This is a genomic window from Paraburkholderia sp. NMBU_R16 (genome assembly GCF_013282575.1).
Taxonomy (GTDB): Bacteria; Pseudomonadota; Gammaproteobacteria; order Burkholderiales; family Burkholderiaceae; genus Trinickia.
In genome coordinates, this window is the sequence record NZ_JAAAYE010000035.1 from 1 (window position 1) to 57,671 (window position 57,671).

49 protein-coding genes and 2 pseudogenes (1 of these 51 running past the window's edge) are annotated in these 57,671 nt (G+C 64.1%); 28 read left to right on the forward strand and 23 right to left on the reverse strand.

Annotated elements, in window-relative coordinates:
* Positions 1-122: 122 nt before the first annotated feature.
* The 8 genes and pseudogenes from GWC77_RS18080 to GWC77_RS18115 all read right to left on the reverse strand — a co-directional run.
* Positions 123-1,388: pseudogene (locus tag GWC77_RS18080) on the reverse strand (oligopeptide/dipeptide ABC transporter ATP-binding protein); the annotation flags it as partial.
* A complete protein-coding gene (locus GWC77_RS18085; protein ID WP_173259227.1) occupies positions 1,385-2,266 on the reverse strand; it encodes an ABC transporter permease in 882 nt (293 codons plus the stop codon). The gene GWC77_RS18085 and the pseudogene GWC77_RS18080, both read right to left, overlap by 4 nt.
* Complete coding sequence (locus GWC77_RS18090; RefSeq protein ID WP_173259229.1) at positions 2,263-3,273, reverse strand: ABC transporter permease; 1,011 nt, start codon at positions 3,271-3,273, stop codon at positions 2,263-2,265. The genes GWC77_RS18085 and GWC77_RS18090 overlap by 4 nt, the downstream gene beginning before the upstream one ends.
* 27 nt (positions 3,274-3,300) lie before the next feature.
* A complete protein-coding gene (locus GWC77_RS18095; RefSeq protein ID WP_173259231.1) occupies positions 3,301-5,001 on the reverse strand; it encodes an ABC transporter substrate-binding protein in 1,701 nt (566 codons plus the stop codon).
* 230 nt (positions 5,002-5,231) lie between these two features.
* Positions 5,232-7,340, reverse strand: a complete 2,109-nt coding sequence (fusA, locus tag GWC77_RS18100; protein WP_173259233.1) for an elongation factor G — start codon at positions 7,338-7,340, stop codon at positions 5,232-5,234.
* A gap of 192 nt (positions 7,341-7,532) precedes the next feature.
* Complete coding sequence (locus GWC77_RS18105; protein ID WP_367949062.1) at positions 7,533-7,988, reverse strand: DUF192 domain-containing protein; 456 nt, start codon at positions 7,986-7,988, stop codon at positions 7,533-7,535.
* Between the two features lie 238 nt (positions 7,989-8,226).
* Positions 8,227-8,421, reverse strand: a complete 195-nt coding sequence (locus GWC77_RS18110) for a hypothetical protein (protein WP_173259237.1) — start codon at positions 8,419-8,421, stop codon at positions 8,227-8,229.
* A gap of 372 nt (positions 8,422-8,793) precedes the next feature.
* Entirely contained in the window at positions 8,794-9,363 is a 570-nt protein-coding gene (locus tag GWC77_RS18115; protein WP_173259239.1) for a pseudouridine synthase, read from the reverse strand.
* A gap of 366 nt (positions 9,364-9,729) precedes the next feature.
* Between GWC77_RS18115 and icd the strand changes: the two genes are divergently transcribed.
* Positions 9,730-10,986: an NADP-dependent isocitrate dehydrogenase gene (icd, locus tag GWC77_RS18120; RefSeq protein WP_173259240.1), complete on the forward strand. Its 1,257-nt coding sequence runs from the start codon at positions 9,730-9,732 to the stop codon at positions 10,984-10,986.
* A gap of 129 nt (positions 10,987-11,115) precedes the next feature.
* On the opposite strand, the gene GWC77_RS18125 is transcribed toward icd, so the two are convergent.
* Entirely contained in the window at positions 11,116-12,021 is a 906-nt protein-coding gene (locus GWC77_RS18125; protein ID WP_173259242.1) for a LysR family transcriptional regulator, read from the reverse strand.
* 118 nt (positions 12,022-12,139) lie between these two features.
* Here GWC77_RS18125 and GWC77_RS18130 point away from each other — a divergent pair, with 118 nt between their 5' ends.
* Positions 12,140-12,895: an SDR family oxidoreductase gene (locus tag GWC77_RS18130; protein WP_173259244.1), complete on the forward strand. Its 756-nt coding sequence runs from the start codon at positions 12,140-12,142 to the stop codon at positions 12,893-12,895.
* A gap of 348 nt (positions 12,896-13,243) precedes the next feature.
* Here the strand turns inward: GWC77_RS18130 and cspD are convergent, their stop codons facing one another.
* The gene (gene cspD / locus GWC77_RS18135) at positions 13,244-13,450 is read right to left on the reverse strand and encodes a cold shock domain-containing protein CspD (protein WP_017776809.1); all 207 of its coding nucleotides are present in this window, start codon (positions 13,448-13,450) and stop codon (positions 13,244-13,246) included.
* A gap of 543 nt (positions 13,451-13,993) precedes the next feature.
* Here cspD and clpS point away from each other — a divergent pair.
* Entirely contained in the window at positions 13,994-14,308 is a 315-nt protein-coding gene (gene clpS / locus GWC77_RS18140) for an ATP-dependent Clp protease adapter ClpS (protein WP_173259246.1), read from the forward strand.
* Positions 14,305-16,602 carry an ATP-dependent Clp protease ATP-binding subunit ClpA gene (gene clpA, locus GWC77_RS18145; protein WP_173259248.1) on the forward strand — a complete coding sequence of 766 codons (2,298 nt, stop codon included), beginning with the start codon at positions 14,305-14,307 and terminating at the stop codon, positions 16,600-16,602. Before clpS ends, clpA begins: the two co-directional genes overlap by 4 nt.
* A gap of 124 nt (positions 16,603-16,726) precedes the next feature.
* Here clpA and dut read toward each other — a convergent pair whose 3' ends face one another.
* The 5 genes and pseudogenes from dut to GWC77_RS18170 form a co-directional block, all read right to left on the reverse strand.
* On the reverse strand, positions 16,727-17,173 hold the full coding sequence (gene dut, locus GWC77_RS18150; protein ID WP_173259250.1) for a dUTP diphosphatase: 447 nt from the start codon (positions 17,171-17,173) through the stop codon (positions 16,727-16,729).
* A gap of 66 nt (positions 17,174-17,239) precedes the next feature.
* The gene (coaBC, locus tag GWC77_RS18155) at positions 17,240-18,454 is read right to left on the reverse strand and encodes a bifunctional phosphopantothenoylcysteine decarboxylase/phosphopantothenate--cysteine ligase CoaBC (protein WP_173259252.1); all 1,215 of its coding nucleotides are present in this window, start codon (positions 18,452-18,454) and stop codon (positions 17,240-17,242) included.
* Between the two features lie 91 nt (positions 18,455-18,545).
* Positions 18,546-19,046, reverse strand: coding sequence for a signal peptidase II (gene lspA / locus GWC77_RS18160; RefSeq protein WP_173259253.1), 501 nt, complete (start codon positions 19,044-19,046; stop codon positions 18,546-18,548).
* On the reverse strand, positions 19,046-21,883 hold the full coding sequence (gene ileS, locus GWC77_RS18165; protein WP_173259255.1) for an isoleucine--tRNA ligase: 2,838 nt from the start codon (positions 21,881-21,883) through the stop codon (positions 19,046-19,048). The genes lspA and ileS overlap by 1 nt, the downstream gene beginning before the upstream one ends.
* 69 nt (positions 21,884-21,952) lie before the next feature.
* Positions 21,953-22,873, reverse strand: a pseudogene (locus GWC77_RS18170) (bifunctional riboflavin kinase/FAD synthetase); the annotation flags it as partial.
* A 149-nt stretch (positions 22,874-23,022) separates the two neighbouring features.
* On the opposite strand from GWC77_RS18170, the gene purN reads away from it, so the two are divergent.
* From purN to nadC, 6 genes are all read left to right on the forward strand, one after another.
* Positions 23,023-23,670 carry a phosphoribosylglycinamide formyltransferase gene (gene purN / locus GWC77_RS18175; RefSeq protein ID WP_173259256.1) on the forward strand — a complete coding sequence of 216 codons (648 nt, stop codon included), beginning with the start codon at positions 23,023-23,025 and terminating at the stop codon, positions 23,668-23,670.
* A gap of 169 nt (positions 23,671-23,839) precedes the next feature.
* Positions 23,840-25,165, forward strand: coding sequence for an RsmB/NOP family class I SAM-dependent RNA methyltransferase (locus tag GWC77_RS18180; RefSeq protein ID WP_173259309.1), 1,326 nt, complete (start codon positions 23,840-23,842; stop codon positions 25,163-25,165).
* A 69-nt stretch (positions 25,166-25,234) separates the two neighbouring features.
* Complete coding sequence (locus GWC77_RS18185; RefSeq protein WP_173259258.1) at positions 25,235-26,560, forward strand: mechanosensitive ion channel family protein; 1,326 nt, start codon at positions 25,235-25,237, stop codon at positions 26,558-26,560.
* A gap of 181 nt (positions 26,561-26,741) precedes the next feature.
* Positions 26,742-27,938, forward strand: coding sequence for an acyl-CoA desaturase (locus tag GWC77_RS18190; RefSeq protein ID WP_173259260.1), 1,197 nt, complete (start codon positions 26,742-26,744; stop codon positions 27,936-27,938).
* A gap of 135 nt (positions 27,939-28,073) precedes the next feature.
* Complete coding sequence (gene nadA / locus GWC77_RS18195; RefSeq protein WP_173259262.1) at positions 28,074-29,219, forward strand: quinolinate synthase NadA; 1,146 nt, start codon at positions 28,074-28,076, stop codon at positions 29,217-29,219.
* Entirely contained in the window at positions 29,216-30,142 is a 927-nt protein-coding gene (gene nadC / locus GWC77_RS18200) for a carboxylating nicotinate-nucleotide diphosphorylase (protein ID WP_254367024.1), read from the forward strand. The genes nadA and nadC overlap by 4 nt, the downstream gene beginning before the upstream one ends.
* Before the next feature lie 18 nt (positions 30,143-30,160).
* Here the strand turns inward: nadC and nadB are convergent, their stop codons facing one another.
* The 4 genes from nadB to radC all read right to left on the reverse strand — a co-directional run bounded on the left by nadB (position 30,161) and on the right by radC (position 33,242).
* On the reverse strand, positions 30,161-31,759 hold the full coding sequence (gene nadB, locus GWC77_RS18205) for an L-aspartate oxidase (RefSeq protein ID WP_173259263.1): 1,599 nt from the start codon (positions 31,757-31,759) through the stop codon (positions 30,161-30,163).
* A 122-nt stretch (positions 31,760-31,881) separates the two neighbouring features.
* Positions 31,882-32,049: a 50S ribosomal protein L33 gene (gene rpmG / locus GWC77_RS18210; RefSeq protein ID WP_121281636.1), complete on the reverse strand. Its 168-nt coding sequence runs from the start codon at positions 32,047-32,049 to the stop codon at positions 31,882-31,884.
* A 10-nt stretch (positions 32,050-32,059) separates the two neighbouring features.
* Positions 32,060-32,293: a 50S ribosomal protein L28 gene (gene rpmB, locus GWC77_RS18215; RefSeq protein ID WP_173259265.1), complete on the reverse strand. Its 234-nt coding sequence runs from the start codon at positions 32,291-32,293 to the stop codon at positions 32,060-32,062.
* Positions 32,294-32,528: 235 nt separating this feature from the next.
* Positions 32,529-33,242, reverse strand: a complete 714-nt coding sequence (gene radC, locus GWC77_RS18220) for a DNA repair protein RadC (RefSeq protein WP_367949060.1) — start codon at positions 33,240-33,242, stop codon at positions 32,529-32,531.
* A gap of 192 nt (positions 33,243-33,434) precedes the next feature.
* Between radC and GWC77_RS18225 the strand changes: the two genes are divergently transcribed.
* From GWC77_RS18225 to GWC77_RS18250, 6 genes are all read left to right on the forward strand, one after another.
* Positions 33,435-33,890, forward strand: a complete 456-nt coding sequence (locus GWC77_RS18225; RefSeq protein WP_173259269.1) for a peptidylprolyl isomerase — start codon at positions 33,435-33,437, stop codon at positions 33,888-33,890.
* 3 nt (positions 33,891-33,893) lie between these two features.
* The gene (gene ispH, locus GWC77_RS18230) at positions 33,894-34,853 is read left to right on the forward strand and encodes a 4-hydroxy-3-methylbut-2-enyl diphosphate reductase (RefSeq protein ID WP_173259271.1); all 960 of its coding nucleotides are present in this window, start codon (positions 33,894-33,896) and stop codon (positions 34,851-34,853) included.
* 742 nt (positions 34,854-35,595) lie between these two features.
* On the forward strand, positions 35,596-36,546 hold the full coding sequence (locus GWC77_RS18235; protein WP_173259273.1) for a branched-chain amino acid ABC transporter permease: 951 nt from the start codon (positions 35,596-35,598) through the stop codon (positions 36,544-36,546).
* Positions 36,547-36,564: 18 nt separating this feature from the next.
* Entirely contained in the window at positions 36,565-37,734 is a 1,170-nt protein-coding gene (locus tag GWC77_RS18240) for an ABC transporter ATP-binding protein (protein ID WP_173259275.1), read from the forward strand.
* Positions 37,735-37,763: 29 nt separating this feature from the next.
* On the forward strand, positions 37,764-38,540 hold the full coding sequence (locus GWC77_RS18245; protein ID WP_173259277.1) for an ABC transporter ATP-binding protein: 777 nt from the start codon (positions 37,764-37,766) through the stop codon (positions 38,538-38,540).
* Entirely contained in the window at positions 38,540-39,256 is a 717-nt protein-coding gene (locus tag GWC77_RS18250; protein WP_173259279.1) for an ABC transporter ATP-binding protein, read from the forward strand. The genes GWC77_RS18245 and GWC77_RS18250 overlap by 1 nt, the downstream gene beginning before the upstream one ends.
* A 128-nt stretch (positions 39,257-39,384) precedes the next feature.
* On the opposite strand, the gene GWC77_RS18255 is transcribed toward GWC77_RS18250, so the two are convergent.
* Both GWC77_RS18255 and GWC77_RS18260 read right to left on the reverse strand, forming a co-directional pair.
* Complete coding sequence (locus GWC77_RS18255) at positions 39,385-40,569, reverse strand: acetylornithine transaminase (protein ID WP_173259280.1); 1,185 nt, start codon at positions 40,567-40,569, stop codon at positions 39,385-39,387.
* Between the two features lie 306 nt (positions 40,570-40,875).
* Positions 40,876-41,907: a CDP-6-deoxy-delta-3,4-glucoseen reductase gene (locus GWC77_RS18260; RefSeq protein WP_173259282.1), complete on the reverse strand. Its 1,032-nt coding sequence runs from the start codon at positions 41,905-41,907 to the stop codon at positions 40,876-40,878.
* 48 nt (positions 41,908-41,955) lie between these two features.
* Here GWC77_RS18260 and GWC77_RS18265 point away from each other — a divergent pair, with 48 nt between their 5' ends.
* Complete coding sequence (locus tag GWC77_RS18265; RefSeq protein ID WP_173259284.1) at positions 41,956-42,990, forward strand: NAD-dependent epimerase/dehydratase family protein; 1,035 nt, start codon at positions 41,956-41,958, stop codon at positions 42,988-42,990.
* Here the strand turns inward: GWC77_RS18265 and GWC77_RS18270 are convergent.
* Both GWC77_RS18270 and GWC77_RS18275 read right to left on the reverse strand, forming a co-directional pair.
* On the reverse strand, positions 42,984-43,688 hold the full coding sequence (locus tag GWC77_RS18270) for a 16S rRNA pseudouridine(516) synthase (protein WP_173259286.1): 705 nt from the start codon (positions 43,686-43,688) through the stop codon (positions 42,984-42,986). The genes GWC77_RS18265 and GWC77_RS18270 overlap by 7 nt on opposite strands.
* A gap of 74 nt (positions 43,689-43,762) precedes the next feature.
* Positions 43,763-44,653, reverse strand: a complete 891-nt coding sequence (locus tag GWC77_RS18275) for a LysR family transcriptional regulator (protein WP_217283324.1) — start codon at positions 44,651-44,653, stop codon at positions 43,763-43,765.
* A gap of 109 nt (positions 44,654-44,762) precedes the next feature.
* Between GWC77_RS18275 and kdgD the strand changes: the two genes are divergently transcribed.
* The 11 genes from kdgD to GWC77_RS18330 all read left to right on the forward strand — a co-directional run.
* Positions 44,763-45,689, forward strand: a complete 927-nt coding sequence (gene kdgD, locus GWC77_RS18280) for a 5-dehydro-4-deoxyglucarate dehydratase (protein ID WP_173259290.1) — start codon at positions 44,763-44,765, stop codon at positions 45,687-45,689.
* The gene (locus GWC77_RS18285) at positions 45,686-47,278 is read left to right on the forward strand and encodes an aldehyde dehydrogenase (NADP(+)) (protein ID WP_173259291.1); all 1,593 of its coding nucleotides are present in this window, start codon (positions 45,686-45,688) and stop codon (positions 47,276-47,278) included. Before kdgD ends, GWC77_RS18285 begins: the two co-directional genes overlap by 4 nt.
* A gap of 92 nt (positions 47,279-47,370) precedes the next feature.
* Complete coding sequence (locus GWC77_RS18290) at positions 47,371-48,729, forward strand: MFS transporter (protein WP_173259293.1); 1,359 nt, start codon at positions 47,371-47,373, stop codon at positions 48,727-48,729.
* A gap of 46 nt (positions 48,730-48,775) precedes the next feature.
* The gene (locus GWC77_RS18295; RefSeq protein ID WP_367949061.1) at positions 48,776-50,209 is read left to right on the forward strand and encodes an enolase C-terminal domain-like protein; all 1,434 of its coding nucleotides are present in this window, start codon (positions 48,776-48,778) and stop codon (positions 50,207-50,209) included.
* Between the two features lie 57 nt (positions 50,210-50,266).
* The gene (gene gudD / locus GWC77_RS18300; RefSeq protein WP_173259295.1) at positions 50,267-51,610 is read left to right on the forward strand and encodes a glucarate dehydratase; all 1,344 of its coding nucleotides are present in this window, start codon (positions 50,267-50,269) and stop codon (positions 51,608-51,610) included.
* Positions 51,611-51,699: 89 nt separating this feature from the next.
* A complete protein-coding gene (gene garD, locus GWC77_RS18305) occupies positions 51,700-53,295 on the forward strand; it encodes a galactarate dehydratase (protein ID WP_173259297.1) in 1,596 nt (531 codons plus the stop codon).
* A gap of 37 nt (positions 53,296-53,332) precedes the next feature.
* On the forward strand, positions 53,333-54,184 hold the full coding sequence (locus tag GWC77_RS18310) for an NAD(P)-dependent oxidoreductase (RefSeq protein ID WP_173259299.1): 852 nt from the start codon (positions 53,333-53,335) through the stop codon (positions 54,182-54,184).
* A 4-nt stretch (positions 54,185-54,188) separates the two neighbouring features.
* Complete coding sequence (locus tag GWC77_RS18315; protein ID WP_173259301.1) at positions 54,189-55,118, forward strand: SMP-30/gluconolactonase/LRE family protein; 930 nt, start codon at positions 54,189-54,191, stop codon at positions 55,116-55,118.
* A 50-nt stretch (positions 55,119-55,168) separates the two neighbouring features.
* Positions 55,169-56,329 carry an extracellular solute-binding protein gene (locus GWC77_RS18320; RefSeq protein ID WP_173259303.1) on the forward strand — a complete coding sequence of 387 codons (1,161 nt, stop codon included), beginning with the start codon at positions 55,169-55,171 and terminating at the stop codon, positions 56,327-56,329.
* A 67-nt stretch (positions 56,330-56,396) separates the two neighbouring features.
* Complete coding sequence (locus GWC77_RS18325) at positions 56,397-57,473, forward strand: ABC transporter ATP-binding protein (protein WP_173259305.1); 1,077 nt, start codon at positions 56,397-56,399, stop codon at positions 57,471-57,473.
* A gap of 83 nt (positions 57,474-57,556) precedes the next feature.
* Positions 57,557-57,671: the start of an ABC transporter permease gene (locus GWC77_RS18330; RefSeq protein WP_173259307.1), read on the forward strand. The gene runs 755 nt beyond the window's last position; only the first 115 of its 870 coding nucleotides appear in the window; it begins with the start codon at positions 57,557-57,559; its stop codon lies beyond the right edge, outside the window.

Below are 57,671 nucleotides of genomic sequence, written 5' to 3' on the forward strand. Positions count from 1 at the left end.
GATGACGGGGGACTGCTCGGCGCGGCGTGGCGGCAGCGGTTCCGGGCTACGCCCTTCACCGCTGCCGCCACGCCAGTACTCTCATCCTGATTGACGCGCTGCTCTCATCTTGTTTGACGCGCGGCAAGCGTGGTCTTCCCGCTGCCCGACTCGCCGACCAGCCCGAGCGTTTCTCCCGCTGCGAGCGTGATCGAGACATCGTCGACGGCGCGCACGGGCTGGCCGTTGCGCACGAACGTCTTCGAGACGGACGTGGCGCGCAGCACCGGCGAGCGATCCCGAACGCCGGCCGGCACATCGGCGCGATGAGCGCCATCATCGTTGGAAGCCCCAGGTTCGCGCGGCAATGCGTGGGCCTCCTCATGCCGATGGCAGCGCGTCATTCGGACACCGTTGGGTGCGTTGAACCGATGCGGAGGCGGTGCGACCTGCCGGCAGCGTTCTTCCACCAGCCGGCAACGCTCCGCGTAAGCACAGCCGCGCATCGCGGCGCCAAGTGGAGGCGGGCTGCCCGCGATCGTATCGAGACGCTCGGTATCCTTGCTGCGCGCGCGTTGTGGCAGGCAGCGCAAGAGCCCGACCGTATAGGGATGATGCGGTGCGCCGAACACATCCGCGCTCGGGCCCTCTTCGACGAGACGCCCCGCATAGACCACGCCGACGCGACTGCACATGCGGCCAACGACAGCGAGGTTGTGACTGATGAACAGCACAGCGGTGCCGAGTTCGTCGCGCAACTGCGCTACGAGGTCGAGAACTTCGGCTTCGACCGTTGCATCGAGCCCCGTCGTCGGTTCGTCGAGCACGAGTAGCGCCGGATTCGCGGCAAGCGCCATCGCGATCACGACGCGCTGCTGCATGCCGCCCGACAACTGATGCGGATAGGCTTGCATCACCTGCCGCGGCGCCGCGATATGCACGCGCTCGAGCATATCGAGCGCCCGCGCTTCGCCCTCGGTGCGCGAAACGCCGTACGCCATTTCGAATGCTTCGGACACCTGAAGACCCACGCTGAGCGACGGATTGAGCGCACGCGAAGGATCCTGGTAGACCATCGAGACCGTGTGAGCCCGCATCTTGCGCAAGGCCTCCGCATCGAGCGTCGCGAGATCGCGGCCGGTGACCTCGATGCGCCCTGCCTTGATGCGACCGTTGCGCGGCAAGTACGCCATGGCAGCGAGCGCCAGTGTGGACTTGCCGCAGCCCGATTCGCCGACTAGGCCGTAAGCCTCGCCGCGGCGCACGCGGAACGTGACGTCGCTGAGCACCTCGCGGTCGCGCGACCGTACGCGGTACGCAACGGTCAGCCCGGTGACGGCGAGCACGTCGTCATCGGCGCGTGCCGTCACATCGAGGATCGGAAAATCGTTGGGCGTGGGCCGGCTCATCGCTCGAGCGCTCCTTGCACGCCATCGGCGGCGAGGTTCACCCCGACGATGAGCGTCGCGATGGCCAGCGCGTCGAAGACGACGGTCCACCATGCGCCGCCGGTCATCAGCGAATACGATTCCGAGAGCGCGAGCCCCCAGTCCGGGGAGGGCGGCGCGACGCCGAAGCCAAGAAACGAGAGTGTGGCGACAGCGAAGATCGCGTAGCCGAGGCGCACCGTCCCCTCCACGACGATCGGCGGCAGGATGTTCGGCAAGATCTCGACGAACATGATGTAGAGCGCGTGCTCGCCGCGCAGTTGAGCCGCGGCGACATACTCGAGATGACGCTCCGCGAGGACCGCGGTGCGGACGGTGCGCGCCGTGATCGGCATGAACGTGAAGCCGATCACGAAAACGACCGTGGCGCTCGATGCACCGAGTGCGGCAAGCGCGGCCAATGCGACGACGACGAGCGGCAATGCGAGCACGGCATCGATGATGCGGCCCGCGAGCTTGTCGAACCAGCCGCCGACATAGCCGAGAACGAGCCCGAGCGCGGTACCCGCGAGCGTACCCACGAGCGTGGCGAGCGGCGCGATTCCGAAGATATCGCGCGCACCGACGATGACTCGCGAGAATACGTCGCGCCCGAGCTGATCGGTACCGAACCAGTGCGTCCGATCGGGCGGGGCCAGCGAATTGAGCGGGTCCGACGCATAGGGATCGTGCGGCACGAGCCACGGCCCGACGAGCGCGCAACCGAGCCAGAATCCGACGAGCAGCGCGCCGCAGATGAAGCTTGGCGAGCGCAGCAGTGCTCGCAGCGTCTCGAAGCGCGGCTCGATGGGCGGATCGGCACGCTTTTCGACGCTGGGCGGATGCGTGTGCGTGCTCATTGCGTGCCTGCCTTGTTTCTACGCGGATCGAGCGAGGCGAGCAGCGCATCGGCGAGCAGAGTGGCGAAGGTATAAACGATGCCCACGCACAGCACGCCCGCTTCGAGCATCGGAAAATCCTTCGCCGTTGCCGCGTTGTAGATCAACAAGCCGATGCCCTGGTAGTGGAACAGCGTTTCGACGACGACGAGCCCGCCGACCATGTAGCCGAGCTGGGTCGCGGCCACCGTGATGGTGGGCGGCAACGCGTTGCGCAGCACATGGCGCAGGACGACGACGTGCGGCGGCAATCCCTTGAGGACCGCGGTGCGCGTGTAGTCCGCATCGAGCGCTTCGACTGTCCCTGAACGGGCCATCCTGGCGATATAGCCGAACAGTACGAGAACGAGCGGCAGCGCCGGCAGAATCAGATGCCGCAAGGCCGTGACGGCACTGGCGTTGGCCGGATAGACGGCTTCGGTGGGCAGCCAGCGCAGCCAGACGCCGAATACGAGAATGAGCACGATGGAGGAAACGAATTCAGGCACGACGGTGGCCGACATGCCGACGATCATCAGCGTGCGATCAGGCCAGCGTCCCTCGTGCAAGGCCGCCCAGACGCCGCTCGCGATACCGAGCGGTACGACGATGACGAACGCAAGCGCGGCGAGTTTCGCCGAGTTGGCGAGCGCATGCGCGATGAACGGCGCAACGGGCTCGCGAAACGCGTAGGAGACGCCCATGTCGCCGCGTACGAATCGCGAGATCCAGTGGGCATATTGCAGCAGGACCGGCTTGTCGGCGCCAAGCTGGTGATCGAGCGCCGCCACGGCGCGAGGATCGGCAAGCGGGCCGAGGATGGCGCGCCCGATGTCGCCCGGCAACAATTGACCGAGCGCGAAGACGAGCGCCGAGAGCAACGCGAGCGTGATGAACGCGAGCGTGCCACGTTCGAGCAGAAACAAGGCGATGCGCGCCGAGTTGCCGCGCGCCCGGGGGTGGCGAAAGAGGGAAGCGATGGCAGCCATGCGGTCCGATGCGAATGTGGCTGGAGTTCAGGCGGACGTCGTCGCGCGATCGAAATACAGTTGCGAGATGGCGGTATAGCGAACGCCTTTGACCGATTTGCGCACTGCCGCGAGCTGATCGAAGAAGTACGGAATGACGACGGGCGTTTCGTCCAGCAGTAGCGTTTCGATCTGCTTGGCCATCCGTTTTTGCCCGGCGATATCGAGTGCACCGACGAACTTTGCGACGAGCGCATCGTACTGCGGGTTCTTGAAATGCGCTGCGTTCCAGGCGCCGTTGCTCGTGAGCGGCGCATTGAGAAAGAGATTCGGCACACCGCGGTGTCCGTAATCGGTGATGCCTATCGTCGAGTCGAGCCAGTCCGATTTGCCGAACGTTCCAGAGCCGTAGTAGAGCCCCTGACTTTCGATCTTGAGGTTGAGCTTGACGCCGATCGCGCGTGCCGCGTTTTGCACGACCACGGTCAGATCGGGAATCTCCATGAACTTTTCGGTCGTGAGGGTTGCTTCGAAGCCGTTGGGGTGGCCCGCTTGCGCGAGCAATGCTTTGGCTCGCTGCAAGTCGACCTTGCGCTGCGCGACCGATGTATCCGACGAGGCAAACACGGGCGCGAACGGATGATCGTTGCCGAGCTCGGCCCGTCCCTTGAACAGACCCTTGACCAAAAGATCGCGATCGAGGCAAAGCGCGAGTGCCTGGCGCACGCGCTTGTCGTTGAACGGCGGCTGATCGCAACGCATATGAATCTGACGATGTGCGCTCGAACGCACGGAGAGCACATCGAAATCGCCGCTATTCAGGATGCCGGCTCCGCCTTGTACGGTGAAGTCGCCCATGACGTCCGCGCGGCGCCCGAGCAGCGCGAGAATCTGCGCCTGTTGGTCGGCGTAGAACGAAAACTCGACACGCGACGCCAACGCCTTTTCGCCCCAATAATCAGGATTCCGAACGAACGACGCAGCCACTTTGGGCTGGTACTTGTCGAGCTTGAACGGACCTGTGCCGACGAAACTCTTCTCGTATCCCCCGTTGTAGTTCGCCGGCAGAATGACCGCATTGTAATTGTCGGACGAGACGTAGTAGGGGAAGTTGCCGTTCGGCGCATCGAGATGAAACGCGACCGTTTCGTCGTCCACCGCGCGCGTGCCGCCTTTGGACAGGACTCCCTTGAGCATGGAGAGTGCGGCCGAGCCGCTCGCGGGGTCGGCCAGCCGATCGAACGTCGCCACGACATCCTTGGCGCTCAGGACTTGCCCGTCGTGGAACTTCACGCCCGAACGCAATTTGAAGGTCCATACATCGCCCTTTGCGTTCGGCTGCCAGGACAGCGCGAGGGCGGGCCTCAAGCCGCTGTTGCCCGGGCCTCCATGGTTGGCCGCAGCGCTGCTCGCACCGCTTGCGTCGTCGACGAGAAACTCGCCCGTCTGTGCGATGAGCGCGAGCCCCGCGGCGTCGGCGACGGTGAGCGGATCGACCGCGCCCGCCGGCGTCAAATGGGCCACGCGAATCGTGGCGCCGCCGGGCGTCTGCGCCCGCGCCCGCTGTGGCAACGCCAGGCCCCCGACGGCAAGCGCCATGCCCGAAAGTCCCATGACGCTCGCGTACCGCAGCAATTCGCGCCGCGTGACGCGCTGCGCGAGGTATTCGTCGATGGCGTGATTGCCGAATTCGCCGGCATCGCGGCGCAGGGCTTCGAGGGCGTGCGGCAAGGTGAGGCGGGCTTTCATCGATGCGTATTCCGGTTCGTTTTGAAGTGCGCGCGCGGGAAAGCGGCTGCGGCGACGAGCGGTACTGCGATGACGAGCGTGCGTGCAGTGTAACGCGAGTTGTGGGTAGCGTTGCGCAACTTGTGCGCCGATGTCGAGGTGGTGTCGATTCGACTTGTCACGGCGCCGATAAAAGAAAACCCGCCGATGCACAGGTCATCGGCGGGTCGGACGAGCCAGGACAACGCGCGTTATTTGCCCTTCGAATTGATGATGGCGTCGGACACCTGGGCCGGTGTCTCGGCGTAGTGCTTGAACTCCATCGTATAGGTGGCGCGCCCCTGCGTGAGCGAGCGCAGCGAGGTCGAATACCCGAACATTTCCGCGAGCGGCACCTCGGCGCGAATCGACTTGCCGCCCCCGCCCGCGATATCGTCCATGCCCTGCACGATGCCGCGCCGGCCCGAGAGATCGCCCATCACATTGCCCATGAAATCCTCGGGCGTCTCGACTTCGACGGCCATCATCGGCTCGAGCAGCACCGGCTTTGCGCGGCGCATCGCTTCCTTGAACGCCATCGAGCCAGCCATCCGGAACGCGTTTTCGTTCGAATCGACGTCATGGTACGAGCCGAACGTCAGGGTGACCTTGACGTCGACGACGGGGTAGCCCGCCAGCACGCCGCTTTTCAGCGTTTCCTGAATGCCTTTGTCCACGGCCGGGATGAATTCGCGCGGCACGACACCGCCCTTGATCGCATCGACGAATTCGTAGCCCTTGCCCGGCGGCTGCGGCTCGAGCTTGATGACGACGTGACCGTACTGGCCGCGCCCGCCCGATTGCTTGACGAACTTGCCCTCGACATCCTCGATGCCGGTACGCACGGTCTCGCGATAGGCCACTTGCGGTTTGCCCACCGTCGCTTCGACGTTGAACTCGCGCTTCATCCGGTCGACGAGAATTTCGAGGTGCAGCTCGCCCATGCCGGAAATGATCGTCTGGCCCGACTCTTCGTCAGTCTGCACGCGGAACGACGGATCTTCCTGCGCCAGGCGATTGAGCGCGATCCCCATCTTTTCCTGGTCGGCCTTCGTCTTCGGTTCGACGGCCTGCGAGATCACCGGCTCCGGGAAAATCATCCGTTCGAGGATGATCGGGTTGGCCGGATCGCATAGCGTGTCGCCCGTCGTCGCCTCTTTCAGGCCGACCGCGGCGGCGATATCGCCGGCATAGACTTCCTTGATTTCCTTGCGGTCGTTCGCATGCATCTGCAGAATCCGGCCGATGCGCTCCTTCTTGCCCTTCGTCGAATTGAGCACCGTGTCGCCCGAATTGACGAGGCCTGAATACACGCGAAAGAAGATCAGTTGACCGACGAACGGATCGGTCATGATCTTGAACGCGAGCGCCGAAAATGGCTCTTCGTCGCTCGGATGACGCTCCGCTTCGCGATCGTCCTCGTCATGCCCAAGGATCGCCGGCACATCGACAGGCGAGGGCAGGTAGTCGATGACGGCATCGAGCATCGCCTGTACGCCCTTGTTCTTGAAGGCACTGCCGCAGAGCATCGGCACGATCTCGTTGGCGATCGTGCGTTTGCGCAGGCCGCCTTTGATCTCGTCTTCGGTCAGCGAGGTGTGGTCTTCGAGATACTTTTCCAACAGCTCTTCGCTAGCCTCGGCGGCCGCTTCGACCATTTTCTCGCGCCACTCGTCAGCCGTAGCCTGCAGTTCGGACGGAATATCGCGGTACTCGAATTTGACGCCCTGGCTTTCTTCGTCCCAGATGATGGCTTTCATCTTGACGAGATCGATGACGCCCTGGAAGTGCTCTTCGGCACCGACGGGAATCTGGATCGGCACCGCGACGCCCTTCAGGCGTTCACCGATCTGGCGCTGCACGCGAAAGAAATCGGCGCCGACGCGATCCATCTTGTTGACGAACGCGATGCGCGGCACCTTGTACTTGTTCGCCTGCCGCCAGACCGTTTCCGACTGCGGCTGCACGCCGCCCACCGAGTCGTAGACCATGCAGGCGCCATCGAGCACGCGCATCGAACGTTCGACTTCGATCGTGAAGTCGACGTGCCCGGGGGTGTCGATGATATTGATGCGGTGCTCGGGATAATTGCCGGCCATCCCTTTCCAGAAGGCGGTCGTCGCGGCCGACGTGATCGTGATGCCGCGCTCCTGCTCCTGCTCCATCCAGTCCATCACGGCCGCGCCCTCGTGAACCTCGCCGATCTTATGGCTCACGCCGGTGTAGAACAGGATACGTTCGGTGGTCGTGGTCTTGCCGGCATCGATGTGAGCGCTGATGCCGATGTTTCGGTAGCGCTCGATGGGAGTCTTGCGGGGCACGTCGATCTCCTTGCAAGTGGGCGCGTCGACCGGACCGGGCGCCATCGCCCGGCTATCGCACGCCGCGTTTATTGCAGACCTAGAAGGATAGCGCCTCGCCGAGGCTTTTGCAGCGACCCTGAAGAGGGGGATAACCGATGCGGGTTGCGGCGCCTCGGCCACCGCCCGCCAAATCTGGCGTCCGCAGCGGACTCAGCCCGGCTGGGGCAGCCCTTGTACCTTCATGCCGGGCTTGATGCCCTTGGCCGCGAACCAGCCTTTGCTCATCTCGAGCGCATAGACGCCATTGTTGCGCGGGCAATGATTGCTGGTGGTTTCCGCCTGCATTTCGTCGATATCGGTAATCGTACCGTCGGCGCGCATGAACGCGATGGAAAGCGGAATCAGCGTGTTCTTCATCCAGAAACAGTGCACGGCCGTTTCGCCGAACACGAACAGCATGCCTTCGTTCGGTGCGAGTTCGGTGCGGTACATGAGGCCCTGCTCGCGGTCCGCATCGTTGGCGGCGACCGCGGCATCGATGACGAACATGCCCGCCCTCAGCTTCACGCGCGGGAATTCCGATGGCTGCTTCGCTCCTGCTGGGAGGGCTTGCGCAAAGGCGGCCGCTCCGGCAAACAAGGCGGCAGGTATGGCGAGGACAGCGATGCTGCGCGCAATCCATGAACGAAGGCTCACTCCCACGACACCCCTCCTTAGGGTCTGTTTGCATGTGGAACGTACATGCGTTGCCACGCGCATCTTACGCGAGGGCGACAGGCCGACGCAAAACGAAAAGCAAACAAAAAGATAAAAAACAAAAAGGCAGGCACCTTGCGGCAACCTGCCTTCGAACGCCGTTAAGAACGGCAAACTGCGTGTTCTTGACTGCGTCTTTACAACGAACTTACTCCGAAGCGGCCGAAGCGGCTTCAGCCTTCGCAGCCTTCTTGTGCGACTTCTTGTGGTGCTTCGTAGCCTTCTTGGCGGGAGCCGAAGCGGCACCCGGAGCAGCAGCCGAAGCGGCTTCCGTCGACGAAGCTTGTGCGAAAGCAGCCGTTGCGAACAGGCCAGCGACCAGAGCGGCGATCAGTTTGTTCATGTCGTAAATCCTCAGCTTTAGTTAATTAACCAAATGACCCGGTCAATGAGTCATGTCGGTAAACGTGCCATCCACCTTTCGGTTGACAGCCGCATCGAACAATTTCTTGCCGGTGCGTCTGCGCGCTGGTGCCGGGTGCGGCTGCGGACAGTCCGCAAAGCACAAGCCTTCACGCGAATGCCGGACAGCTTCGGACGGCATCTGCGTCGAATAACGCGTGACCGGCCAAAGCGGTTGACTCCATGCATTGCGAGTCGTCGATTCTGCTTGTTCGGACGGTCAATCCGTGCCGTGCCGCTTGCAAAGCGCCAGAAAAAAGTCCGGCATAACAGGTACTTGGGTCAAAAACGAGCGTTGCGGGGGCGCCGCGGGTCATGCGAGGCCGTGCCACGGGGCTTGCGCCGGTACGTCGCGCCATTCGCCCGGCGCGAGGCCGAGTGCAAAAAGGTCGAGGGCGCCAATCCCCACCCGCACGAGCCGCAGCGTTGGAAAGCCGACGGCCGCGGTCATTCGGCGTACCTGGCGATTCTTGCCTTCGGTCAACGCCAGTTCGATCCACGTCGTCGGGATGGCCGCCCGGAAGCGGATGGGCGGCACGCGCGGCCAAAGTGCGTCGGGCGGATCGATCGCGCATACCCGGCATGCCCGCGTGACGTAGTCGCCCAGATCGACGCCGCGCGCGAGCGTCGCAAGGGCGTGCGCATCGGGCACGCCTTCCACTTGGGCCCAGTAGCGTTTGACGAGTTTGTGACGGGGCTCGGCAATGCGTGCCTGCAAGCGGCCGTCATCCGTAAGCAGCAAAAGTCCTTCGCTTTCGGCGTCGAGCCGTCCCGCCGGATAAACGTCCGGTACGCGCACCCAATCCGCGAGCGAACTGCGCGTTTCATGTGACGAGAATTGGCAAAGCGTACCGAATGGCTTGTTGAGTGCGATGAGGCGCATGGGCGGCGGCAGGCACGGCGCCTGCGCGGGCAGTAACCCCGCGCCGGCGTCTATGGCAAATGGCGGGATATTAATGCATAATACGGGACGGCAAGTCTTCTGTCTTATATAAGACATCAGAGCCAACGCTATTCCGCTCGCTGTTGCAACGCGGGGAGAACTGCGGCGTGGTCGGCGCGCGCGGATGCCATACGCGCTGCGGGCGCCGCATTTGCGACGTGGGCTAGAATAGCGAGCCAGCCGTATTTGCGCGGCTTCGTCAAGTACATCGAGACATCCGCAGCGAGCCGAATGCGGTGGAGACCGAGCCCCCGTTTTTGCCGTTTTCCGCTTGTTTTATCTGCACAGCCAACCCTGGAGTCGATCATGCCGTATCAGCACATCAAGGTCCCGACGGGCGGTGACAAGATCACCGTCAACGCGGACTACTCGCTCAACGTTTCGGACCAGCCGATCATTCCGTACATCGAGGGTGACGGTACGGGTTTCGACATCACGCCGGTGATGATCAAGGTGGTCGATGCGGCCGTCGAAAAGGCATACGGTGGCAAGCGCAAGATCCACTGGATGGAGATCTATGCGGGCGAGAAGGCCACCAAGGTGTACGGTCCGGACGTCTGGCTGCCCGAGGAATCGCTGGAAGTGCTCAAGGAGTACGTGGTTTCGATCAAGGGTCCGCTCACGACGCCGGTCGGCGGCGGCATCCGCTCGCTGAACGTTGCGTTGCGTCAGGAGCTGGACCTGTATGTCTGTCTGCGGCCGGTTCAGTACTTCAAGGGCGTGCCTTCGCCTGTGCGTGAGCCCGAGAAGACGAATATGGTCATCTTCCGTGAGAACTCGGAAGACATTTACGCCGGCATCGAATGGGCGGCGGAATCGGAGCAGGCCAAGAAGGTCATCAAATTCCTGCGCGAAGAAATGGGCGTGAAAAAGATCCGCTTCCCGGAAACGTCGGGCATCGGCATCAAGCCTGTTTCGCGCGAAGGCACGGAGCGCCTCGTGCGCAAGGCGATCCAGTACGCGATCGACAACGATCGCCGTTCGGTGACGCTCGTGCACAAGGGCAACATCATGAAGTTCACGGAAGGCGCGTTCCGCGACTACGGCTATGCGCTGGCGCAAAAGGAGTTCGGCGCTGAGCTCGTCGACGGCGGCCCGTGGATGAAGTTCAAGAATCCCAAGACGGGCAACGACATCGTCGTCAAGGATGTGATCGCGGACGCCTTCTTGCAGCAGATCCTGCTGCGTCCGGCCGAATACGACGTAATCGCGACGTTGAACTTGAACGGCGACTACATTTCGGATGCGCTGGCCGCTCAGGTTGGCGGGATTGGCATTGCGCCGGGCGCCAACCTGTCGGATTCCGTCGCAATGTTCGAGGCTACGCACGGCACGGCACCGAAGTATGCGGGTAAGGACTACGTGAACCCGGGTTCGGAAATCCTTTCGGCGGAAATGATGCTGCGCCATCTCGGCTGGACCGAGGCGGCCGACGTCATCATCTCCTCGATGGAAAAGTCGATCCTGCAAAAGCGCGTCACGTATGACTTCGCGCGCCTGATGGAAGGTGCGACGCAGGTATCGTGCTCGGGCTTTGGGCAAGTGCTGATCGAGAACATGTAAGTCTGCGTCGCAGCTGCGGCGAACCCAAAATCGCGAATTAGCAGAACGCCGATAGACCCTATGGTTTGTCGGCGTTTTTCTTTTTTGATTGCCCTGCCATCCGGTGGCGAAAGGGCGGCTCGCCGACCGTCAACCCGGCCCGAATCTCTGCTCGTAGAGCTCCGCGAGCCAATCGACGAACACGCGCACGCGCGCCGACAATTGCCGCCTATAGTGGTACATCGCGGCGATGCGCAACGTGGGGCTTTGCCACTCGGCCAGCACTTCCACCAGATGCCCGGCGCGCAATTCGTCCTCGACGTGAAAACGCGGCAGTTGAATCAGCCCACAGCCGCGCAACGCAGCCGTCACATAATGCTCCGCGTCGCTCACCGAAATCCAACCGTTCAACTGGAAAGCGCGCAATTGCCCGTCGATCATCAATTCCAGCGGGTAGTCGTTCGCACCCGAATTCGCCGCGAAACGCACGACTTGGTGTGCCGCGAGATCGGACGGGTCCGCCGGCACGCCGTGATGGGACAGATAGTCGGGACTCGCGCACACGATCTGCGGAATATCGGCCAGCCGGCGCGCAACGAGATTCGAGTCGCGCGGCGTGCCGGCGCGCACTACACAGTCGATGCCTTCGCGCACGAGGTCGACCAGCCTGTCGCCACTGCTGACGATCAACTCGATATTGGGATAGCGTGTGTGAAAAGCATCGATATGCGGCAAGACGATCCGCGTCGCGTGCGTACCTTGCATATCGACACGAAGGGTCCCGCTCGGATTCGATGCGACGTGCCGTAGCGCCGATTCCGCCTCGTCGAGTTCCGCCAGAACGTGCACACAGCGTTCGTAAAACGCCTGACCGTCGAGCGTCGGCCTCACCTGTCGCGTCGTGCGTTCGAGCAGTCGCGTATTCAAGCTCGCCTCGAGTTGCTTGACCGCGTGCGTGGCCGTCGCCCGTGGAACGTCGAGCCCGTCGGCAGCGCGGGTGAAGCTGTTCGTCTCGACAATGCGGACGAAGAGGCGAAGCGCTTCGAGTCGATCCATTGTTGACGGGAATTGAACTGTGTTGGCAATCCTACCCGCTTTATACCATTTGCAAAAACGAGAACAATGCAAAGCATGCCGGGCGCGGCGCTCGGTAATCAGCTAACAGGAGCGACTCATGCAAGATCAATCTTTCCCTCGTCCAGCATCAGGCGTTGCCATCGTCACGGGCGGCTCGCGGGGCATCGGTCGAGCTATCGCGCTGCGGCTCGCGAAAGACGGCTTTGCCGTAATCGTGAATTTCGCAGGCGGGGAATCGAACGCAGGGGAAGTCGTGCGCCAGATTGCCGCCGCAGGCGGTAGAGCCCATGCGGTGCAGGCGGACGTCTCGATGGCCGAGGATGTCGAGCGACTCTATGCGACCGCCCAAGGCGAATTCGGACGCGTCGATGTGGTCGTGAACAGCGCCGGCGTCATAACGGTCGCGCCGATCGCACAGGGCAATGTCGCAGCTTTCGACAAGACGATAGCGATCAACTTGCGCGGCACGTATTTGATGATGACTCACGCCGCGCAGGCATTGCCCGACGGCGGCCGGTTCATTGGCTTCTCTTCGAGCGTGATCGCGAAAAACTTTCCCGGATACGGCGCATACTTCGCCAGCAAGGCCGGTGTGGAAGGGCTCGTGCGTGTCTTTGCGAACGAGCTGCGCGGCCGCAATATCACGGTCAACGCGGTGGCACCGGGACCGATCGCTACCGAGATGTTCCTTCATGGCAAAAGCCCGGAGCTTATCGAACAAATCGCGAAGCAGGCGCCGTTGGAACGTCTCGGCGAGCCGGAGGAAATCGCCAACGTCGTGTCGTTTCTGGCGGGCCCGGAAGGCCGATGGATCAATGGGCAAGTGTTGCGCGTCAACGGCGGCTTCGCGTAAAGCGGCGGATACGCTTCTTTGCCTATCGGCGCAGGGATCGGCAAACAACTTCGCCCGTGCGCGAAAAAGCCCTGCGTTTTTTGGGGCCAAGGCAGCGGATTTTTCGCGCGACACCGCCTCTTTTCGTTCATCGAGCAGTCATTGTTCTGTGCGGATGCTCAAATCCCCGTTTCGATCGATCGAAAACGTGCCGCATCTATGATGTGGAGCAAAGAATCTGCGGATCAGGGGGCGACAATGCGTTCATGCGTCGTTGGGGGCCAGCAGGTGAAGACGAGGGAAGGCGGTTCGCAAAATGAAAAAAACCCGGCCGAAGCCGGGTTTTTGAAGGCATTGCTTCGAACGATCTCAGGCGGCGGCCTGGATGTTCGATGCTTGCTTGCCCTTCGGTCCTTGTACGACCTCGAAGCTGACTTTCTGACCTTCCTTGAGCGTCTTGAATCCGTTCATCTGGATGGCCGAGAAATGTGCAAACAGATCCTCGCCGCCTTCATCGGGCGTGATGAATCCGAAGCCTTTCGCGTCGTTGAACCATTTGACCGTACCAGTTGCCATACCAACTTCCCCTGTAACTCATGTCCTACCACGAGCACGCTCGAAAAGCTCGACAGCCGCATGCTTGCAGCCGCCCCCTCCGCACTAGCTCACCTCGGCATTTTTTCGTACTTGCACTTGTTGCAGCCAGCTGAAAAAAAGTGCCAGCTTGATTGTTGGTTCTCTTTAAAGAAGTGTCAAGAAAATTTTGAGATGTTGAGAAACGCACTTCGGTTCGAGGGTTTTTCCCCCTTCCGCTGTGTGTGCTGGCGCAAGCGGGCGCGCTTGAAAAGTCGCATAATCGACGCACATGGGAATAGCGGATACGAGGTGCTCGGAACGGGCGGTTGCACGGGCGCGGGAGAGCCGGCACGCGATGTGCGATACTCGAACGGGCTGCGCGCCGGGGCGTGGCGCCGCGGGTGCGGCGACCGTCATTGGGGCACGGCGGGTTCGCACAGGCGCGGCGCGATGGCAGCATCGCACCGCGAAGGTGCGATCGACTACTGGTCGGTCGGGTTTTTGCAGGATTGCGGGGCTCACCGAGTTGTTTAGAATGGGTGTATGGCAATTATCCCGGACAGGCAGGACGGTACGGTCGTCGAGCGGCAGGAAAAGGAGCTGAAACCACCGTCCATGTATAAAGTAGTGCTGTTGAATGACGATTTCACGCCAATGGAATTTGTCGTGATGATCGTGCAGGAATATTTCAATAAAGACCGAGAGACCGCGACGCAGATCATGCTGAAGGTTCATCGTGAAGGTCGGGGAGTTTGTGGGGTCTACACGCGGGACATCGCGTCGACCAAGGTCGAGCAGGTTGTTACACACGCACGGCAGGCAGGGCATCCGCTGCAGTGCGTGATGGAGGAAGCATGATTGCCCAGGAACTGGAAGTCAGCTTGCATATGGCGTTCATGGAAGCACGCCAGGCGCGGCATGAGTTCATCACGGTCGAACATCTTTTGCTGGCGTTGCTGGACAATCCGACAGCTGCGGAAGTGTTGCGCGCGTGCGCGGCCAACATCGAAGATCTGCGCCAGAACCTGCGCAACTTCATTCATGACAATACGCCGACGGTACCCGGTACCGACGACGTCGATACGCAGCCTACGCTCGGCTTTCAGCGCGTGATTCAGCGCGCGATCATGCACGTGCAATCGACGTCGAACGGCAAGAAGGAAGTCACGGGTGCGAACGTGCTCGTGGCGATCTTCGGCGAGAAGGACTCGCATGCGGTCTACTACCTGCAGCAGCAGGGCGTGACGCGGCTCGATGTCGTCAACTTCATCTCGCACGGTATCGCGAAGACGAACACCAATGACGCGGCGAAGGCCGGCGACACGAGTCCGGAGTCCGAGGACGCCGCTTCGCAAAAAGAAACGCCGCTTGCGCAGTTCACGCAAAACCTCAATCAGATGGCCAAGGACGGGCGCATCGATCCGCTGATCGGACGCGAGTCCGAGGTGGAGCGTGTCGTCCAGGTGCTGTGCCGCCGCCGCAAGAACAACCCGCTGCTGGTCGGCGAGGCCGGTGTCGGCAAGACCGCCATCGCGGAAGGGCTCGCCTGGCGCATCACGCGCGGGGAAGTGCCGGACATTCTGGCCGATGCGCAGGTGTACTCGCTCGATATGGGTGCGCTGCTCGCAGGCACCAAATACCGTGGCGACTTCGAGCAACGGCTCAAGACGGTGCTCAAGGAACTGAAGGAGCGTCCGCACGCGATTCTCTTCATCGATGAGATCCATACGCTGATCGGCGCGGGAGCTGCATCGGGCGGCACGCTCGATGCGTCGAACCTGCTCAAGCCTGCGCTGTCCTCGGGCACGCTCAAGTGCATCGGCGCCACGACGTTCACGGAATACCGCGGCATCTTCGAAAAGGATGCGGCGCTGTCGAGGCGCTTCCAGAAGATCGACGTGACGGAGCCGACGGTCGAGCAGACCGTGGCGATTCTGCGCGGCCTGAAGTCCCGCTTCGAGGAGCATCACGGCGTCAAGTACTCGTCGGGTGCGCTCTCGGCGGCAGCCGAGCTGTCGGCGCGGTTCATCACGGATCGTCATCTGCCGGACAAGGCGATCGACGTGATCGACGAAGCCGGCGCAGCGCAGCGCATTCTGCCGAAGTCGAAGCAGAAGAAGACGATCGGCAAGGGCGAAATCGAGGAAATCATCTCGAAGATCGCGCGTGTGCCGGCGCAAAGCGTGTCACAGGACGACCGCAGCAAGCTCCAGACGCTCGATCGCGACCTGAAGGCCGTCGTTTTCGGACAGGATCCGGCCATCGACGCACTGTCGGCCGCCATCAAGATGGCGCGCGCGGGGCTCGGCAAGACGGACAAGCCGATCGGCGCCTTCCTGTTCTCGGGCCCGACGGGCGTCGGCAAGACCGAAGTGGCGCGCCAGCTCGCGTTCACGCTCGGCATCGAGCTCACGCGCTTCGACATGTCGGAGTACATGGAGCGCCATGCGGTGAGCCGTCTGATCGGCGCGCCGCCGGGATATGTCGGGTTCGATCAGGGCGGACTGCTGACCGAAGCGATCACGAAGAAGCCGCACTGCGTGTTGCTGCTCGACGAAATCGAGAAAGCGCATCCGGACATCTTCAATGTCCTGCTGCAGGTGATGGACCACGGCACGCTGACCGACAACAACGGGCGTAAGGCCGATTTCCGCAACGTCATCATCATCATGACGACGAATGCGGGCGCGGAATCGATGCAGAAGGGATCGATCGGATTCACGTCGCGCCGCGAGACCGGCGACGAAATGGCCGATATCAAGCGGATGTTCACGCCCGAGTTCCGTAACCGGCTCGACGCGATCATCAGCTTCCGCTCGCTCGATGAGGAAATCATCATGCGGGTCGTCGACAAGTTCCTCATGCAGCTGGAAGATCAGTTGCACGAGAAGAAGGTCGACGCCGTCTTCACCGACGCACTGCGCCACCATCTCGCGAAGCACGGTTTCGATCCGTTGATGGGTGCACGTCCGATGCAGCGGCTGATTCAGGACACGATCCGCCGCGCGCTGGCCGACGAACTGCTGTTCGGCAAACTGATGAACGGCGGCCGCGTGACAGTCGATGTCGACGAGAGCGACACCGTGCAGCTGACGTTCGACGAGAATGCGGCGCCGCGCTCGCCCAATCCGGAGACGGTCGAAGTGGAGTGACGATCGTCCAGCGGTTCGCGCGGCAATGCGATGCCGCGTGAGTAGCCGACAGACAAGCGGCGCGGGCCAAAACCCGCGCCGTTGCTTTTTCTCCAGACGGAAAAAACGACGGCGGCCCGCGCCGTCAGTGTTTGCCGGTGCTGCCGAAGCCGCCGGCGCCGCGCTCGCTTTGCGCGAAATCGTCCACGATGTTGAACTGCGCCTGAACGACCGGCACGATGACGAGCTGCGCGAGGCGCTCCATCGGCTCGATGGTGAATGTCGTCTGTCCGCGGTTCCAGGTCGAGATCATCAGCTCGCCCTGATAGTCCGAATCGATCAGCCCGACCAGATTGCCGAGCACGATGCCGTGCTTGTGGCCGAGACCCGAGCGCGGCAGGATCAGCGCCGCGTAGCCGGCGTCGCCAACGTGTATCGCCAAGCCGGTCGGCACGAGCGCGGTCTGGCCCGGTTCGAGCACGAGCGACCGTTCGAGACAGGCGCGCAGGTCGAGGCCCGCGCTGCCAGGCGTCGCGTAGGCCGGGAGCATTTCGCGCATGCGCGCATCCAGAATCTTGAGATCGAGTTTCATGCCGTTCGCAATAGGAAGAACAACGAAAAAATAGCTTGAGCCATCGGCGCGTGAGCGCGGGTGCCGCTAGGAAATCAGGCTCGCATCGGGAAGCCGGCGCGCGATCTCGCGAATGAGTGCGGCGGCGAGTGCGTTCTTGTCCATGCGGGCGAGCCGCGTGGTGCCGGACGCATCGACGAGCACGACCTCGTTGTCGTCCCGGCCGAACGTCTGCGGGCCCAGGTTGCCGATCAACAGCGGCACGCCTTTGCGTTGCCGCTTTTCCTGGGCATGCGCTTCGAGTTCGCTGCTTTCAGCCGCGAAGCCGACGCAATAAGGTGCATCGGGCAGCTGCGCGACCGTGGCCAGGATGTCGGGATTTTCGACAAACGCGAGTGACGGCACGCGCCCATCGGCTGTCTTCTTGATCTTGTCGGCGCTCGCCTGGTCGACGCGCCAGTCCGCGACGGCTGCAACCGCGATGAAGACGTCGCAATCGGCCGCCGACTGCATGACGGCATCGTACATCTGCTGTGCCGTTTCGACGTCTTCTCGCACGACGCCCCACGGCGTATCCAGCGATACCGGCCCCGCAATGAGGCGGACCTCGGCGCCGGCTTGCTGCGCTGCGCGGGCGAGCGCGAATCCCATTTTGCCGCTCGAGCGATTGGTCAGTCCGCGCACGGGATCGATCGGCTCGAACGTCGGCCCCGCCGTGACCAGCACGCGGCGCCCCGCAATGCACTTCGGCTGAAAAAACGACGCGATGGCTTCGTACGTGGCTTGCGGCTCGAGCATGCGCCCATCTCCGATTTCACCGCAGGCCTGCGCTCCGGAGTCGGGGCCGAGCACGACCACGCCGTCCGCGCGCAGTTGCGCCACGTTGCGCTGCGTCGCCGGATTGGCCCACATCTGCCGATTCATGGCCGGCACGACCAACAACGGACAATCGCGAGCGAGGCACAGCGTGGAGAGCAGGTCATCGGCGCGGCCGTGCGCGAGTTTGGCGAGAAAGTCTGCCGAGGCCGGCGCAATCACGATCGCCTGGGCCGTGCGCGACAGATCGATGTGCGGCATGTTGTTGTCGATGCGCGCGTCCCATTGGCTGGTATAGACCGGGTGCCCCGAGAGCGCCTGCATCGTTACCGGCGTGATGAACTGGGTGGCAGCTTCTGTCATCGCAACCTGGACGGTCGCGCCTGCCTTCGTCAGAAGTCGTGTGAGCTCGGCGATCTTGTAGCAGGCAATGCCGCCCGTCATGCCCAATACGAGGTGTTTTCCTGCGAGTTCTGCGGTTGCCAACGTTGCCTCCGGGGCGCTTGATCGGCGCGTGAGCTCGGCGCCGAATCATCGACAGATACGACGACGTGCGGCGGCCTGCGCCGCACGAGCGTCAACGCGCGCCGCGTACGCGCCGCAATTCATCCAGTACGAGCAATATTGCGCCAATTACGATGGCGCTGTCGGCCAGATTGAACGCGGGCCAATGCCAGCCGCCGACATGGAAATCGAGGAAGTCGATTACCTGACCGTGAATGAGCCGATCGATGACATTGCCGAGCGCACCGCCCATGATCAGCGCGAGCGCCGTGCAAAACAGCCGCTGATTGCCGTGGCGCTTGAGCAGATAGACGATGACGAGGGCCGCCGCGACGCCGAGTGCCGTAAACGCCCAGCGTTGCCATCCGCTGGCGGCGGCCAGAAAGTTGAACGCCGCGCCGCGGTTGAAGACCAGGAACATATTGAAAAAGGGCGTGAGGGCGTACGGCGTCGCGTAGGCGAAGACCTTCCTGACCGCGACCTTCGTCAACTGATCGAACAGAATGACGATCAGTGCGATGCCGAGCCAGGGGCCGACCGTGGTGCCAGCCGGTAATGAGCGTGTTTTGGCCATTATGCGGCGCTCCTTTTCTCGCCTTCGCCGAACAGGTTGCTGAAGCAACGTCCGCACAGCGTCGGATGATCCGCATGTGCGCCGACATCGGCCCGATAGTGCCAGCAGCGTTCGCATTTCAAGTACCTCGACGCCTCGACTTCAACGCCTTGATCCTCTTGCGTGTCGACCTTGACCACGTTCGCGGCCGATGTGATCAGCACGAACTTGAGATCGTCGCCGAGACTCGCGAGCGCATCGTACGCGGCGCCGCTCGCGCGGATGGAGACTTCCGCCTGTAGCGACGAGCCGATCAGGTTTGCGACGCGTGCTTCTTCGAGCGCCTTCGTGACATCGCCGCGCACCTCGCGCAACAGCGCCCACTTCGAGAGCAGCGACTCGGTGCCCGGCACCTCGGGGTAGGCGTAGTACGTTTCCGTGAAAATTGTCTCGCTGCCCGGCTGGAACACTTGCCACGCTTCCTCGGACGTGAACGACAGGAACGGCGCCATCACGCGCAGCAAGCCCTGCGTAATATGGTAGAGCGCCGTTTGGGCCGAGCGGCGAGCGCTCGAATCGGCCGCGCTCGTGTAAAGCCGGTCCTTCAGCACGTCGAGGTAGAAGCCACCGAGGTCCTCGGAGCAATACGTCATCAGTTTCGCGACGACCGGATGGAACTCGTATTTCTCGTAGTGGGCCAGGATGTCGCGCTGCAATTCGGCCGAAAGCGCCACGGCGTAGCGGTCGATTTCGAGCCACTCGCTCGCCGGGCGCGCGTTGTTGGCGAAGTCGAAGTCCGATAGATTCGCGAGCAAAAAGCGCAGCGTGTTGCGAATCCGCCGGTAGCTTTCCGTCACGCGCTTGAGGATTTCCTCCGAGATCGCAAGCTCGCCCGAGTAATCGGTCGAGGCGATCCACAGGCGAATGATCTCGGCGCCGAGCCGGTTGGCGACATCGTGCGGATCGATGCCGTTGCCGAGCGACTTGCTCATCTTGCGGCCTTCGCCATCGACGGTGAAGCCGTGGGTGAGCAGCGCGCGATAGGGCGCGCGGCCGTCGAGCATCGAAGCCGTCAGCAGCGAGGAATGGAACCAGCCTCGATGCTGATCGGAGCCCTCGAGGTAAAGATCGGCCGGGAACTGCGAGACACTCGCATGCGAGCCCCGCAGTACGTGCCAATGCGTCGTACCCGAATCGAACCAGACATCGAGCGTATCGCGATTCTTTTCGTAGAGATTGGCGTCCTCCCCGAGCAGCTCGCGTGCGTCGAGCGCCTGCCACGCCTCGATGCCACCTTGCTCGACGCGCTGGGCGACTTCCTCGAGCAGGGCAAGCGTGCGCGGATGCAGTTCTCCCGTCTCCTTGTGGACGAAAAACGCCATCGGCACGCCCCATTGGCGCTGACGCGAGAGCGTCCAGTCGGGACGGTTCGCGATCATGCTGTGAAGGCGCTGCTTGCCCCATGACGGATAGAACGCCGTTGCCTCGACGCCGGCTAGCGCCGTTTCGCGCAGCGTTGCGCCGCCGTCCTTCGGCACGACATCCATGCCCGCGAACCATTGCGAGGTGGCGCGGTAGATGATCGGTGTCTTGTGGCGCCAACAGTGCATATAGCTGTGCGGGTACTTTTCCGTATGCAGCAGCGTGCCGGCCGTACCCAATGCCTCGACGATCTTGGGGTTGGCACTCCAGATCGACAGCCCGCCGAAAAGCGGCAGCGACTCGGCGTAGCGGCCGTCTCCCATCACCGGATTGAGGATGTCGGAGTCGGCCAGACCATGTGCTTTGCACGATTCGAAGTCTTCGACGCCGTAAGCCGGTGACGAGTGAACGATGCCGGTGCCCGTATCGGTCGTCACATAGTCGCCGAGATAGATGGGCGACGTGCGCTTGTAGCCCGGATGGGCATCCGCGAGCGGGTGCGTAAAGCGCAGGTTCGCCAGCTTCGCGCCCGGCGCGCTCGCCACGATCTGGCCGGTGAGGCCGAACAGGGCGAGGCTCGCTTCGACGCGCTCCTCAGCGAGGATCAGCATGCCCTTGGGCGTTTGCACGAGCGCATAGACGACTTCTGGATGAACGTTGAGGGCCTGGTTGGCCGGCAGCGTCCAGGGTGTCGTGGTCCAGATCACGATACCGCCTTGCGTGTCCGGCAACGCATTCAGGCCGAACGCCCGTGCGACGGGTTCCGTCTCGGCGAACGGGAAGAGCACGCTGACCGAAGGATCGGTGCGGTCCTTGTACTCGACTTCGGCTTCGGCAAGCGCGGAACCGCAATCGAAGCACCAGTTCACGGGCTTCAGGCCCCGGTAGACGTAGCCCTTTTCGAGAATCTTGGCGAGCGCGCGGATTTCACCGGCCTCGTTGCCGAAGTTCATCGTCTTGTACGGGTTGTCCCAATCGCCGAGCACGCCCAGACGCTTGAAGCCGGCCTTCTGCTTTTCGATCTGCTCGGCGGCGTAGGCGCGGGCCTTGCGCTGCACTTCGGCCGCCGGCAGCGACTTGCCGTACTGCTTTTCGATCTGGATCTCGATCGGCATGCCGTGACAGTCCCAACCGGGCACATAGGCCGCATCGAAGCCGGCCATATTGCGCGACTTGACGATGATGTCCTTGAGAATCTTGTTGACCGCGTGCCCGAGGTGGATGTCGCCGTTCGCATAGGGCGGGCCGTCGTGCAACACGAAGCGGGGCCGGCCAACGCTCGCGGCGCGGATCTTCTCGTAGACGCGCTTGTCCTCCCACTCCTTGACGCGCAGGGGTTCGCGCTTGGGCAGGTCGCCGCGCATCGGGAACGGCGTGTCGAGCAGGTTGACCGGATACTTGGCCTGGGGTTTCGAATCGGCTTTTTTGTCGCTCATGGTGGAATCGCTGAAAACGGTGGGCGCCTGTCCGCAGGCTCCCTTTACAGGTGTCGGACGGCCTCAGGCAAAGTAAGCGCGCGCGTTCGCGACATCGCGCGCAATCGCCGCGCTCAACGTTTCGAGGTCGACGTACTTTTGTTCGTCGCGCAGCTTCTTCAGGAATTCGACGCGCACGAGTTTGCCATAGGCGTCCCCATGCCAGTCGAGCAGGTGCACTTCGAGCAGCACACGGCCGGAGTCGTCGACGGTCGGGCGCACGCCGAGGCTCGCGACGCCGGGCAGCGGCTCGGCCTCGATGCCGTGCACCCGCACGACGAAGATGCCGGCCAGCGCGGGGCGCTTGTGCGCGATCGGCAGGTTCAACGTCGGAAAGCCGAGGTCCCGCCCGAGCGAGAGCCCGTGCACGACATGGCCGCTGATCACGTAGTCGCGCCCGAGCGCGGCCCGCGCGGCGTCGAGATCGCCCGCGACGAGCGCGGCCCGTACGGCCGAGCTCGAGATGCGCGCGCCGGCTGCGTCGGCGACGGTGTCCATTTGTTCGACCTCGAAGCCATGCCGCTCGCCGGCCGCGCGCAGCGAGGCGAAATCGCCGGCGCGCTTGGCGCCGTAGCGGAAATCGTCGCCGACCAGCACCCAGCGCGCGTGCAGGCCCTCGACGATGATGCGCTCGACGAACGTATCGGGCGATTGGCTCGCGAACGTGCGGTTGAAATGCTCGACGACGACCCGGTCCACGCCGTTCATGCGCAGCGCCTCCAGCTTGTCGCGCAGCATCGCGATACGCGGCGGCGCGCCGGCGGGATTGAAGAATTCGCGCGGATGCGGCTCGAACGTCATGACGCAGACGGGCAGGCCGCGCGCGCGGGCGGCTTCGCGCACGCGCGCGAGCAATGCCTGGTGACCGCGGTGGACACCGTCGAAATTGCCGATCGTCAGCGCGCACGGCGCGCGGCTTTCGGCATTGGGAAGACCGCGGAAGACTCTCACGATAACCGTCGAGTGGGCGGCGCGATGCCGCTAGGCCAAGGATCGATGCGGGCCTTGCCGGCGCCGCAAAACAAGAGATTATAAACGTTCGGGGCGTCGGACGGCGCCGCCGCGGCTGGCCCGCGGGTCCCCAATGATAAAATCGCCGGATGAAGAACATCGTAATTCTGATTTCCGGGCGGGGCAGCAATATGGAAGCGATCGTGCGCGCGGCGGCGCACGAAGGGTGGCCCGCCCGCATCGCCGCCGTCATCGCGAACCGGCCCGATGCATCCGGTCTCGCGTTCGCCGCGCGCGAAGGCATCGCCACGGCCATCGTCGATCATTGCGAGTACCCCGAGCGAGAGGCCTTCGACGCCGCGCTTGCGCGTGTCGTGGACAGCTTCGCTCCGGACCTCGTCGTCCTTGCCGGCTTCATGCGTGTGCTGACCACCGCTTTCGTCGAACGCTACGCGGGGCGCATGCTGAACGTGCATCCGTCGCTGCTGCCGAGCTTTCCTGGGTTGCACACGCATCGGCGTGCGCTAGAAGCAGGCGTGACGGTGCACGGGGCGACCGTGCATTTCGTCACGCCCCAGCTCGATCACGGGCCGATCGTCATCCAGGCCGCCGTGCCGATCGCGGCCGGCGACGACCCGGCCCGGCTCGCGGCACGCGTGCTCGCATCCGAGCACGTGGCCTACCCGCGCGCGGTGCGCTGGTTCGTGCAGGGGCGCCTGTCGCTCGACGGCATGCGCGTCAACGTGACGCCGCCCGAGCCGCAGTGGCTTTTTGCCGATACTCACCAAGAGGCGTGATGAATCCTCATCGCGCTCATATTCGTTGGCTGCCCGCGCCGGGGGCAGCTGCCCGCCCGGCCAGCGCCTGACGGGAGGCAACATGAAAACAAAGACTACTCGATCGAAACCCCTCTCGCCCACCTCGTCCGCTTCGCAGCCGAAGCCGCGCGGCCAAGTCGCGCGCCCGATGCGCGCACCCCGCGGCGCCAAATCGGGCGGTGCGCCCGGTGCCACGCCGGGGCGCTCGCGCGAAGGCGGAGTGCATGGTTTTCTCGTCGGCCAGACGGAGGCACTGATTGCGGAAGTGCTCAAGTTCACGGGTCCCGCCGACGCCACGACCAGCCGCTTTTTCCGTGCCCATCCGAAGCTCGGCCACAACGAGCGCGGCATCATCGCGGAGGCCGTATTTGCCGTGCTGCGCCGGCGCATGGAGTTCGCGCATCTGGCCGAAAGCGGCACCGGCGGGCCCATGCGGCGTCTTGCACTGCTCGGTCTCATGCAGACGGCCGGGCGTTCCGCGCTGCGGCCGTTCCTCTCCGAGGACGAGAACGCATGGCTCGAGCACGTGGCGAAGATCGATCCGCAGAGCCTGCCGCTGCGTATCCGGACGAATCTGCCCGACTGGATTGCCGAGGCGCTCGCCAAGCGTTTCGAGCCCGACGAGCTGGCCCAGCTCGCGGCGGCACTCAACTACCCGGCGCCGCTCGATTTGCGTGTGAATCCGCTCAAGGCGAGCCGCGAGCAGGTGCTGGCCGCGCTCGAAGAAGCCGGCATCGAAGCCGGCGCGACGCCGTTCGCTCCGCTCGGCGTCCGGGTGGTCGGCAAGCCGGCGCTCACGAAGCTCAAAGTGTTCGAGGACGGCTGGGTCGAGGTGCAGGACGAAGGCAGTCAGTTGCTGTGCTCGCTCGTCGCGCCGCGGCGCGGCGAGATGATCGTCGATTTTTGCGCGGGGGCGGGCGGCAAGACGCTCGCGCTCGGTGCCGCGATGCGCTCGACGGGGCGGCTCTATGCGTTCGACGTCGCCGAACGGCGGCTGGCGAAGCTCAAGCCGCGGCTTGCCCGCAGCGGTCTCTCGAACGTCCATCCGGTGCACATCGATAGCGAGCACGACATCAAGATCAAACGGCTCGCCGGCAAGATCGATCGCGTGCTCGTCGACGCACCGTGCAGCGGCCTCGGCACGCTGCGCCGCAACCCCGACCTCAAGTGGCGGCAAAGCGCGGCGTCGGTGGAGGAGCTGGCGCCGAAGCAGGCGTCGATTCTCGCGAGCGCCGCGCGGCTCGTGAAGCCGGGCGGGAGGCTCGTCTATGCGACTTGCAGCGTGCTCGAAGCGGAAAACGAGGCGGTCGTCGCGCAATTTCTGGCCGAGCACTCGGAGTTTGCGCTCGTGCCGGCGAGCGACGTGCTCGCTGAGCAGCGCATCGGTCTCGAGATGGGCGAGTATCTATCGCTGTGGCCGCATCGCCATGCGACCGACGGCTTTTTCGCCGCTGTGCTCGAACGCCGTACCTGAGCGGTGGCCGAGCGCCGTGCGTGGGTACTGTCCTCCCATGCCGGCGGCCGGCGCCCGGAGTCCCTCGAGATGACACAGAACCGCATTCTTTCCCATATGGTCGCGGGCCTGATCCGCGACTTCGGTCAGCCCGTGATGCTCTGGCAGGCCGGCATGCTCGTCGGGGCGCTGCTCGTCGCGTGGCTGCTCGCGCGCGTCGTGCGCCACAAGCTCGATTCGCGTCGCAGCGCGCGCCACGAGCCTGCGCGTTTCGGCGCCGAAAGTCTGCACAAGGCACTGCTTCCCCTGCTTGGCGGTGTACTCGTATGGATCGAGCAGACCGTCTTCGAAGACTACATGTCGACGTCGCTGCTCGAACTCGCATTGGTGCCGCTCATCGGTATCGCGCTGATCTATATCGTTTTCTTCGTTGCCCGACGCGTGTTCGGCCGCAACGGCCATGCTCACGCCTGGCTTTCCATCGCCGAAAAGATCGTCAGTGTCGTGGTCTGGGTAGCGATGGTGCTCTTCGTGCTGGGCATCCATGAGCAGGTGTTGCACTGGATGGATTCGGTGCGCTTTCGCGTCGGCAGCGAGCGGATGACGCTGCTGTCCATTGCGACGGGCGCGCTCTGGGTCTGTGCCACGCTGATCGTGGCGATGTGGGCGGGCTCGATGCTCGAGGAGCGCCTCATGCGGGCGCGCTCGATCGACGCCAATCTGCGCGTCGTGCTCGCCCGCACGGGCCGCGCGCTGCTGATTCTGGCCGCGGTGCTGATCAGCTTCTCGCTCGTCGGCATCGATATCACGGTGCTCGGGGTGTTCGGCGGCGCGCTCGGCGTCGGCCTGGGCTTCGGGCTCCAGAAGATCGCGAGCAACTACGTGTCGGGCTTCATCATCCTCATCGACCGGTCGCTGCGGATCGGCGACACGATCAACGTCGGCGGGCTGCAGGGGCTCGTGACACGGATCAGCACCCGTTATACGACCGTGCGCGGCCTGGATGGCATCGAAACGCTCGTTCCGAACGAAAAACTGATCACCGATGTCGTTCAGAACCACTCGTCGTTTCTCACGCGCGGCTATGCGAAAGCCGCCGTGCAAGTTGCCTACGACTCGGATATCGACCGGGCGATGGCGCTGCTCGCGCAAGCCGCGTGCGGCGTCGACCGCGTGCTCGAGGACCCGGCACCCGCGCCCTATTTCGTTTCGTTCGGCGCCGACGGGATCAATCTCGAGCTCGGGTTTTGGATCGAGGATGCGGCCAAGGGCACAGCCGGCGTGCGCTCCGCGGTCAACCGCAACATCTGGCGCCTTTTTTGCGAGCACGGCATCGCGATTCCCTATCCGACGCGCGAAGTGCGTATCGTCGGCGCCAGCGAGCCGACGGCACAGGACGTGGCGCAAGCATCGTAAGGCGGCGCGACCGATGCGGCCACATGCCGCAGGGCAAAGCAGTCGCGGCGGTGCAGGAAATCTTTTTTGTTACAACGACTTGCGATCATTGCAGTACAATGTTCATCTGTTTCAAGCGTTGCTTTCGTTTTTCTGACAGACGCGGGCCCCGGCTGGCGTCGTCGTTCCACAGGTAAAGGCCTTGTTGAATTCCCTGCTCGATTTCCTCGCGCACGGCTTGCTCCGTTTCTCATGGTGGCAAATCGTGCTTTTCGCGCTTGCCGTCACGCATGTGACGATCATCGGTGTGACGGTGTATCTTCACCGCTGCCAAGCTCACCGCGCGCTCGATTTGCATCCCATCGCCAGTCATTTCTTCCGCTTCTGGCTCTGGACGACCACCGGCATGCTGACGGGTCAGTGGGCGGCGATTCACCGCAAGCACCACGCCAAGTGCGAAACGGAGGAAGACCCGCACAGCCCCCAAACGCGCGGAATCTGGAAGGTACTGCTCGAAGGGGCCGAACTCTATCGCGCCGAAGCGAAGAACGAGGAGACAATCCGCCGCTTCAGCCACGGCACGCCCAACGACTGGATGGAGCGCAATGTGTATTCGCGTTACCCGATCCTCGGCGTGAGCCTGATGATGGTGGTCGATGTGGCGCTCTTCGGCATCGTGGGCCTCAGCGTATGGGCCGTGCAGATGATCTGGATTCCGTTTTGGGCGGCAGGCGTCGTCAACGGCCTCGCGCACTTCTGGGGTTATCGCAATTTCAACTCCGCCGACGCGAGCACGAATATCTTCCCCTGGGGCATCCTGATCGGCGGCGAGGAACTGCACAACAATCACCACACGTATGCGACATCGGCCAAGCTGTCGAACAAGTGGTTCGAGTTCGACATCGGCTGGGCCTATATCCGCATCCTGTCGGTGCTGGGGCTGGCGAAGGTGAAGAAGCTCGCGCCGACACCGCGCCTCATCGCACGCAAGTCCGTGCTCGATTACGACACACTCCAGGCCGTCCTCTCGAATCGCTACGAGGTCATGGCGCGCTACGGGAAGACGGTCAAGCGCGCGTATCGCCAGGAGCTTGCGCGCTTGAAGGAGATCGGCGCACGCGAAAAGTACATGCTGATGCGCAACGCGCGCACGTGGTTCCACAAGGAAAAAGAAGGCCTCGACGAACCGCAGAAACGTCAGCTCCCCGAGATTTTTGCCAACAACCAGACGTTGCGCACGTTCATCGAGCTGCGCGAGGAACTGGCCGCGATCTGGGATCGTTCCAACGCATCGCGCGAACAGTTGCTGGCCCAGTTGCAGGACTGGTGTCATCGCGCCGAACAAAGCGGCATCAAAGCGCTGCAGGAGTTCGCCCTGCGGCTGCGCCGATACGCCTGAGCGCGAATTCCATTAGAATTTCGAGACGTCACACAACACCCCGCGCTGGCGGGGTGTTGTTTTTTGTAGCGTCAGCTATACATGGGCTGCAGGCGCAATGGCCCAAGCGCCCCTGGTGTGGGACCGGAGATGAAGATGGCTTCGACGATCAAGACTGTCGAGTTCGATAAGCCGCTCGTAACGAGCGCGGCCGGCGCGGTATGCGGCGTTGGGCAGGCGTGGGCGAAAGTCACGCCTGCGCCGTCGCCGGAAGAGCGCAAGGCACTCAAGGCACGTATCCGTGAACTGCTCGTACGCGAGAAGGCCGTGCTCGTCGCGCATTACTATGTCGATCCGGATCTGCAGGAACTGGCCGACGAGACGGGCGGTTGTGTTGCCGATTCGCTCGAAATGGCGCGCTTCGGCCGCGATCACGAGGCGCAGACGCTCGTGGTCGCCGGCGTTCGGTTCATGGGCGAAACAGCCAAAATCCTGAGTCCTGACAAACGTATCCTGATGCCCGATCTCGACGCGACGTGCTCGCTCGATCTCGGCTGTCCGGCAGACGAGTTCTCCGCGTTTTGCGACGCGCACTCTGATCGCACCGTAGTCGTTTATGCGAACACGAGTGCTGCGGTCAAGGCGCGGGCGGATTGGATGGTCACATCGTCCATCGGACTCGAGATCGTTGCCGATCTGCACGCACGCGGCGAGAAGATTCTCTGGGCGCCCGATCGCCATCTGGGTCGATACATCCAGACGAAAACGGGCGCCGACATGCTGCTATGGCAAGGCTCCTGCCTCGTGCACGACGAGTTCAAGGGCATCGAGCTCGACTTGCTGCGCGCCGAATACCCCGAGGCGAAGGTCCTCGTCCATCCCGAGTCCCCGGAGAGCGTGGTGGCGCAAGCCGATGTCGTCGGTTCCACGACGCAGCTGATCGACGCGGCCAGGCGGCTGCCGGCGACTCACTTCATCGTCGCGACCGATCTCGGCATTCTTCATAAGATGCGCCTCGCCGCACCCGGCAAGACGTTCATCGAAGCGCCGACCGCCGGCAACAGCGCAACCTGCAAGAGCTGCGCGCATTGCCCGTGGATGGCGATGAACGGCCTTGCGAATCTTGCCGACGTGTTGGAGCGTGGGACGAACGAAATCTTCGTCGATCGCGCCATCGGCGAGCGGGCGCGCTTGCCGATCGACCGGATGCTTGCTTTCGCGGCGCAGCGCAAGGCGCGCGTCCAGGCAAGCGGCGATCTCGCGCGCGATGCTGCGCTCTTTGCCAACGTAGGTGCCGCATGACGAGCGCACGGCCGATGCAGTCGATGTCACAGGCAGAGCACAAGAACGCGGCCGCCGTGTCGCCTTTGTTTGCCGAAATCCGAACCGAGTACGGTGACGCATTCGATGCGGCGCTCGCTCGCAATGTCGCCGACGCGCTCGCGGAGGATATCGGTGATGGCGATCTGACAGGCCGGCTCGTCCCGGCCGACAGTGTGCGCGATGCCCGCGTCGTCGTTCGGGAAGATGCGGTGCTGTGCGGCGTGCCATGGTTTGCCGCCGTGATGCGCGAAGTCGACCCGACGATCGAACTCCATTGGCGGTACCGCGAGGGCGATCGCATGGCGCCCGATTCGGAGGTCTGCACGATGCGCGGTCCTGCGCGCGCGCTGCTGACCGCGGAGCGCAACGCGCTCAACTTTCTGCAATTGCTGTCGGGCGTGGCCACGGCGACTCGCCGCTACGCCGACATTGTCGCAGGCACGCGCGCACGCATCCTCGACACGCGCAAGACCTTGCCCGGGCTGCGGCTGGCTCAGAAATATGCCGTGCGCGTCGGTGGTGGGGCGAATCAGCGGCTAGCGCTCTACGACGGCATCCTCATCAAGGAGAACCATATCGCCGCGGCAGGCAGCGTGGGCGCCGCCCTCGAAGCCGCCTACGCGCTCGACGCCGGCGTATCGATCCAGATCGAGGTGGAGACGCTCTCGCAACTGGAGTCGGCGCTCGCGCACGGCGCTCAATCGATCCTGCTCGACAATTTCTCGTTCGACGCTATGCGCGACGCCGTCAAGCTCACGGCGGGCCGGGCGGTGCTGGAAGTGTCGGGCGGCGTCAACCTCGATACGGTGCGCGCGATCGCCGAGACCGGTGTCGATCGAATCTCGATCGGCGCGTTGACGAAGGATGTGCGCGCGACCGATTATTCGATGCGAATCGTCTGAGCCGTCACGTCACGCCGGTCACGCTTGCCGGTTGCGCACGCGCTCGGGCGACAGCACGGTGGGAAGCGCCTTCGGCAGGGCCGATGGCCAATCGCGCGAGAAGTGCAGCCCGCGGCTTTCGCGCCGCGAGCGGGCGCTTTCGACGATGAGCGAGGCGACATCGACGAGATTGCGCAGCTCCAGCAGATCCCGGCTGACCTTGAAGTTCGCGTAATACTCCTGAATCTCGTCCCGCAGCAGCGCGATCCGATGCCGAGCCCGCGCGAGCCGTTTATCCGTGCGCACGATACCGACGTAGTTCCACATGAGCCGCCGCAGTTCGTCCCAGTTATGGGCGACGACGACCTCTTCGTCGGGATCGGAAACGCGGCTTTCGTCCCAATCGGGCAGCGGCGCGTGAGCGGCGGCTTCGAACCCATCGCTTTGGATCGCCGCGGACGCCGCGCGCCCAATGACGAGGCATTCGAGCAGCGAGTTGCTGGCAAGACGGTTCGCGCCGTGCAGCCCTGTGCAGGCCGTTTCGCCGACGGCAAAAAGCCCGGCCAGATCCGTGCGGCCGGCCAGATCCGTGACGACCCCGCCGCACGTGTAATGGGCCGCGGGCACGACGGGAATCGGATCTTTCGTGATATCGATGCCGAACTCGAGGCAGCGCGCGAGGATCGTCGGGAAGTGCTCGTGCAGGAAAGCGGCTGGCTGATGACTGATGTCGAGATAGACGCAATCGATGCCGCGCTTCTTGATTTCGAAGTCGATGGCGCGCGCGACGATATCGCGTGGGGCGAGCTCGGCGCGTTCGTCATGGGCCGGCATGAAACGCGTGCCGTCGGGCAGTAGCAGGCGTCCGCCTTCGCCGCGCACGGCTTCCGTGATCAGGAATGATTTCGCGTAGGGGTGAAAGAGGCAGGTCGGGTGGAACTGGATGAACTCCATGTTCGAGACCCGGCAGCCGGCGCGCCATGCCATGGCAATCCCGTCGCCGGTAGCGGTGTCGGGATTCGTTGTATAGAGATAGACCTTGCCGGCGCCGCCCGTGGCCAAGACGGTGTGCGGCGCTTGCAGCGTGACGGTACGCCCGCTCGCGAGGTCCAGCGCATACAGGCCATGGCAGCGACGGCCCGGAAGACCGAGGCGATCGGATGTAATGAGATCGATCGCGTAGTGGTCTTCGAGCAGCGTGATGTTCGGGTGACGGCGCACGCATTCCGAAAGCGTGGCGACGACGGCATGGCCCGTGGCATCGGCTGCGTGAATGATCCGCCGGTGGCTGTGGCCGCCTTCACGCGTCAGGTGAAAGCCGAGTTCGGCCGCCGCGTCACGCGTAAATGGCACGCCTTGCGCGATCAGCCATTCGATCGCCGAGCGGCCGCCTTCGACGATAAAGCGGGTTGCCGCTTCGTCGCAGAGCCCGCCTCCGGCAACGAGCGTGTCGTTGACATGATTTTCGATGCTGTCCGCGGAATCGAGCACCGCTGCGATACCGCCTTGCGCCCAGTCGCTCGCACCCTCGGTCATCGAGCGTTTCGCCACGACGGCCACGCGGCGCGTCTCGGCGAGATTCAGTGCAACGGTCAACCCTGCCAGCCCGCTGCCCACGATCACGACATCGAAATTCATGTTTTGTCCTTGTCCTCAGTCTCGGGCTCGGCGTCGCCTGGCGGTTTGCAACGAAGCCATGCGCAAAAAGCCCCGCACGAGGGCGGGGCTTTTCGTTGTCTTCAGGCTCGCCGAAAACCAGATTACTTGATCTTGGTTTCCTTGTACTCAACATGCTTGCGGACGACGGGATCGAACTTCATGATCGCCATCTTTTCCGGCATGTTGCGCTTGTTCTTGGTCGTCGTATAGAAGTGACCCGTACCTGCGGTCGACTCGAGCTTGATCTTGTCGCGTGCGCCTTTTGCCATGATTTACTCCTTACACTTCGCCGCGTGCGCGCAGATCGGCGAGCACGGAGTCGATGCCGTTCTTGTCAATGAGGCGCAGGCCGGCGTTCGAAATGCGCAGGCGCACCCACCGGTTTTCGCTCTCCACCCAGAAACGGCGGTATTGCAGATTCGGCAGGAAGCGCCGCTTCGTCTTGTTGTTCGCGTGGGAAACGTTGTTGCCGCTCATCGGCGCTTTCCCAGTTACTTGGCATACGCGTGCCATATGAGAGCACTCCTAAAACGCTTTTATTCGGGGTTCGAGCCTCGGCTCAAGCCGGCTGGCCGACTCTGGGCCAACTGCCGGGCCTGACGATTCTTACCGCTTCTTACGTTACGGATCGAGGCTGCGGAACGTGTTGGAAAAGAGGTAGACGGCGATTCTAGCAGAAAAAGAGCCGATAAATCAAACCGAATTTGCATTCCGCCCGCCGGAGCGCCGCCAGGCAGGGCCGCGCACGTCAAAGCCACCCGGCGTGCGCGAACGAGAAAACGGCGCTGCGACCCACCACGAGGTGATCGACGAGCTTGATGTCGACGAGCGCCAGGGCGTCGCGCAGCATGCGGGTGAGCTGGCGGTCGCTCGCGCTCGGCTGCGCCGCGCCCGAGGGGTGATTATGCGCCACGACGAGCGCGGCGGCATTGACGGCCAACGCTCGGCGCACGATTTCGCGCGGGTAGACGGCCATGCGCGTGAGCGAGCCGCGTGCGCTTTCCTCGCTGTCGATGAGCCGGTGGCGCGCATCGAGAAACAAGCAGACGAATACCTCGTACGGCCGGGTACCGATCAGCAGGCGCACGTAGTCTTCCACCGCGGCACTCGAATCGATGAATGGCATCTCGCGGGCCTTTTCGGCGAGCGCGCGACGGGCCATCTCCACGACCGCCAGCAACACGGCCGTTTTGGCCGGCCCGATGCCGCGCAGTCCCCGGAAGTCCGCCGGTGTTGCCTCCAGCATGCTGCGCAGGGAGCCGAAACGCTCGAGCAGCGACCGGGCGAGTTCGAAGACGTCGCGCCCGGGCAGGCCGCAGCCAAGGAAAATGGCGATGAGCTCGGTGTCGGAAAGCGCGCCCGCTCCGGCGCCGAAGAGCCGCTCGCGCGGCATGTCGCGCGAGCGCCGCTCTTGCGCCTCTTTTTCCGCCATGCCGGCGATGGGACAGGAACTATCCCGCATCAACGCTCTCCCACCATCGCGAGCCGCGGCGGCGGTGTGCCCGGCCGCGTCTTCGCCGCCCATGCGTGCCCACCGCCAGGTGACTTACAATACAGACTTTGCGCCGGGCGCCGCTGCGCGCGACGCGGCCGCGGTGGTCTTGCGTTGCACGCACGGCGCGCACCCTGCGCTCCGACCGAACGAGTTATTCCCATGAGCATCATCGATCTCTCCGAAGTTAAACCCGGCTCGCACGTCACGCTCCACTACCGGCTTGCGCTGGCCGACGGCGCCGACATCGTCAGTACCTTCGGAGACAAGCCGGCTACGCTGCTCGTCGGGGCGGGGCAAATCGCGCCGCCGCTGGAAGACATTCTCGTGGGGCTCAAGACGGGACACCATTCAACCTTCCGGCTAGGTGCGGGAAAAGCCTTCGGCGAGCGCAATCCCGAGCTGGTTCAGCGCGTCGCGCTGGCCGTGTTGCGCGAAAACGGCATGGTCGACGAGGATTTCACTCCGGGCGACGTGATCGAATTCAACGCGCCGGACGGCGGCCGCTATGCGGGCGTGCTCAAGGAGGTCGGCGAAACGTCGGCGCTTTTCGACTTCAATCACCCGCTCGCGGGCCAGGCGCTCACGTTCGAAGTGAAAATCATCGGAATTTTGTAAGACATGAGCTTCATGGAAACTTCCCTCGCCACCGCCGAGATTTTGCTCGCCCAGCCGCGAGGCTTTTGCGCGGGCGTCGATCGCGCGATCGAAATCGTCGAGCGCGCGATCAAGCTGTTCGGTGCGCCGATCTACGTGCGCCACGAGATCGTCCATAACGCCTATGTCGTCGAGGACTTGCGCAAAAAGGGCGCGGTCTTCGTCGAGTTGCTCGACGAAGTACCGGCTGGCAGCACGGTCATCTTCAGCGCGCACGGCGTATCGAAGGCCGTGCGCGACGAGGCCGATGCGCGCGGACTGCGCATTTTCGACGCGACTTGCCCGCTCGTGACGAAAGTACACATCGAAGTCGCGAAGATGCGGCAAGAAGGCCTCGATATCATCATGATCGGCCACAAGGGGCATCCCGAGGTCGAGGGGACGATGGGGCAGTGCGCCGAGGGCATGTATCTCGTCGAAAGCGTCGAGGACGTCAATTCCCTCGAGCCGGCCGACCCCGAGCGCATCGCCTTCGTCACGCAAACGACACTTTCCGTGGACGATGCGTCGGAAATCATTTCGGCGCTGAAATCCCGCTTTCCGTCCATCCGCGAGCCGAAAAAGCAGGATATCTGCTATGCCACCCAAAATCGCCAGGATGCGGTCAAATTCATGGCACCGCAGTGCGATGTCGTAATCGTCGTCGGCAGTCCCAACAGCTCGAATTCGAACAGGCTCCGGGAAGTCGCGCAAAAGCGCGGCGTGCCCGCATATATGGTCGATGCGCCCGAACAGATCGATCCGGCCTGGGTCGAAGGCAAACGCCGCATCGGCGTGACGGCCGGCGCCTCGGCTCCGGAAGTGCTGGCACAGGCGGTGATCGGCCGGTTGCGCGAACTGGGCGTGCGCAACGTGCGCGCGCTGGACGGCATCGAGGAGGGCATCGCTTTCCCCCTGCCACGCGGCCTGACGCTGCCCGAGTAAGCTTCGCTGCCGACAGTCTCGTCGGATTCCCTTTCTCAAAAAAAAGCGCGCCCCCGAGCGCGCTTTTTTGTTCGCCATTTGCGCTCGCCTTGCGTGGTTGCTCCTCAAAATGTGCGCAAGATCGCAACCGGGTTGCAATCCGAGCCAAATAGATGCCTCAAAAAAAGGTTGCAATGCAGGAAAACCCTGCCGATCCCCTTTATTGGCCACTCCTGAATTGGAGTTACAATGCGCGCGTCCTAAAGGTCTGGTGACCTTCGGCACTAGTTTCGGCAAGGCGCAGGAGACCGAGTTAATGCATGTCCAGTTTGCTTACGCCGCGATCGGCAAGTCGAGCAGCGGCGAGGCGAGCGATGGCGAGGCGGCGGTGGCTTTCGCCGCCCGCGCACTCGGCACGGCTCTCGCGGGAACGAGGCAGGGCTGGCGTGTGCGGCCGGCTCGCGCCGGCATGGCCCGGAATCGTGCGACGAATGGCGGTGCCGTGACGGTACCCGTCACGGCACCGGTTCATCGTAGTAATGAAGAAGCAGTAGTCCGACGGCACCGCTACCCGACGGTGCCGTTTTTGCATCCGCCTCATCGGGCCGGCCGCCGGATCACGGCTACATGCGGCGCGTGTGAGGCGGCCAACCCTTACCGGTTTTTTCATCAGTACCCGCAGTGCCGTTGCGATTTTCGCCAACCGTCCGCATTACGGCGGACACCGGGCGCAAATCCAATTGCACTGGCTAAGGAGCTTTAAATGGATATCTTCATCCAGCAGATCCTCAACGGTCTGGTGCTCGGCAGCGTTTATGCCATCATCGCACTGGGCTACACAATGGTGTACGGCATTCTGGGCATCATCAACTTCGCCCACGGCGACGTGCTGATGGTGGGCGCGATGGTTGCGTTATCGACCATCTCGGTGCTGCACAACCACTTCCCCGGACTCGGCAACGTTCCGACGTTGATCATCGGGCTCGTCGTTGCCGCTGCGGTGTGCGCGGTCGTAGGCTACGTGATCGAACGCGCCGCCTACCGGCCCTTGCGGCGGGCGCCTCGCCTCGCGCCGCTCATTACCGCAATCGGGGTATCGATCCTGCTGGAGACGCTGGCCATGATGATCTGGTCGCGCAATCCGCTGCCGTTCCCGCAGCTCCTGTCGACCGATCCGATCAACGTCATCACCGCCGGCGAGAACAATCCGGGCGCGGTCATCTCGATGACTGAAATCGTGATCATCGCCGTCGCGTTCCTTGTCATGGGCGGCCTGCTGCTGCTCGTGCACAAGACGAAGCTCGGCCGCGCGATGCGCGCGATCGCCGAGAACCCGAACGTCGCGAGCCTCATGGGCGTGAACCCCAACTTCGTCATCTCGGCAACCTTCATGATCGGCTCCGCGCTCGCCGCGCTGGCGGGCGTCATGATCGCGTCTGAATACGGCAACGTGCACTTTTACATGGGCTTCATTCCCGGCATGAAGGCGTTCACGGCCGCGGTGCTCGGCGGCATCGGCAACCTCGGCGGCGCGATGGTCGGCGGCGTGGTGCTCGGCCTGATCGAACAGCTTGGGGCCGGCTACATCGGCAATCTGACGGGCGGTGTGTTCGGCAGTAACTATCAGGACGTATTCGCATTCATCGTGCTGATCATCGTCCTCGTCTTCCGTCCGTCGGGTCTGCTCGGCGAGCGCGTGGCAGACCGTGCGTAAGGGCAAGGAGCAAGGAACATGACCTCAATTCAACCGATCGAGCCGTCCACGACGCTCATCCCTGAAAAGAACGCAGCGAAGACCCTCGTCGTCGGTGTGCTGACTGCCGCTCTCGTGATCGCGGCCCCGCTTCTGATCGGCGCAGCCGGCGGCAACTACTGGGTGCGCGTGCTCGACTTCGCGATGCTCTATGTGATGCTCGCGCTGGGCCTGAACGTCGTGGTGGGCTTTGCCGGCCTGCTCGATTTGGGCTACATCGCCTTTTACGCGGTGGGGGCCTACACGGCGGCGCTGCTCACTTCGCCGCACCTCGCGAACCAGTTCGAGTGGATCGGTCATATGTTCCCCGGCGGCATCCATGCGCCGTACTGGGTGGTCGTGCCGATCGCGATGGGGCTCGCCGCGCTCTTCGGTGTGCTGCTTGGCGCTCCGACGCTGCGGCTGCGCGGCGATTACCTCGCCATCGTGACCTTGGGCTTCGGGGAAATCGTCCGGATCTTCATGAACAACCTCGACCGTCCGGTGAACATTACGAACGGGCCGCAGGGCATTACGGGCGTCGACCCGGTTCACGTGGCCGGCTTCAATCTGTCGCAGACGCATACGCTGTTCGGCATGCAGTTGCCGTCGGTCTACATGTATTACTACCTGTTCGTGCTGTGTTCGCTGTTCGTCATCTGGGTTTGCACGCGGTTGCAGCACTCGCGTATCGGTCGCGCCTGGGCCGCCATTCGCGAAGACGAAATCGCCGCCAAGGCGATGGGCATCAACACGCGTAACGTGAAACTGCTCGCATTCGCGATGGGCGCATCGTTCGGCGGCCTGTCGGGAGCGATGTTCGCGGGCTTTCAAGGTTTCGTGTCGCCCGAATCGTTCACGTTCTGGGAATCGGTCGTTGTGCTGGCTTGCGTCGTACTGGGCGGCATGGGCCACATCCCCGGCGTGATTCTTGGCGCAGTGCTCCTCGCCATCTTCCCCGAATTCCTGCGCTCGACGATGGGTCCGCTGCAGCACTGGATCTTTGGTCACCAGATCGTCGATACGGAAGTGATCCGTCAGTTGCTCTACGGCCTCGCCATGGTGCTCATCATGCTCTATCGCTCGGAGGGCTTGTGGCCCGCGGCGAAGCATGAGGACCGAATCGCGAAACTGGCCAAGCGCGGCAGCAAGAAGCCGGCGCGCGCCTAATGCCCGAAGCCAAGGCTGGAGATATTTTTATGAGCAACAAATCCATTCGACTGTCCGTCACGGGCGTGAACAAGCGCTTCGGGGGGCTGCAGGCGCTGTCCGACGTCGGCTTGCAAATCGAGGAAGGACAGATCTACGGTCTGATCGGCCCGAACGGAGCCGGCAAGACGACGTTCTTCAACGTGATCACCGGCCTTTACACGCCCGACTCGGGCGAGTTCAGGCTCGACGGCCAGGAATACAAGCCGGAAGCCGTCTACCAGGTGGCGAAGGCGGGGATCGCGCGTACCTTCCAGAACATCCGCCTTTTCGGCGGCATGACGGCGCTCGAAAACGTCATGGTCGGCCGTCACGTGCGCACGAAGCACGGCCTGTTCGGCGCAGTGTTCCAGACGCCGGCCGAGCGCCAGGAAGAGCGCGAGATCAAGGAGCGCGCGCTGGAGCTGCTGGAGTACGTGGGCGTGCTGCAATACGCCGACTACACGGCGCGCAACCTCTCGTACGGCCATCAGCGCCGGCTCGAGATCGCACGCGCGCTCGCCACCGATCCGAAGCTGCTCGCGCTCGATGAGCCGGCCGCGGGGATGAACGCGACGGAAAAGCTCGAGCTCACCAAGCTGCTCGACAAAATCCGTAGCGACGGCAGGACGATCCTGCTCATCGAGCACGACGTGAAGCTCGTGATGCACCTGTGCAATCGCATGACGGTGCTCGATTACGGCAAGGTGATCGCCGAAGGTCTGCCGCAGGATGTGCAGAAAGACCCGAAGGTGATCGAGGCATATCTCGGAGCGGGGGTCCACTGATGGCTACGGCAATGTTGAAAATCAAGGGCCTGCAGGTCAACTACGGCGGCATTCAAGCGGTCAAGGGCGTCGACATGGAGGTCGCGCAGGGCGAACTCGTCACGCTGATCGGCGCGAACGGTGCCGGCAAGACCACGACGATGAAGGCCATCACGGGCTTGAAGCCCTATTCGGCCGGTGACATCGAGTACAACGGTCAATCGATCAAGGGCGTGCCGCCGCACGAACTGCTCAAGCGCGGTCTGGCGATGGTGCCGGAAGGGCGCGGCATCTTCGCGCGCATGTCGATCGTCGAGAACATGCAGATGGGTGCGTATCTGCGTAACGATACGGACGGCATCAAGAAGGACGTCGAGCGTATGTTCGGCTTCTTCCCGCGCTTGAAGGAGCGGGCGAGCCAGCTCGCGGGCACGCTTTCGGGCGGCGAGCAGCAGATGCTGGCGATGGCGCGCGCCGTGCTGTCGAAGCCTAAGCTGCTGTTGCTCGACGAACCGTCGATGGGTCTCTCGCCGATCATGGTCGAGAAAATCTTCGAGGTCGTAAGGGAAATTTCGAAGGAGGGCATCACGGTGCTGCTGGTCGAGCAGAACGCGCGGCTCGCGCTTCAGGCTGCGGACCGTGGCTATGTGATGGACTCGGGCGCGGTCACCATGTCGGGCAACGCGAAGGACATGCTCGACGATCCGAAGGTACGCGCAGCTTATCTCGGCGAGTAAGAGCGAGTCGTGACCGGGCGGGCGTGTTCGCCCGCCCCAACGTGAAAGGCCGCATGTTCCAGCATGCGGCCTTTGTCGTTTATCGTCGGTCCGTGTGGGGGCACTGTGTATGGCCCCGCGGCGCACGGTCAGAGCGAGTCGAGCACTTCCCGCAGCATCGCCATCATCTGATCGATTTCCTGGGTCGTCACGTTCAGCGCCGGCATGAAGCGCAGCAGGTTCGGACGCGCAGCGTTGAGCAGCAGGCCATCGGGCTGCATGAGGCGGGCCTTTTCGACGATCTGCGGGCCGATGTCCTTGCCGAGCAGGAGCGCCCGCAAGAGGCCTTCGCCGCGCTCACCCTCGAAGCCGCGTTCCGCGGACAACTCGATGAGCCGTTCGCGCAGGTACTCGCTGCGCTCACGCACGCCTTCGAGGAAGCCGGGTGCCGTCAGTTGCGAGAGCACGGAGTAGCCGACGGCCGTCATGAGCGGATTGCCGTTGTAGGTGCCGCCTTGATCGCCCGCGTCGAAGCACGCGACGTCGGCCTTCGAGAGCAGCGCGGCGAGCGGTACGCCGCCGCCGATGCCCTTGCCGAGCGTCATGATGTCGGGCTCGATGCCGGACAGCTCATAGGCGAACAGCGTGCCCGCGCGACCGCAGCCGCTTTGCACTTCGTCGACGATCAGCAGTACGTTGTGACGCTGCGTCAATGCTCGCAGCTCGCGCATGAATTCGCGCGTGGCCGGAATCACGCCGCCTTCGCCCTGGATCGGCTCGAGCATGACGGCGACCGTCTTGTCGCCGATCAGTCGCTCGACCGACGCGATATCGTTGAGCTCGGCCTTGGGAAAGCCCGGGACCTGCGGCGCGTAGATCGTGTCCCAGCCGGGTTTGCCGCTCGCGGACATCGTGGCGATCGTCCGTCCGTGGAAGCTGTGATCGAACGTGACGATTTCGTATGCGCCGTTCTTGAATTTCCGGCCCCACTTACGGGCAAGCTTGATCGCGCCTTCGTTGGCTTCCGCGCCGCTGTTGGCGAAGAAGACCTTGTCGAAGACGCTGTATTCGGTGAGCAGGCCGGCGAGCTTTGCCATCGGCTCGTTGTAGAAAGCCGGCGACGGATTGATCAACGTACGTGCCTGCTTTTCGAGCGCTTCGATCATGCCGGGATTGCAGTGACCCAGGCAGTTCACGGCCCAGCCTTGAATGAAATCGAGGTAGCGCTTGCCTTCGCTATCGAAGATCCACGAGCCTTCGCCATGGGTGAAGACGACCTCGGGCCGGTTCGTGATGTACATCAGCGATTGCGTCGGGTATTCATTGAAATGCATGGGGCGCTCCGCGAGAGTGAAGGAAGGCAACGATCCGTAAAAATGAAAAAAGCCACGGGAGTCCGTGGCTTTCGCTGTTTGACCGGGTTTGCGCCTAGCGTTGTTGCTGCGAGGCGCGCATCCGCGACGAGCCGACGGCTTCCCAAGCGGGTAGCGAGCGGCGACGTCGGAAAAGGGTGTGGATGCGGTTCATGCGCGCAAGAATACGACAGCGCGCGCATCGATGCAATCGCTTCGTCATGCCCGCGTTGCGCATCGCCATCGTGCCGGCATATGTCGCGCAATTGAAATTCACGCCGCCGTACGTCACACCGCGTTGGCGAGATCGGCTTCGCTCGTGAACGAGTCGGCGTAGAACTCGTCGGCGGGCAGGCCGTGATGACTCGTGAAGTCGCGCTGTGCCGCTTCGACCATGACCGGCGCGCCGCACGCATAGACCTGATAACCCGAGAGATCGGGCAAGTCCTCGATGACGGCGCGATGCACGAAGCCGGTCCGGCCGCTCCAGGCATCGCTCGAGTCGGGTTCGGACAGCACCGGCACGAACTTGAAGTTCGGGTGATCCTTTTCCCATTGCTGCGCAAGGTCCATCAAATAGAGGTCCTTCTTGCGGCGACCGCCCCAATAGAGCGTCATCGGGCGCTCGAGGTTGCGGTGAAAAGCGTGCTCGATGATCGCCTTGATCGGCGCAAAGCCGGTGCCCGAGGCGAGCAGCACCATCGGCTTCGACGAATCCTCGCGCAGGAAGAACGTGCCGAGCGGGCCTTCGAAGCGAAGGATCTCGCGCTCTTTCATGGTGCCGAAGACGTGATCGGTGAACGTGCCGCCCGGCATGTGACGGATGTGCAACTCGATCGGGCCTTCCTCGTGCGGTGCGTTCGCCATCGAATAGCTGCGGCGCTTGCCGTCCTTCAGGATGAACTCGATGTACTGGCCGGCGAGGTACTGCAGACGCTCGTTGGCGGGCAACTGCAGCTTGAGTACGACGACATCGTCGGCCCGGCGCTCGATGGCATTCACGCGGCACGGCAGCTTCTTGACCTGCATGTCGCCGACGCCGGCGATCTCGCGCACGTCGATGACGAGGTCCGATTGGGCGGTGGCGCAGCAAAAGAGCGCCATCCCGCGCGTCTTTTCGTCGTTCGACAATGCCGACGACGAATGCGAACGCTGTTCGATTTGGCCCGACACGAGCGTGCCTTTGCACGAGCCGCACGCGCCGTTCTTGCAGCCGTACGGCAGGCCGATGTTCTGGCGCAGCGCGGCCGTCAGCACGGCTTCGTCGGGTTCCACTTGAAACTGCCGGCCGCTTTGCCGGAGGGTCACGTTATAGGCCATAGCTTTGCAACGAAGAGATCAATCCAGGGGCCGGCTACAATGCCGGCAATGAGAACCACTCGACTTCTGCGGCGCTCGCGCGTGCTGATCGTCGGATGCGGCGACGTCGGCCTGCGGGCGGCGGGTCTGCTCGCGCGACGCGCCGCGCGAACGCGCGTCATCGCGCTCACGAGCCACGCCGAACGCGCGCCACTGCTGCGCGCCGCGGGCATCACGCCAATCGTCGGCGATCTCGACGTGGCGCGTAGCCTGCGGCGCCTGTCGGGTCTCGCGACGACGGTGCTGCATCTCGCCCCGCCACCGCCCGAGGGCGATACGGACCCGCGCACGCGTGCGCTCGTTGCGGCGCTCACCACGCCGGCGAAGCTACGCGCCGCGCGTGGACCCGTCGCACCGGCGGGGCGGCTGCGGGGCGTCGCCACACGCACGCAGCCATCGGCGGAGCGGCGACAAACGAGTATTGTACCCGACGCCTTTGTCGCGCCGCGGCGCATGCGTCTCGTCTATGCGAGCACGACCGGAGTCTATGGCGATTGCCGCGGCGCCCTGATCGACGAAACGCGGCCCGTCAAGCCTGTCAACGCACGCGCGAAGCGCCGCGTGTGCGCCGAGCGGACATTGCGGCGCGCGACGGCGCGCGGCGCGCTCGCCGCCAGCATCGTCCGGATTCCCGGCATCTATGCAGCTAATCGGCTGCCGCTGGCGCGCATCGAGCGCCGCATGCCGGCGCTCGTCGATGCCGACGACGTCTACACGAACCATATCCATGCCGACGATCTGGCGGCGATCCTGCTGCGCACGCTGGCTCGCGGCGCGGTTTCGCGGGTCTTCCATGCCAGCGACGACAGCGTATTGAAGATGGGGGAGTACTTCGACCGCGTCGCCGATGCGTACGGGCTCGCCCGTGTACCACGTATTTCGCGCCAGCAGGCCGAGCAGCAACTCGAACCCGTGACGCTCTCGTTCATGAGCGAGTCACGGCGCCTCGCCAACCGGCGCCTCGTCCAGGAGTTGCGCGTAAAGCTGCGTTACCCGAGCGTCGACGATTTTCTTGCGACGGTGCGCATCGACCCCGGTCAATGACCGGCAAGCGCGCCGAGCTCGTGCTCGCCGAGCCACTGCCAGCCACCCGGCTCGAGCGTCTCGGGCAGTGCGAGCCCACCGATCCGCTGGCGGTGCAGCGCTTCGCAGCGGTTGCCCGCCGCGGCGATCATGCGCTTCACCTGGTGATACTTGCCTTCGTTGATCGTCAGCTCCAGGCATCGCTCGCCGCGCGCGTGGGCGGCCGCGACGGCGAGCGGCTGACGCTCGCCGTGCAACAAGACACCCCTGCGCAGCGCGGCGAGTTGCGCCTCGTCGAGCGCATGGCGCGTCGTTGCCAGATACGTCTTCGGAACCTTGCGCTTCGGCGACGTATAGGCATGCACGAATTGACCGTCGTCCGACAGGAGCAGCAAGCCGGTGGTGTCTTCGTCGAGTCGCCCGACGCACTGCACGCCTCGCGCCACCAGCGGCGCGGGCAAGAGCGCAAAAACGCTCAGGTGGTGCTGCGGTTCGCGCGAGCATTCGTAGCCGGCCGGCTTGTTGAGCATCAGATAGGCGCGTTCCCGGTACTGCCAGCGGCGGGCGTCCACGTCGAATTCGAGCGCAGCCGTTGCGAACTCCGCGGCGGGCTCCTGGCAAACGGCGCCTCCGATACGCACGCGACCTTCGGCTATCAACGCGCGGCACTGCCGTCGCGAGCCGAAGCCCTGCGTGAAGAGAATGCTTTCGAGGTCCATGGGGCGGCGCGCAAATAATTCGAGCGCATTCTACCAAGCGGCCGGGCGCATCGATCGCCACGCGGCGCGCCGTCTCAACCCGCGATCGTCTTGTAGAGCACGTCCTTTAGCATCGCGAATACGGGGTTGTCGTTGTCGTTGCGATGGACGAACAGCAGCTCGACCGGGCTTGCGGGCGTCGTGCGCACGGGCCGGTAGACGACGCCTTCGAACCGCAGCATGGCTGCCGCTGCGGGAATCAGCGCGACGCCAATGCCCGCGCGCACGAGCGCCAGCATCGAATGAATCTGACTCACGTACTCCACGATATCGGGCAGTACGCCGGCGCGCTCCAGCAGGCCGCTGACGAGCTGATGAAAGTAGCGGGCCTCGTACGGCGAATACATGAGTAGCGGCTTGCCAGCGCAATCGGCGAGCGCAGGCCGCGCGGGCCACTGCTGCGCGGCCGCGGCCGGCAATGCAAGCACGAGTGCTTCGCGCGTACACGGCTGAGCGACGAGTTCGCCGTGCTCGACGGGCGGGCGCAGCAAGCCCACATCGATCTGCCGGGCATCGAGCGCCTCGAGTTGCGCGCCGCTCACCATCTCCTTCAACGTGAGCCTGACGCCCGAGGAGGCCGCTCGGACCGCGCTGACGAGCGAAGGCAGCACCCCGTAGCCCACGGACGCCGTAAAGCCGATCGCGAGCGATCCCGCGGCGCCGGCCGCCACCCGGCGGGCTGTCGCGGCCGCCTCGTCGGCCAGACGCAGGATGCGGGCCGCATCGGGCAGAAAACTGCGGCCCGCAGCGGTGAGCCTCACCGATCGGCTGCTGCGCTCGAACAGCGCGGTGCCGACCTGATGTTCGAGCAGACGGATTTGTCTGCTCAGCGGCGGCTGCGTCATATGGAGCCGTTCGGCGGCCCGTCCGAAATGGAGTTCCTCGGCGACGGCCACGAAACAGCGAAGCTGGCTCAGTTCAAACATCGATTCAAAAGAGGTATTAATCGAGTCAGCCGTTATCTTGGACGTGAATCGTTCTCGGTGCAAGAATCGCCTCATTCTTCGTCAGGAACGCTTTCCACGCGCTATCAACATGACCCGCTATACGCCCACCGAATTCGCCCGCCAGATTGGCACCGGCTTGTTGTCGTTCCCCGTTACGCACTTCAAGGACGATTTGTCGTTCGACGAAAGTGCGTACCGTGCCAATCTCGATTGGCTGTTCAGCCATCCCGCCGCGGGCCTGTTCGCCGCGGGCGGTACTGGCGAGTTCTTTTCGCTGACGCCGGCTGAGGTCAGCCGTGTCGTGCGCGCCGCCGTCGAGGAAACGGGCGGCCGTGTGCCTGTCATCGCGCCGGCCGGCTACGGCACGGCAATGGCCAAGGAGTTCTGCCAATCGGCCGAGGCTGCGGGCGCGGACGGCATTCTGTTGTTGCCGCCTTATCTGACGGAAGCGGCGACCGATGGCGTGGCCGCGCACGTCGAGCAGGTCTGCAATTCGACCAAGCTCGGCGTCATCGTCTATAACCGCGCGAATCAGATTCTCGATGAAGTCGCGCTCGAGCGGCTCGCCGAACGGTGCCCGAACCTGGTCGGCTTCAAGGATGGGGTGGGCGATCTCGAGCTGATGACGCGCATCCACGCGCGCCTCGGCGACCGCTTCACCTACGTCGGCGGGCTGCCGACGGCCGAAACGTTCGCGTTGCCGTACCTCACGCTCGGCGTGACGACGTACTCGTCGGCGATCTTCAACTTCCTGCCGAAGTTCGCGCTCGATTTTTATGCGGCGGTGCGCGCGAACGATCATGCGAAGGTGTACGCCGAACTGAACAAGTTCGTGCTGCCTTACATTGCGCTGCGCAACCGCAAACGCGGCTACGCAGTGTCGATCGTGAAAGCGGGCATGCGTGCGATCGGTCGTCCGGCCGGACCCGTGCGGGCGCCGCTCACGGATCTGACCGAGGCAGAGTTCGCCGAGCTGACGCAGCTCGTGAGCCGCGTGCACGAGGTGCAAGCATGACGGTATCGGGCGAGCTCCTGATCGGAGCGGCGCGCGTCGCCGGCACGGCCGGCTCGTTTCGCGCGATCGAAGCCGCGACCGGTGCGGCACTCGAGCCGGCCTTCACGCTCGCGAGTCTCGACGAAGTGCTGCGAGCCTGCGCGCTCGCCGAGGCCGCCTTCGATATCTACCGCGAGACGACGCCGACGGCGCGAGCCGCGTTTCTCGAAACGATTGCAACCGAAATCGAAGCGCTCGGCGATGAACTGATCGAGCGGGCGATGGCTGAAACGGCATTGCCGCGCGCCCGCCTCGAAGGCGAGTGTGCGCGTACCTGTAATCAACTGAGGCTGTTCGCGCGGCTTGCGAAAAGCGGCGATGCGCTCGATGTGCGCGTCGATCCCGCGCTGCCCGAGCGCAAGCCCCTGCCGCGTGCCGATCTGCGCCTGCGCCGGATTCCGCTCGGGCCGGTCGCCGTATTCGGCGCGAGCAATTTCCCGCTCGCGTTCTCGGTAGCCGGTGGCGACACGGCCGCTGCGCTCGCGGCGGGGTGTCCCGTGATCGTGAAGGCGCACTCGGCGCATCCGGGTACTTCCGCGCTGGTCGGCAGCGCGGTGCAGCGCGCCGTTGCACGCTGCGAACTGCCCGAAGGCGTGTTCTCGCTGCTGTTCGCCGAAAAGGAAAAATCGGGCGCGCTCGTTGCCGACCCGCGTATTCAGGCCGTCGGCTTCACCGGCTCGCGCGCGGGCGGTGTCGCATTGATGCGCATCGCACAGTCGCGCCCCCAGCCCATTCCCGTCTACGGCGAGCTGAGCGCGGTCAATCCGGTCTTTCTGCTGCCGGCTGCGCTCGATGCGCGTGCCGACGCGCTGGGCGCGCAGTTCGTCGATTCGCTGACGCTCGGCGCCGGGCAATTCTGCACGAACCCGGGGCTCGTGCTCGCGATCGACGGTGCCGGCCTGGACCGCTTCCTGAACGCGGCTGAAGCGGCGCTTGCGCAGCGGGCGGCTCAGCCGATGCTGACGCCCGGCATCAGCGAGGCTTATCGGCGCGGCGTCGACCGTCTGGAGCACGAACCGAATGTGCGCTGTGTCGCACGCGGCCTTGACAGCGAGGAGCCGAACCGCGGCCGGGCGGGACTCTTCACGACCGATGCCGACAGCTTTCTCGCTCAGCCTGCGCTGCACGAGGAGATTTTCGGCGCGGCCGCGCTGGTGGTGCGCTGCCGCGACGCGGCGCAACTCGCCGCTGTAGCGCGCTCGCTCGAGGGGCAACTGACGGCGACGCTTCACTTGAACGCGGACGACGCGCGCGATGCCGTACTTGCGCGCACGTTGCTGCCGACGCTCGAACGCAAGGCTGGACGCATTCTCGCGAACGGTTGGCCGACGGGCGTCGAAGTCACGCACGCGATGGTGCATGGCGGCCCGTGGCCGGCAACCACCGACGGGCGTTCGACTTCGGTCGGCACGGCGGCGATCGAGCGCTTCTTGCGGCCCGTTTGCTATCAGGACTTGCCGGATGCGCTGTTGCCCCAGGCATTGCGCGAAGCCAACCCATGGGGCGTGCGACGCCTCGTCGACGGACAACCGGCGCCCGGCGGCGCTTAAGACCGGTCGGCAAACCGGCCGGGCCCAGGCCCGGTCAACGCAAGGCGTGCGCGAGCAATAAGCGAAGCGCCGCCGATAAACGGAGGAGACACATGGAAATCAAGGCCCCCGCTGTCGGAGCCCAGAGCACCCCGACCGCATTGCGCGCGACGCGCGTGCGCTTTTTGATTCTCACGATGTTGTTCATCGTGACGACCATCAACTATGCCGACCGTGCCACGGTCTCGATTGCCGGCTCCGCGATGCAAAAGGACCTCGGCATGAGCGCCGTGCAGCTCGGCTACATCTTCTCGGCTTTTGGCTGGTCCTATGTGATCGCGCAGTTGCCGGGCGGCTGGCTGCTCGACAAGTTCGGTTCGCGGCGCGTCTATGGTGCAAGCATTCTGATCTGGTCGATCTTCACGTTCACGCAGGGCACGATCGGTTTTCTGACCGGCGCGGCCGCCGTGGCCGCCGTGTTCGCACTGCGCTTTCTCGTCGGCGTTGCCGAAGCGCCGGCTTTCCCGGCCAACAGCCGCATCGTCGCAGCCTGGTTCCCCGCGAACGAGCGTGGCACCGCGTCGGCGATCTTCAATTCCGCGCAGTACGCCGCCACGGTCATTTTCGCGCCCATCATGGCGTGGCTCGTGCATAGCTTCGGCTGGCATCATGTGTTCATCGTCATGGGCGTGCTCGGCGTGATCGCCGCCGTCGCCTGGCAGGTGTTCGTGCGCGATCCGAAAGAGCACCCGCGCGTGAACCGCGCCGAGATCGAGTACATCGAGAACGGCGGGGGACTCGTCGATATCGACCGGGCCGTGACCGCCGAGCGCCGCAGCGGCCCGAACATCGCCTACATCAAGCAGTTGCTGCGCAACCGCATGCTGATGGGTATCTATATCGCCCAGTACTGCATCAACGCGCTGACCTACTTTTTCATCACCTGGTTTCCGATCTACCTCGTCCAGGCGCGCGGCATGTCGATTCTGAAGGCGGGCTTCGTCGCCTCGGTGCCCGCGGTGTGCGGCTTTCTCGGCGGCATCCTGGGCGGCATCATCTCCGATGCGCTGCTGCGGCGCGGCGCCTCGCTCTCGATCGCCCGCAAGGTGCCGATCGTGCTCGGGATGCTGCTGTCGATGAGCATGGTCATCTGCAACTATGTCGATGCGCAGGCGGTCGTGGTCGCGTTCATGGCGCTCGCATTCTTCGGCAAGGGACTGGGCGCGCTCGGCTGGGCGGTCAACTCCGATACCGCACCGAAGCAGATCGCCGGCCTTTCGGGCGCCCTCATGAATACGTTCGGCAACCTGTCGAGCATCACGACGCCGATCGCCGTAGGCTATATCGTCGGTCATACGGGTTCGTTCAACGGCGCGCTCGTCTTCGTCGGCTTGCATGGGCTCGTGGCATGTATTTGCTACATCTTCATCGTCGGCAAGATCCAGCGCGTGGAACTGGCGCCGGCACGATGATCGCGAAGCGATGAGCAGACAACGAACACGATAGGAGCGAATCAAGGTGGAGCAGCAAACGACGGACGACGGCAAGCGAGGCAACACACCGCGCGTGACCGGCATGCAGGTGATTCCGGTTGCGGGGCGCGACAGCATGCTGCTGAACCTGTGCGGCGCGCATGGCCCGTTCTTCACGCGCAATCTCGTCGTGCTGAGCGATTCGGCCGGTCGCACCGGTGTCGGTGAAGTGCCGGGCGGCGAGGGGATTCGCGCGGCCCTCGAGCGCGTGAAGCCGCTCGTCATCGACACCGAAATCGGCCGCATGAACGGCACGCTGAACGCGATCCGGCGTGCGCTGGGCGGAGGCGCCGATGCGGCGCATCGCGGCACGGTCTACGAAGTCGGCTCGCAAGCCGAATCCGCCGTGCTGCGCCAGCCGCACGAAATCAATCTGCGGATGGATAACGTCCTGACCGCCGTCGAGGCGGCGCTGCTCGATTCTCTGGGCCAGCACCTGGGCGTGCCGGTGGCCGAGCTGCTCGCGAACGGCCAGCAGCGCGATCGGGTACCGATGCTCGCGTACCTCTTCTATATCGGCGAGCGCCGCAAGACCGACCTGCCGTATCTCGACGGCGCCAGCGCGCGCGACGGCTGGTTGCGCTTGCGTCACGAGGCGGCATTGACGCCGCAGGACATCGCGCGTCTTGCTGAAGCGGCGACCGACCGCTACGGCTTTGCCGATTTCAAGCTGAAGGGCGGTGTCATGGACGGCGACGAGGAAATGCAGGCCATCGCCGCCATCAAGGCCCGTTTTCCGAATGCGCGCGCGACGCTCGATCCGAACGGCGCGTGGTCGCTCGACGAAGCCATTCGGCTGTGCCGCGGGCAATCGCATCTGCTTGCCTATGCCGAAGATCCGTGTGGCCCCGAGAACGGTTACTCGGGGCGCGAGACGATGGCGGAGTTCAAGCGCGCCACGGGTATTCCCACGGCCACGAACATGATCGCGACCGACTGGCGTCAGCTCGGCCATGCCGTTTCGCTGCAAGCCGTCGATATCCCGTTGGCGGACCCGCACTTCTGGACGATGCAGGGCTCCGCACGCGTCGCCCAGTTGACGAGCGAGTGGGGCCTCACCTGGGGCTCGCATTCGAACAACCACTTCGATGTTTCGCTGGCGATGTTCACGCATGTCGCCGCGGCAGCCCCGGGGCCGATTACGGCGATCGATACGCACTGGATCTGGCAGGAGAGCGAAGAGCGGCTCACGCGCGAGCCGCTTCAGATCGTCGGCGGCACCGTGGGGGTGCCCGAGCGGCCGGGTCTCGGCATCGAGATCGACATGGACCGCGTCATGCGGGCTCACGAACTGTACAAGTCGCTCGGCAGCGGTGCGCGTGACGACGCGATGGCCATGCGTTATCTCGTGCCGGGGTGGACCTACGATCCGAAGCGGCCGAGCTTCGGACGCGCGATGCGCGGCGCGAGCGGCGCGTAGTCAACCTCGAACATGCGATAGCAACAGCAACTGCAACTGCAACCGATACACCGATCCATGATGCCGAACGCTTCAAGTAAAACTCCGCTGATCGCGCGCATGCGCGTGGTTCCCGTCGCGGGCCGGGACAGCATGCTGCTCAACCTGAGCGGCGCGCATGGACCGTTCTTCACCCGCAACATCGTCATCGTCGAGGATAGCGACGGCCGTACCGGGCTTGGCGAAGTGCCGGGCGGCGAAGCCATTCGCGCGACGCTCGAAGAGGCCGGCGCGCTGATCGTCGGCACGCCGATCGGCCGCTGGCAGGACGCGCTCAATGCCGTGCGCCGGCGCTTCGCCGATCGCGACGCCGGCGGGCGCGGCAACCAGACCTTCGATCTGCGCGTGACCGTGCACGCCGTGACGGCGATCGAAGCCGCGCTGCTCGACTTGCTCGGCCAGTATCTCGACGTGCCGGTAGCCGCGCTTCTCGGCGAGGGGCAGAAGCGCAGCCACGTGCCGATGCTCGGCTACCTCTTTTATATCGGCGATCGCGGGCGCACGAAGCTCGACTATCGCAGCGAGCCCGAGGCCGATAACGAGTGGTTCCGGCTGCGCAACGAAGTCGCGCTGACGCCCCAGGCAGTCGTGAATCTCGCGGTGGCCGCGCGCGAACGCTATGGTTTCCGCGATTTCAAGCTCAAGGGCGGCGTCCTGCCCGGCGACGAGGAGATCGAGGCCGTGACTGCATTGGCCAAGCGTTTTCCCGATGCGCGCATCACGCTCGATCCGAACGGCGCGTGGCCGTTGGCCGAAGCCATTCGTCTGTGCCGTGACAAGCACGATGTGCTCGCCTACGCGGAAGACCCGTGCGGCGCCGAAGGCGGCTACTCGGGCCGCGAGATCATGGCCGAGTTCCGTCGCGCGACGGGGCTGCCGACGGCGACGAACATGATCGCGACCGACTGGCGCCAACTCGGCCATGCCGTATCGCTGCAATCGGTCGATATCCCGCTGGCCGATCCGCATTTCTGGACGATGCGCGGCTCGGTGCGCGTTGCCCAACTGTGCGCCGAATGGGGGCTCACCTGGGGCTCGCATTCGAACAACCATTTCGATATTTCGCTCGCGATGTTCACGCATGTCGCGGCGGCCGCGCCCGGCAACATCACCGCGATCGACACGCACTGGATCTGGCAGGACGGCCAGCGGTTGACGCGGGCACCGTTCGAGATCGTCGAAGGTCAGGTGGCGGTGCCCGAGCGCGGTGGCCTCGGTATCGAACTCGACGAGCAAGCGCTTGCCGAGGCGCATGCGCTGTATCTCGAGCATGGGCTCGGCAGCCGCGACGACGCTGTCGCGATGCAATACCTGATCCCGGGCTGGACGTTCGACAACAAGCGCCCGTGTCTCGTACGCTGAGCGCATGCATACCCGCCTGCCTGTCGCGTTCGCGATAGCCATTCGGCCGACAGACAGGCACTGAAGCAGTCACGATGGAGTCTCAAGCAATGTCCGCTTCCACCACCGCGCCCGAGCAGACCGCCGAGGGCGCGCTCACGATCCGCGTCGACGAGCGCGACAACGTTGCGATCGTCGTCAATGCCCGCGGGCTGCCCGCCGGCACGACGCTTGCCGACGGCACCGTCCTCGCGCAGGGCGTGCCGCAAGGGCACAAGGTCGCCCTCGCCGATCTGGCGGAGGGCGACGCCGTGGTCCGCTACGGCGAGATCATCGGCTATGCCGCGAAGGCGCTGCCGCGCGGTAGCTGGGTAGACGAGCACGCCGTGCAGTTGCCGCAGCCGCCGGCGCTCGATGCGCTGCCGCTCGCCACGCGGGCCGCTCCCGATTTGCCGCCGCTCGAAGGCTACACGTTCGAGGGTTATCGCAATGCCGACGGGACCGTCGGCACGAAGAACGTCCTCGGCATCATGACGAGCGTGCAGTGCGTGGCCGGCGTCACCGATTACGTCGTCGAGCGCATCAAGCGCGAGTTGCTGCCGCGCTATCCGAACGTGGACGACGTCGTCGCGCTCACGCACACCTATGGCTGCGGCGTCGCGATCAACGCGCCGGCCGCGATCGTGCCGATCCGCACGTTGCAGAACCTCGCCGTGAATCCGAACTTCGGCGGCGAAGTGATGGTGATCGGCCTCGGCTGCGAAAAGCTCGTGCCCGAGCGGCTCGTTCCGTCGGAGCTCGCGCCGGGCGGCCGCATCCCCATCGAAGTGGCCGGCAAGCCCGAATCGCCTGTGCTGTCGCTGCAAGACGAGGCGTATCACGGTTTCGGCGAGATGGTCGATGCGATCCTCGAGATGGCCGACAAACGCCTTGCGCGCCTGAACGAGCGCCGGCGCGAGACCTGTCCTGCCTCCGATCTCGTGATCGGCGTGCAGTGCGGCGGCAGCGACGCGTTTTCGGGCGTGACGGCCAATCCGGCGGTCGGCTATGCGGCCGATCTGATCGTGCGCGCGGGCGGCACGGTGATGTTTTCCGAAGTGACCGAAGTGCGCGATGCGATTCATCTGCTGACGCCGCGTGCCATCGATGAAGACGTCGGTCGGGCGCTCTTGCGCGAGATGGCCTGGTACGACGACTACCTGAGCGGCGGGCGCGCGGACCGCAGCGCGAATCCGTCGCCCGGCAACAAACGCGGCGGCTTGTCGAACGTCGTCGAAAAGGCGCTGGGTTCGATCGTCAAGTCGGGCACGAGCCCGATCGTCGACGTGCTCGGCCCGGGCGAGAAGATGCGGCGCAAGGGTCTCATCTTTGCCGCCACGCCGGCGAGCGATTTCGTCTGCGGCACGCTGCAGCTTGCCTCCGGCATCAACCTGCAGGTCTTCACGACGGGCCGCGGCACGCCTTACGGCCTGGCGATGGCGCCCGTCATCAAGGTGTCCACACGCAAGGCGCTGTCCGAGCGCTGGCACGATCTGATCGATCTCGACGCGGGCCGCATCGCGACGGGCGAGGCCAGCATCGCCGACATCGGCTGGGAGCTGTTCCGCATGATCCTCGACGTGGCGAGCGGCAAGCGCGAGGTCTGCGCCGACAAGCTCGGCTTGCGCAACGACCTCGTGCTTTTCAACCCGGCCCCGGTAACCTGATCCAGAGCTGCTCAGAGCTGCTCAGAGCTGATTCGACATGACGACTGAAACTCTCACGACCGCGGACCCGCTCTCGGGTGTCAGCACACATTGCGGGCGCATCCTGCTCACGGGCGCGGCGGGCAACCTCGGGCGCGTGCTGCGCGAGCGCCTCACCCGATATTGCGACGTGCTGCGCTCGTCGGACTTGGGCCCGATCGCCGAACTGCACGACGGCGAAGAATCGATGCCTTGCGATCTGGCCGATGCCGCGGCGATCGACGCGCTCGTGCGCGGCTGCGATGCGATCGTTCACTTCGGTGGCGTATCGGTCGAGCGACCGTTCGAAGAGATTCTCCCGGCGAACATCCAAGGCACCTACAACCTTTACGAAGCGGCGCGCCGACATGGCGTACGGCGCATCGTCTTCGCGAGCTCGAACCACGTCACCGGCTTTTACCGCCAGGACGAAGTCGTGAGCCCCGAAGACGCGCCGCGTCCCGACGGCTACTACGGTGTTTCCAAGGCGTTCGGCGAGCAGCTCGCGCGTTTTTACTTCGATCGCTACGGCATCGAATCGGTCTGCGTGCGTATCGGCTCGTCGTTTCCGGAGCCGAAGGATCGCCGCATGCTGACGACCTGGCTCGGTTACGACGACCTCGAGCAGCTCGTGCGCCGTGCGATGTTCGTGCCGGAGGTGGGCTGCCTGATCGTGTACGGCGTGTCGGCCAATCGCGACTGGTGGTGGGACAACGACGCGGCCGCCGCGCGTATCGGCTATGTGCCGGCACAAACGAGTGAACCGTGGCGCGCACGCATCGAGAACGAGCAGCCGCCGCTTGCAGAGACCGATCCGGTGCGCCGCTTTCAAGGCGGCGCGTTCGTCATCGCCGGCCCGTTCGGAGACTAGGGCGATGCGGCCAACGGTATCGATCGAGCGTGTCGGCGCAATGCGGTGCGAGGTCGGCGAAAGCCCGGTCTGGCATGCGGGCGAGCTCGCGCTTTACTGGACCGACATTCCGCGCCGCATGCTGTGGCGCTGGCGCGCCGATGCGGACGCCATCGAGCAGTGGGCGCTGCCCGAAATGGCGGGCTCGATCGCCATCACGGACGACGACGGCATTCTGTTGGCGATGGAATCGGGAATCTACCGCGTGCCGCGTCCCGACGCGGGCGCGCCGCTCGGCGAGTGCACGTTGCTCGCGCGCGTCTCTCATCCGCGTGGCGATATGCGCTTCAATGACGGACGATGCGATCCGCGCGGCCGCTTCATTGCCGGTACCATGGTCCTCGATACGACGCTCGCGATGCCGGTTGGTACGCTGATGCGGCTCGATGCAGGCGCGGGGTTCACCGCGCTCGTCGACGGACTCATCGTCTCGAACGGCCTTGCGTTCAGCCCGGACGGACGTACGAAGTACTTGTCGGACTCGCATGCGAGCCGGCAGATCGTATGGGCCTTCGATTACGACATCGACACGGGCGAGCCGCACCGCCGGCGCGTGTTCGTCGACATGATCGTGCACGCGGGCCGGCCCGACGGCGCGTCGGTGGACGCCGACGGCTGCTACTGGATCTGCGGCAACGATGCGGGCGTCGTGCATCGTTTCACGCCCGCCGGCAAGCTCGATCGCAGCATCGAAGTGCCCGTTGCGAAGCCGTCCATGTGCGCATTCGGCGGCACGCATCTCGATACGCTCTTCGTCACATCGATCGTGCAGGCTGGCGATCCGCTTTCGGGCGCTGTGTTCGCGTTGAACCCCGGGATCAAGGGACTGCACGAACCGCTAGCGCGTCTTCAACCACGCCGCGAAGTTGAAAGGGCAACGAGCGGCACTCCATAACCGATAACCGCAAAGAGGCAATCGAGACCATGTTCAAAAACGGAGGAGACATGAAAAGTACGCATTTCGCGCGACGAGCAGGCCATCTCGCGGCCGCAGTTTGTTTTTCGCTCGCGGCCGCGGCTGCGTCGGCCGAACCGGTCACGCTCAACATCGTCGATGTGGCCGGCAATCTGGCGCTGACGAAACCGGGCTTCGAGGCGTTCAAGCAAGCGAACCCGAACCTCGTCAGCAACATCACGTACACGAACGCGCCGGCGCCGCAATTGCCGGGCAAGATCAAGGCGATGCAAGGCGCGGGCCGCTCGGATATCGACCTCGTGTTGACCGGCACCGACGCGCTCGCGGCCGGTATCGAGCAGAAGCTGTGGATGACGCTGCCCGAGGACATGATCAAGAACGCGAATGCCAAGTACTCGCCGGGTCCGAAAGAAATGCAAAAACTCGCGCAAGGCGAGGGTCTCGAAGTGACGTTCATGCCGGCTGGACCGCTTGTCGAATACAACCCCGACAAGGTCCCGCCGAACGAAGTGCCAAAGACGCCCGAGCAACTGCTCTCGTGGTGCAAGGCGCATCCGAACAAACTGATCTATGCGCGCCCGGCCAACTCGGGCCCGGGCCGTACGTTCCTGATGGGCCTGCCGTACATCCTCGGCGACAAGGATCCGCAGGATCCGATCAAGGGCTGGGACAAGACCTGGGCGTTCCTCAAGCAGCTGAACGAGTGCGTGCCGTACTACCCGGGCGGCACCTCTGCCGTCATGAAGGAACTCGGCGAAGGCACGCGTGACATGACCGTCACGGTAACGGGCTGGGACATCAACCCGCGCGCGCTCGGCGTCGTGCCGGCCGCATTCAAGGTGCAGCCGTTCGACAACATGAAGTGGGTCAACGATGCGCACTACATGGTCATTCCGAAGGGCGTGGACAAGGCGAAGGTGGAAGTGCTCGAGAAGATGATGACCTTCATGCTCGAGAAGCCGCAGCAGGCAATGACTTACGACGACGGCTACTTCTATCCGGGCCCCGCGATCGACGGCTTGACGCCTTCCGACGCTCCCGAGAAGAGCCGGATCGTGTTGCAGAAGTTCGGTCGGCCCGAGTATGGCGGCTGGCTCAAGAAGTACCCGAACGTTCAGCCGCTGCCGGCCGAGAAGATGGTCGAGGCGTTCAAGAAGTGGGACACCGAGATCGGTGCGCAGAAGAAGTAATCTCGAAGTGAACGCGGCGGGGTAGCGCGAGCCGCCCCGCCGGCCAGATGTCAGTCAGGAAATCATCATGAAGCATACTTTCGATCGGTTGCGTCTCAACTCGGTGTGCCGCAGCTTCGCTAATGCCGAAGGCGCTCACGTCGCGGCGCTTCAAGGGCTCGATCTTGCGATCGAGCGCGGCGAGTTCATCGCACTGCTCGGACCGTCGGGCTGCGGTAAATCGACGGCACTCAACTGCATCGCCGGCCTTCAGCCGTTGACCGGCGGCGAAATCTGGCTGGACGACAAGCGAATCGACGTGCTGCCGCCGGAAAAGCGCGGCTTCGGCATGGTCTTTCAGAACTACGCGCTCTTTCCGCATATGAGCGTGCTCGAGAACGTCGGGTTCGGTCTGCGCATGCGCGGCGCGCCCAAAGCCGAAATCGAGCGCCGTGCGCGTGCGGCTTTGCAGCTCGTGCAACTCGTCGGCCACGAGCACAAGCTGCCGGGACAGCTCTCGGGCGGTCAGCAGCAGCGTGTCGCGATTGCCCGCGCGATCGTCATCGAGCCTCCCGTCGTGCTGATGGACGAGCCGCTGTCGAACCTCGACACGAAGCTGCGCATCGAGATGCGCGCAGAAATCCGTCGCATTCACGGCGAGCTCGAGCGTGCGACGATTTACGTTACGCACGATCAGGACGAAGCGCTTTCGATGGCCGATCGCATCGTCGTGATGAAAGAGGGCGTCGTGCAGCAGGTGGCGTCGCCCAAGGAAATCTACGGCCGGCCGAAGAACCTGCATGTCGCGCGGTTCATGGGCTATCGCAATGTCGTCGGCTGTATGCTCGAAGGCGCCGTGGGCGAGGGCGTGGCTGTCGCCGCGGGCGGCGTCAGGTTCGTGGCCACGCCGATGGAAGAGTTCGACGCGAAATCCGCAATGCTTGCCATTCGCCCCGAAGACCTCGTTCGTGCGCAGCCCGGTTCGACGAACGCTTTCGACGTCGACGTCGAAGTGGTCGAATACGGCGGCCGCGATTCGCTGCTCTTCGTCAAGGCGCCGTTCGGCAGGCTTTGGGCACGTGTGGAAGGCGAATTCGCGGAAGGCGAGCGTGTCACGCTTGCCATTGCCAGCGAGCGCGCGCTCGTCTATCGCGAGGAGCGCTAAATGAACGACCCCCACGCTTACTATCGTTCGCTGCCCCCCGCGGGGGCCGATGCCTCCCTTGGGGCGGCCCTGCGGGAGGCATCATGAGTATGCTTTCGCTTTCGGGGCCGCGTGACGCGAAAGGATGGCTCGTCACGCCGGCACTCGGGTTCATTCTGGCGCTGTTCATCTATCCGTTCGCGTACGGGCTCGTGCTGT

Excerpts from the sequence above, each read along its gene's own strand:
- GWC77_RS18085 (WP_173259227.1), bottom strand. The coding sequence starts at position 2,266 with ATGAGCACGCACACGCATCCGCCCAGCGTCGAAAAGCGTGCCGATCCG.
- GWC77_RS18090 (WP_173259229.1), bottom strand. The coding sequence starts at position 3,273 with ATGGCTGCCATCGCTTCCCTCTTTCGCCACCCCCGGGCGCGCGGCAAC.
- GWC77_RS18095 (WP_173259231.1), bottom strand. The coding sequence starts at position 5,001 with ATGAAAGCCCGCCTCACCTTGCCGCACGCCCTCGAAGCCCTGCGCCGC.
- GWC77_RS18110 (WP_173259237.1), bottom strand. The coding sequence starts at position 8,421 with ATGAACAAACTGATCGCCGCTCTGGTCGCTGGCCTGTTCGCAACGGCT.
- GWC77_RS18115 (WP_173259239.1), bottom strand. The coding sequence starts at position 9,363 with ATGCGCCTCATCGCACTCAACAAGCCATTCGGTACGCTTTGCCAATTC.
- icd (WP_173259240.1), top strand. The coding sequence starts at position 9,730 with ATGCCGTATCAGCACATCAAGGTCCCGACGGGCGGTGACAAGATCACC.
- GWC77_RS18125 (WP_173259242.1), bottom strand. The coding sequence starts at position 12,021 with ATGGATCGACTCGAAGCGCTTCGCCTCTTCGTCCGCATTGTCGAGACG.
- GWC77_RS18130 (WP_173259244.1), top strand. The coding sequence starts at position 12,140 with ATGCAAGATCAATCTTTCCCTCGTCCAGCATCAGGCGTTGCCATCGTC.
- cspD (WP_017776809.1), bottom strand. The coding sequence starts at position 13,450 with ATGGCAACTGGTACGGTCAAATGGTTCAACGACGCGAAAGGCTTCGGA.
- clpS (WP_173259246.1), top strand. The coding sequence starts at position 13,994 with ATGGCAATTATCCCGGACAGGCAGGACGGTACGGTCGTCGAGCGGCAG.
- clpA (WP_173259248.1), top strand. The coding sequence starts at position 14,305 with ATGATTGCCCAGGAACTGGAAGTCAGCTTGCATATGGCGTTCATGGAA.
- dut (WP_173259250.1), bottom strand. The coding sequence starts at position 17,173 with ATGAAACTCGATCTCAAGATTCTGGATGCGCGCATGCGCGAAATGCTC.
- lspA (WP_173259253.1), bottom strand. The coding sequence starts at position 19,046 with ATGGCCAAAACACGCTCATTACCGGCTGGCACCACGGTCGGCCCCTGG.
- ileS (WP_173259255.1), bottom strand. The coding sequence starts at position 21,883 with ATGAGCGACAAAAAAGCCGATTCGAAACCCCAGGCCAAGTATCCGGTC.
- purN (WP_173259256.1), top strand. The coding sequence starts at position 23,023 with ATGAAGAACATCGTAATTCTGATTTCCGGGCGGGGCAGCAATATGGAA.
- GWC77_RS18180 (WP_173259309.1), top strand. The coding sequence starts at position 23,840 with ATGCGCGCACCCCGCGGCGCCAAATCGGGCGGTGCGCCCGGTGCCACG.
- GWC77_RS18185 (WP_173259258.1), top strand. The coding sequence starts at position 25,235 with ATGACACAGAACCGCATTCTTTCCCATATGGTCGCGGGCCTGATCCGC.
- nadA (WP_173259262.1), top strand. The coding sequence starts at position 28,074 with ATGGCTTCGACGATCAAGACTGTCGAGTTCGATAAGCCGCTCGTAACG.
- nadC (WP_254367024.1), top strand. The coding sequence starts at position 29,216 with ATGACGAGCGCACGGCCGATGCAGTCGATGTCACAGGCAGAGCACAAG.
- nadB (WP_173259263.1), bottom strand. The coding sequence starts at position 31,759 with ATGAATTTCGATGTCGTGATCGTGGGCAGCGGGCTGGCAGGGTTGACC.
- rpmG (WP_121281636.1), bottom strand. The coding sequence starts at position 32,049 with ATGGCAAAAGGCGCACGCGACAAGATCAAGCTCGAGTCGACCGCAGGT.
- rpmB (WP_173259265.1), bottom strand. The coding sequence starts at position 32,293 with ATGGCACGCGTATGCCAAGTAACTGGGAAAGCGCCGATGAGCGGCAAC.
- radC (WP_367949060.1), bottom strand. The coding sequence starts at position 33,242 with ATGCGGGATAGTTCCTGTCCCATCGCCGGCATGGCGGAAAAAGAGGCG.
- GWC77_RS18225 (WP_173259269.1), top strand. The coding sequence starts at position 33,435 with ATGAGCATCATCGATCTCTCCGAAGTTAAACCCGGCTCGCACGTCACG.
- ispH (WP_173259271.1), top strand. The coding sequence starts at position 33,894 with ATGAGCTTCATGGAAACTTCCCTCGCCACCGCCGAGATTTTGCTCGCC.
- GWC77_RS18235 (WP_173259273.1), top strand. The coding sequence starts at position 35,596 with ATGGATATCTTCATCCAGCAGATCCTCAACGGTCTGGTGCTCGGCAGC.
- GWC77_RS18240 (WP_173259275.1), top strand. The coding sequence starts at position 36,565 with ATGACCTCAATTCAACCGATCGAGCCGTCCACGACGCTCATCCCTGAA.
- GWC77_RS18245 (WP_173259277.1), top strand. The coding sequence starts at position 37,764 with ATGAGCAACAAATCCATTCGACTGTCCGTCACGGGCGTGAACAAGCGC.
- GWC77_RS18250 (WP_173259279.1), top strand. The coding sequence starts at position 38,540 with ATGGCTACGGCAATGTTGAAAATCAAGGGCCTGCAGGTCAACTACGGC.
- GWC77_RS18255 (WP_173259280.1), bottom strand. The coding sequence starts at position 40,569 with ATGCATTTCAATGAATACCCGACGCAATCGCTGATGTACATCACGAAC.
- GWC77_RS18260 (WP_173259282.1), bottom strand. The coding sequence starts at position 41,907 with ATGGCCTATAACGTGACCCTCCGGCAAAGCGGCCGGCAGTTTCAAGTG.
- GWC77_RS18265 (WP_173259284.1), top strand. The coding sequence starts at position 41,956 with ATGAGAACCACTCGACTTCTGCGGCGCTCGCGCGTGCTGATCGTCGGA.
- GWC77_RS18270 (WP_173259286.1), bottom strand. The coding sequence starts at position 43,688 with ATGGACCTCGAAAGCATTCTCTTCACGCAGGGCTTCGGCTCGCGACGG.
- GWC77_RS18275 (WP_217283324.1), bottom strand. The coding sequence starts at position 44,653 with ATGTTTGAACTGAGCCAGCTTCGCTGTTTCGTGGCCGTCGCCGAGGAA.
- kdgD (WP_173259290.1), top strand. The coding sequence starts at position 44,763 with ATGACCCGCTATACGCCCACCGAATTCGCCCGCCAGATTGGCACCGGC.
- GWC77_RS18285 (WP_173259291.1), top strand. The coding sequence starts at position 45,686 with ATGACGGTATCGGGCGAGCTCCTGATCGGAGCGGCGCGCGTCGCCGGC.
- GWC77_RS18290 (WP_173259293.1), top strand. The coding sequence starts at position 47,371 with ATGGAAATCAAGGCCCCCGCTGTCGGAGCCCAGAGCACCCCGACCGCA.
- gudD (WP_173259295.1), top strand. The coding sequence starts at position 50,267 with ATGATGCCGAACGCTTCAAGTAAAACTCCGCTGATCGCGCGCATGCGC.
- garD (WP_173259297.1), top strand. The coding sequence starts at position 51,700 with ATGTCCGCTTCCACCACCGCGCCCGAGCAGACCGCCGAGGGCGCGCTC.
- GWC77_RS18310 (WP_173259299.1), top strand. The coding sequence starts at position 53,333 with ATGACGACTGAAACTCTCACGACCGCGGACCCGCTCTCGGGTGTCAGC.
- GWC77_RS18315 (WP_173259301.1), top strand. The coding sequence starts at position 54,189 with ATGCGGCCAACGGTATCGATCGAGCGTGTCGGCGCAATGCGGTGCGAG.
- GWC77_RS18320 (WP_173259303.1), top strand. The coding sequence starts at position 55,169 with ATGAAAAGTACGCATTTCGCGCGACGAGCAGGCCATCTCGCGGCCGCA.
- GWC77_RS18325 (WP_173259305.1), top strand. The coding sequence starts at position 56,397 with ATGAAGCATACTTTCGATCGGTTGCGTCTCAACTCGGTGTGCCGCAGC.